At 38.6% G+C, this 57671-nt stretch carries 54 protein-coding genes and 1 riboswitch (1 of these 55 running past the window's edge); of the genes, 5 read left to right on the forward strand and 49 right to left on the reverse strand.

What is annotated here, in order from left to right; translation table 11 throughout:
• The first annotated feature begins 126 nt into the window (after nucleotides 1–126).
• Nucleotides 127–354: a type II toxin-antitoxin system HicA family toxin gene (locus BUE08_RS05700; RefSeq protein ID WP_286680544.1), complete on the forward strand. Its 228-nt coding sequence runs from the start codon at nucleotides 127–129 to the stop codon at nucleotides 352–354.
• Between the two features lie 27 nt (nucleotides 355–381).
• Here BUE08_RS05700 and BUE08_RS05705 read toward each other — a convergent pair whose 3' ends face one another.
• The 41 genes from BUE08_RS05705 to hutH form a co-directional block, all read right to left on the reverse strand.
• On the reverse strand, nucleotides 382–1281 hold the full coding sequence (locus tag BUE08_RS05705) for a DNA adenine methylase (protein ID WP_502689431.1): 900 nt from the start codon (nucleotides 1279–1281) through the stop codon (nucleotides 382–384).
• 63 nt (nucleotides 1282–1344) lie between these two features.
• On the reverse strand, nucleotides 1345–2904 hold the full coding sequence (locus BUE08_RS05710) for a site-specific DNA-methyltransferase (protein WP_286680546.1): 1560 nt from the start codon (nucleotides 2902–2904) through the stop codon (nucleotides 1345–1347).
• 21 nt (nucleotides 2905–2925) lie between these two features.
• Nucleotides 2926–4152: a DNA methyltransferase gene (locus tag BUE08_RS05715; protein ID WP_213951881.1), complete on the reverse strand. Its 1227-nt coding sequence runs from the start codon at nucleotides 4150–4152 to the stop codon at nucleotides 2926–2928.
• Nucleotides 4153–4261: 109 nt separating this feature from the next.
• Nucleotides 4262–4507: a carbon storage regulator CsrA gene (csrA, locus tag BUE08_RS05720; RefSeq protein WP_213951882.1), complete on the reverse strand. Its 246-nt coding sequence runs from the start codon at nucleotides 4505–4507 to the stop codon at nucleotides 4262–4264.
• Complete coding sequence (gene fliW / locus BUE08_RS05725; RefSeq protein WP_213951883.1) at nucleotides 4501–4950, reverse strand: flagellar assembly protein FliW; 450 nt, start codon at nucleotides 4948–4950, stop codon at nucleotides 4501–4503. Before fliW ends, csrA begins: the two co-directional genes overlap by 7 nt.
• 14 nt (nucleotides 4951–4964) lie before the next feature.
• Nucleotides 4965–5357 carry a DUF6470 family protein gene (locus BUE08_RS05730; protein WP_187694950.1) on the reverse strand — a complete coding sequence of 131 codons (393 nt, stop codon included), beginning with the start codon at nucleotides 5355–5357 and terminating at the stop codon, nucleotides 4965–4967.
• 23 nt (nucleotides 5358–5380) lie between these two features.
• Nucleotides 5381–6271: a flagellar hook-associated protein FlgL gene (flgL, locus tag BUE08_RS05735; protein ID WP_059031447.1), complete on the reverse strand. Its 891-nt coding sequence runs from the start codon at nucleotides 6269–6271 to the stop codon at nucleotides 5381–5383.
• 18 nt (nucleotides 6272–6289) lie between these two features.
• A complete protein-coding gene (gene flgK / locus BUE08_RS05740; RefSeq protein WP_059031448.1) occupies nucleotides 6290–7669 on the reverse strand; it encodes a flagellar hook-associated protein FlgK in 1380 nt (459 codons plus the stop codon).
• Nucleotides 7670–7681: 12 nt separating this feature from the next.
• Complete coding sequence (locus BUE08_RS05745; protein WP_059031449.1) at nucleotides 7682–8182, reverse strand: flagellar protein FlgN; 501 nt, start codon at nucleotides 8180–8182, stop codon at nucleotides 7682–7684.
• A gap of 26 nt (nucleotides 8183–8208) precedes the next feature.
• Entirely contained in the window at nucleotides 8209–8505 is a 297-nt protein-coding gene (gene flgM, locus BUE08_RS05750) for a flagellar biosynthesis anti-sigma factor FlgM (protein WP_213951884.1), read from the reverse strand.
• Between the two features lie 151 nt (nucleotides 8506–8656).
• Nucleotides 8657–9070 (reverse strand): TIGR03826 family flagellar region protein, encoded by a 414-nt coding sequence (locus BUE08_RS05755; protein ID WP_213951885.1) that lies wholly within the window; start codon nucleotides 9068–9070, stop codon nucleotides 8657–8659.
• Between the two features lie 64 nt (nucleotides 9071–9134).
• Nucleotides 9135–9851: a ComF family protein gene (locus tag BUE08_RS05760; protein ID WP_213951886.1), complete on the reverse strand. Its 717-nt coding sequence runs from the start codon at nucleotides 9849–9851 to the stop codon at nucleotides 9135–9137.
• A gap of 89 nt (nucleotides 9852–9940) precedes the next feature.
• On the reverse strand, nucleotides 9941–10684 hold the full coding sequence (locus BUE08_RS05765) for a ZIP family metal transporter (RefSeq protein ID WP_213951887.1): 744 nt from the start codon (nucleotides 10682–10684) through the stop codon (nucleotides 9941–9943).
• A gap of 141 nt (nucleotides 10685–10825) precedes the next feature.
• A protein-coding gene (gene prfB, locus BUE08_RS05770) for a peptide chain release factor 2 (protein WP_114272590.1) occupies nucleotides 10826–11924 on the reverse strand; the annotation gives its coding sequence in 2 pieces (ribosomal slippage) (nucleotides 10826–11854 and nucleotides 11856–11924; 1098 coding nt in all).
• A gap of 25 nt (nucleotides 11925–11949) precedes the next feature.
• Entirely contained in the window at nucleotides 11950–14460 is a 2511-nt protein-coding gene (secA, locus tag BUE08_RS05775) for a preprotein translocase subunit SecA (RefSeq protein ID WP_213951888.1), read from the reverse strand.
• 87 nt (nucleotides 14461–14547) lie between these two features.
• Complete coding sequence (locus tag BUE08_RS05780) at nucleotides 14548–15198, reverse strand: hypothetical protein (protein WP_213951889.1); 651 nt, start codon at nucleotides 15196–15198, stop codon at nucleotides 14548–14550.
• A gap of 166 nt (nucleotides 15199–15364) precedes the next feature.
• Complete coding sequence (gene hpf, locus BUE08_RS05785; protein ID WP_059031456.1) at nucleotides 15365–15907, reverse strand: ribosome hibernation-promoting factor, HPF/YfiA family; 543 nt, start codon at nucleotides 15905–15907, stop codon at nucleotides 15365–15367.
• Between the two features lie 182 nt (nucleotides 15908–16089).
• On the reverse strand, nucleotides 16090–16290 hold the full coding sequence (locus tag BUE08_RS05790; RefSeq protein WP_059031457.1) for a cold-shock protein: 201 nt from the start codon (nucleotides 16288–16290) through the stop codon (nucleotides 16090–16092).
• A gap of 110 nt (nucleotides 16291–16400) precedes the next feature.
• A complete protein-coding gene (locus BUE08_RS05795) occupies nucleotides 16401–18053 on the reverse strand; it encodes a nucleoside kinase (protein ID WP_213951890.1) in 1653 nt (550 codons plus the stop codon).
• A gap of 33 nt (nucleotides 18054–18086) precedes the next feature.
• Nucleotides 18087–18905: a TPM domain-containing protein gene (locus tag BUE08_RS05800; RefSeq protein WP_059031459.1), complete on the reverse strand. Its 819-nt coding sequence runs from the start codon at nucleotides 18903–18905 to the stop codon at nucleotides 18087–18089.
• Nucleotides 18906–18944: 39 nt separating this feature from the next.
• Complete coding sequence (locus BUE08_RS05805) at nucleotides 18945–19523, reverse strand: LemA family protein (protein ID WP_059031460.1); 579 nt, start codon at nucleotides 19521–19523, stop codon at nucleotides 18945–18947.
• A gap of 126 nt (nucleotides 19524–19649) precedes the next feature.
• Nucleotides 19650–20465, reverse strand: a complete 816-nt coding sequence (locus tag BUE08_RS05810; protein ID WP_286680547.1) for a C40 family peptidase — start codon at nucleotides 20463–20465, stop codon at nucleotides 19650–19652.
• A gap of 13 nt (nucleotides 20466–20478) precedes the next feature.
• Entirely contained in the window at nucleotides 20479–21420 is a 942-nt protein-coding gene (locus BUE08_RS05815; RefSeq protein WP_059031462.1) for an ATP-binding cassette domain-containing protein, read from the reverse strand.
• Nucleotides 21413–22462 carry an ABC transporter ATP-binding protein gene (locus BUE08_RS05820; RefSeq protein ID WP_059031463.1) on the reverse strand — a complete coding sequence of 350 codons (1050 nt, stop codon included), beginning with the start codon at nucleotides 22460–22462 and terminating at the stop codon, nucleotides 21413–21415. The genes BUE08_RS05815 and BUE08_RS05820 overlap by 8 nt, the downstream gene beginning before the upstream one ends.
• Before the next feature lie 11 nt (nucleotides 22463–22473).
• A complete protein-coding gene (locus tag BUE08_RS05825) occupies nucleotides 22474–23439 on the reverse strand; it encodes an ABC transporter permease (RefSeq protein ID WP_059031464.1) in 966 nt (321 codons plus the stop codon).
• Nucleotides 23439–24383, reverse strand: a complete 945-nt coding sequence (locus tag BUE08_RS05830) for an ABC transporter permease (RefSeq protein WP_059031465.1) — start codon at nucleotides 24381–24383, stop codon at nucleotides 23439–23441. The genes BUE08_RS05825 and BUE08_RS05830 overlap by 1 nt, the downstream gene beginning before the upstream one ends.
• Nucleotides 24384–24507: 124 nt before the next feature.
• A complete protein-coding gene (locus tag BUE08_RS05835; protein ID WP_213996205.1) occupies nucleotides 24508–26367 on the reverse strand; it encodes a peptide ABC transporter substrate-binding protein in 1860 nt (619 codons plus the stop codon).
• Nucleotides 26368–26643: 276 nt separating this feature from the next.
• Complete coding sequence (locus BUE08_RS05840; RefSeq protein WP_059031466.1) at nucleotides 26644–28497, reverse strand: sigma-54 interaction domain-containing protein; 1854 nt, start codon at nucleotides 28495–28497, stop codon at nucleotides 26644–26646.
• A gap of 19 nt (nucleotides 28498–28516) precedes the next feature.
• On the reverse strand, nucleotides 28517–29605 hold the full coding sequence (locus BUE08_RS05845) for a dipeptide epimerase (protein WP_213951893.1): 1089 nt from the start codon (nucleotides 29603–29605) through the stop codon (nucleotides 28517–28519).
• A gap of 90 nt (nucleotides 29606–29695) precedes the next feature.
• Nucleotides 29696–30232, reverse strand: coding sequence for a folate family ECF transporter S component (locus BUE08_RS05850; protein WP_286680548.1), 537 nt, complete (start codon nucleotides 30230–30232; stop codon nucleotides 29696–29698).
• Nucleotides 30233–30312: 80 nt separating this feature from the next.
• Nucleotides 30313–30407: riboswitch (THF riboswitch) on the reverse strand.
• Between the two features lie 95 nt (nucleotides 30408–30502).
• Nucleotides 30503–31129 carry a cyclodeaminase/cyclohydrolase family protein gene (locus BUE08_RS05855; RefSeq protein ID WP_286680549.1) on the reverse strand — a complete coding sequence of 209 codons (627 nt, stop codon included), beginning with the start codon at nucleotides 31127–31129 and terminating at the stop codon, nucleotides 30503–30505.
• A 38-nt stretch (nucleotides 31130–31167) separates the two neighbouring features.
• Entirely contained in the window at nucleotides 31168–32841 is a 1674-nt protein-coding gene (locus BUE08_RS05860) for a formate--tetrahydrofolate ligase (RefSeq protein ID WP_286680550.1), read from the reverse strand.
• A gap of 5 nt (nucleotides 32842–32846) precedes the next feature.
• Nucleotides 32847–34115 (reverse strand): imidazolonepropionase, encoded by a 1269-nt coding sequence (hutI, locus tag BUE08_RS05865; protein WP_286680551.1) that lies wholly within the window; start codon nucleotides 34113–34115, stop codon nucleotides 32847–32849.
• Between the two features lie 71 nt (nucleotides 34116–34186).
• Nucleotides 34187–35086: a glutamate formimidoyltransferase gene (ftcD, locus tag BUE08_RS05870; protein ID WP_281742611.1), complete on the reverse strand. Its 900-nt coding sequence runs from the start codon at nucleotides 35084–35086 to the stop codon at nucleotides 34187–34189.
• Nucleotides 35070–37121, reverse strand: coding sequence for a urocanate hydratase (gene hutU / locus BUE08_RS05875; RefSeq protein WP_286680552.1), 2052 nt, complete (start codon nucleotides 37119–37121; stop codon nucleotides 35070–35072). Before hutU ends, ftcD begins: the two co-directional genes overlap by 17 nt.
• 55 nt (nucleotides 37122–37176) lie before the next feature.
• Nucleotides 37177–38409, reverse strand: coding sequence for a helix-turn-helix domain-containing protein (locus BUE08_RS05880; RefSeq protein ID WP_286680553.1), 1233 nt, complete (start codon nucleotides 38407–38409; stop codon nucleotides 37177–37179).
• A 151-nt stretch (nucleotides 38410–38560) separates the two neighbouring features.
• A complete protein-coding gene (locus tag BUE08_RS05885) occupies nucleotides 38561–40516 on the reverse strand; it encodes an oxidoreductase (RefSeq protein WP_286680554.1) in 1956 nt (651 codons plus the stop codon).
• Between the two features lie 74 nt (nucleotides 40517–40590).
• Complete coding sequence (locus tag BUE08_RS05890; protein ID WP_286680555.1) at nucleotides 40591–41502, reverse strand: amidohydrolase family protein; 912 nt, start codon at nucleotides 41500–41502, stop codon at nucleotides 40591–40593.
• Between the two features lie 37 nt (nucleotides 41503–41539).
• On the reverse strand, nucleotides 41540–43012 hold the full coding sequence (locus BUE08_RS05895) for an alanine/glycine:cation symporter family protein (RefSeq protein WP_286680556.1): 1473 nt from the start codon (nucleotides 43010–43012) through the stop codon (nucleotides 41540–41542).
• A 59-nt stretch (nucleotides 43013–43071) separates the two neighbouring features.
• Nucleotides 43072–43857, reverse strand: coding sequence for a class II fructose-bisphosphate aldolase (locus BUE08_RS05900; RefSeq protein ID WP_286680602.1), 786 nt, complete (start codon nucleotides 43855–43857; stop codon nucleotides 43072–43074).
• A gap of 106 nt (nucleotides 43858–43963) precedes the next feature.
• Complete coding sequence (gene hutH, locus BUE08_RS05905; protein WP_353682091.1) at nucleotides 43964–45478, reverse strand: histidine ammonia-lyase; 1515 nt, start codon at nucleotides 45476–45478, stop codon at nucleotides 43964–43966.
• Nucleotides 45479–45799: 321 nt separating this feature from the next.
• Here hutH and cysK point away from each other — a divergent pair, with 321 nt between their 5' ends.
• Together cysK and BUE08_RS05915 are read left to right on the forward strand one after the other, a co-directional pair.
• Nucleotides 45800–46735 carry a cysteine synthase A gene (gene cysK / locus BUE08_RS05910; protein WP_286680558.1) on the forward strand — a complete coding sequence of 312 codons (936 nt, stop codon included), beginning with the start codon at nucleotides 45800–45802 and terminating at the stop codon, nucleotides 46733–46735.
• Between the two features lie 88 nt (nucleotides 46736–46823).
• Nucleotides 46824–47594 (forward strand): GntR family transcriptional regulator, encoded by a 771-nt coding sequence (locus tag BUE08_RS05915; protein ID WP_286680559.1) that lies wholly within the window; start codon nucleotides 46824–46826, stop codon nucleotides 47592–47594.
• A 6-nt stretch (nucleotides 47595–47600) separates the two neighbouring features.
• Here the strand turns inward: BUE08_RS05915 and BUE08_RS05920 are convergent, their stop codons facing one another.
• The 5 genes from BUE08_RS05920 to BUE08_RS05940 all read right to left on the reverse strand — a co-directional run bounded on the left by BUE08_RS05920 (nucleotide 47601) and on the right by BUE08_RS05940 (nucleotide 52544).
• Nucleotides 47601–48425 (reverse strand): PfkB family carbohydrate kinase, encoded by an 825-nt coding sequence (locus BUE08_RS05920; protein ID WP_286680560.1) that lies wholly within the window; start codon nucleotides 48423–48425, stop codon nucleotides 47601–47603.
• A gap of 6 nt (nucleotides 48426–48431) precedes the next feature.
• Nucleotides 48432–49286 carry a carbohydrate ABC transporter permease gene (locus BUE08_RS05925; protein WP_059031480.1) on the reverse strand — a complete coding sequence of 285 codons (855 nt, stop codon included), beginning with the start codon at nucleotides 49284–49286 and terminating at the stop codon, nucleotides 48432–48434.
• 3 nt (nucleotides 49287–49289) lie between these two features.
• Nucleotides 49290–50177 (reverse strand): carbohydrate ABC transporter permease, encoded by an 888-nt coding sequence (locus tag BUE08_RS05930; RefSeq protein WP_273039058.1) that lies wholly within the window; start codon nucleotides 50175–50177, stop codon nucleotides 49290–49292.
• A 69-nt stretch (nucleotides 50178–50246) separates the two neighbouring features.
• Complete coding sequence (locus tag BUE08_RS05935; protein WP_286680561.1) at nucleotides 50247–51542, reverse strand: ABC transporter substrate-binding protein; 1296 nt, start codon at nucleotides 51540–51542, stop codon at nucleotides 50247–50249.
• 27 nt (nucleotides 51543–51569) lie between these two features.
• Nucleotides 51570–52544, reverse strand: a complete 975-nt coding sequence (locus BUE08_RS05940; protein WP_286680562.1) for an SIS domain-containing protein — start codon at nucleotides 52542–52544, stop codon at nucleotides 51570–51572.
• A 237-nt stretch (nucleotides 52545–52781) separates the two neighbouring features.
• On the opposite strand from BUE08_RS05940, the gene hcp reads away from it, so the two are divergent.
• Nucleotides 52782–54338, forward strand: coding sequence for a hydroxylamine reductase (gene hcp, locus BUE08_RS05945; protein ID WP_286680563.1), 1557 nt, complete (start codon nucleotides 52782–52784; stop codon nucleotides 54336–54338).
• Nucleotides 54339–54603: 265 nt separating this feature from the next.
• On the opposite strand, the gene BUE08_RS05950 is transcribed toward hcp, so the two are convergent.
• From BUE08_RS05950 to BUE08_RS05960, 3 genes are read right to left on the reverse strand one after another with little or no spacing between them, the layout of a single operon-like run.
• Complete coding sequence (locus BUE08_RS05950) at nucleotides 54604–55242, reverse strand: ABC-2 transporter permease (RefSeq protein ID WP_286680564.1); 639 nt, start codon at nucleotides 55240–55242, stop codon at nucleotides 54604–54606.
• A 3-nt stretch (nucleotides 55243–55245) separates the two neighbouring features.
• Complete coding sequence (locus BUE08_RS05955; protein ID WP_286680565.1) at nucleotides 55246–56106, reverse strand: ABC transporter ATP-binding protein; 861 nt, start codon at nucleotides 56104–56106, stop codon at nucleotides 55246–55248.
• The gene (locus tag BUE08_RS05960; protein WP_286680566.1) at nucleotides 56106–56483 is read right to left on the reverse strand and encodes a GntR family transcriptional regulator; all 378 of its coding nucleotides are present in this window, start codon (nucleotides 56481–56483) and stop codon (nucleotides 56106–56108) included. Before BUE08_RS05960 ends, BUE08_RS05955 begins: the two co-directional genes overlap by 1 nt.
• Nucleotides 56484–56774: 291 nt before the next feature.
• Between BUE08_RS05960 and BUE08_RS05965 the strand changes: the two genes are divergently transcribed.
• Nucleotides 56775–57671, forward strand: the 5' portion of a protein-coding gene (locus BUE08_RS05965) for a CCA tRNA nucleotidyltransferase (RefSeq protein ID WP_286680567.1). It continues 429 nt past the right edge of the window; 897 of the gene's 1326 nt are visible here — the first part of the coding sequence; the start codon lies at nucleotides 56775–56777; the stop codon falls past the right edge of the window.

A 57671-nucleotide genomic window follows, 5' to 3' on the forward strand; every position in this document is an offset into this window, starting at 1 on the left:
ACAAGCTAAAACCGTTGAAGAATTGCTGCCAAGAATAAAAGAGGCTATAGAGCTTTATCTAGAAGTGAATAACAGCGAAGTTACAACAAATGAATTCATCGGCGTTCAGCAGATAGAGGTTTCTATATGAGTAAATTAACTATTATTTCATCAGTGGAGATGATACAAATCCTTAAGATCTTAGGGTTTGAGGAGATCCGGCAAAAAGGCAGTCACAAATTCTTTAGGCACAAAGACGGAAGAACAACTATAGTTCCATTCCATGGAGAAGATCTGGGAAGAGGCTTAATTAGAAAAATATTAAGTGATATAGAAATTTCTGTTGACGAATATGAGGCACTTAGAAAATCATGATTTTGAATATTCGGGGACGGAGGTAAATTATTTACTCATGCCCATACTGTATCTTACCCTGCTTAAGTCTTCTCCTTTTTTAGGTTTTCTAAAAACAAACAAATGCTCATGCATTATCAGATAAAAGTTATATTTTTCGACTTGTCTTTCCCACTCTTTGTAATAATTTGCAAGTCTAATTTGATCTTCATCAGTAAAACCATCTTTATCATAACTTGTAAAATAAGATGTTTTATTTAAAGGGCGATATGGCGGATCAAGATAGACTAATGCATTTGCAGTAACAACTTTTCTGCTTTCTTCAAAATCTGCCGCAAATACATAAGTATCTTCGAGTGCTTCATTCACACTTAATAGATTTTTTTCATCGCAAATGGTGGGATTTTTATATCTGCCAAATGGAACATTGAACTTTCCGCTTTTATTTTGCCTAAATAGACCATTAAAACAGGTTTTATTCAAAAAAATTAAATATGCCGCTCTCTCTATCCATTCATTGTTGTAAGTGTTATAGTCAAAATTATCTTGCTGTTTGTTGTACATATCCCGAACTTTATAATAATAGTCTTTTCTATCAGCTTCGTTTAGATCAAGGTATTCCCTTTCAATATCCTTAAGCCGACATATTAATTCTTTAACATCTTTTTGAATAACTTTGTATCCTATAATTAGCTCTTTGTTAATATCATAGAGAAATGCTTCTTTTACTTTATAGTTATTTTTCAAGAAAAAGAAAAATGCACCCCCGCCCACAAAAGGTTCTACATATTTCTCAATAGTCCTAGATGTCTTTATATTAATAGGCAGTCGCTCGGCTAGCTCATCAAGGAGCTGGCTCTTGCCTCCCGCCCATTTTACAAAGGGTTTGGCTTCATTTTTTAAATTATCTCTAATGTTTTGATGCAATATTATTTCACTGTTTTGTATCATTTATCTCATTCTAATTACAATATTTGTGTTTTTACAATTATATCATGAAATTATTGTATATCACAAAAAGAATCTCGGCGTGTTTAAAGAATCTACTCTATACACCCTAAAACCATAATCTATATCTGCGCCGGTTTCTTCCTTTATCTTCTTTCCTGCACGGCGAATACGTTCTTTGCCTATTTCGGCTATTGTTTCGTAACCTGCTTTATAGGCCTCGGATTTTTCGTCACAAGGCTCAGGCAGCTGCACCATTATGTATTTGCGGCATCCGCCATCCTCTGCATTAAGCTCCATCACCGCATGGGCAGTGGTGGCAGAGCCGGAGAAGAAGTCGAGGACGATTTCGTTTTCAAGATAAAACATCTTTAATAGATATTTTAGCAGTGCCACAGGTTTTGGAAAAGAAAACACGGCTTTGCCGAATAATTTTCGCATCTCTCGATTTGCATGAATATTGAGAATGCTCTCCTCGAATCCGATATGATTTTTATAAGGCTTAGTTCTTGTAATTTTGTTGCCCTTATTGTCTAGTTTTTCATATACTTTGTTATATACATTCCACCTGCCGCCCCGCCCCTTCTTCACCACTATGTATCCGTTTTTAATTCCCCACTCTACTTTTGCTTTGCTCCACACCCACCGCCACCCGTCATTAGACTGTTTTGTGCGGCCATTTGGAAAAACTAAAGTCCCATCAGGTGCTTTTATGCCAAAATCCATACTTTCCACATATCCCTTGCTGCCTCTATCCAGTTTTTCAAGCTTGTAGCCGCCTCTTTCTTTAAAATGTTCATCTTTGTATTTAAATTTTCCATCATAACTATCTATCTCTTTATTGTTAAATTTTACTTCTTCCACATTTTTCGCATAGGCTAAAATGTATTCAGTTTCTATAATCACATATTTAGAGTCATTGCCTGAGCCTTTTGATTTTCGCCAAATGAAATTTGCTATAAAGTTTTTCTCGCCGAAAATTTCATTGCAGATTTTGCGCAAGTTGTATTCCTCTTTGTCGTCAATGCTTATAAAAATTACTCCATCGTTTTTAAGCAAGGCTCGAGCCACTTTTAGCCTAGGGTATATCATGGTAAGCCAGCTGCTGTGATACCTGCCGTCGCGGTCGGCGTTTTGTGTATCATCTTCGCCCCTAGTTTTTCCGGCTTTTCGTGCATACTCCTCTTTTCCTAATATAAATTTGTCTTTATATATAAAATCTTTGCCGGTATTGTAAGGCGGGTCAATATAAATGAACTTTATTTTACCTGTATGCGACTTTTGTAGGAGCTTCAAGGCTTCCAGATTGTCTCCTTCTATATAAATATTTTCTGTGGCTTCCCAATTTAGGCTGTCTTCTTTTATAGGTCTTAGCATCTTATCTGCAGGACTGTTTGCAATGGTAAGCGCTTCTTCTCTTCCGGGCCACGTCAAAAGGTACCTTTTGCTATCGCTTTTTACTTCTGCATCCCCCAGTTCTTCTCTAAGCTTTTCAAAATCTATAACTTGTCTTATACTGCCTTCTTCATCTTTTACCTTTTCAACAACATTTGGAAAAAGTTCCCCTAACTTTTCTATCTTGAAATTTATTTCTTCATCTCCTGTTATATCAAGCTTTTTCAAGCGTTAAACCCCCTATGTCATCTAATCTTTAACAAAAAGTACAATTCTATTGGTGTTAGTTCCCGATTTATTATTTCCGATTCCCCAGATATTCGATGTCTTTGTAAACTCTTGAAGGTTTATTAATATACCTTGACAGCAAAAGCCGGCCTTCTGTCCGAGGGGCACCACATATTCATCAAGTTTTATCTTGCCGCCCTTTACTTCGCCAACTTCAAAGGCCACCCATCCGCCTTTTTTTGTTATGCGGTAAAGCTCATAAAAAACTTCTTCCATTACGCAAGACCATTCTTGAATATTTTTTGACATAGTAATAGTATTTGCAACCTTTTTTGCATCTATACCATTAAACCAGCACCGAAGCCAATTGTCGCTGTCATATTGGACCACATCTAAAAAGGGCGGAGATGTAACCGTAAGGCTTACTGACTCATCAGGAATTTGCGGGGTGCACCTTGCGTCTTCGCTGAGGAAAAGAGCACTATTGCCCGCTTTTCGTAAATTTAGTATTTCTTGTTCCTTTATATTTCGAATCAGGCTTTTGGTTTTTTTTATTATGAGTTTTTTTGTATCTCTATATTCCGGTTTTTGATTCCTCTTTGCGTTTATAAGTTGCTGTCTTTCGGCAGTTACAGCTTGATTGGGCGGTAGGGTGTAAACAGAGAAAAAACCGGGGGAATGTCCTGTCAGCCGGTTTGTAGCTACCATTCTTATCCATAAGTCGACCTTATCTTCCTTTTTCTCTGATTCTCTTTGTTTTAAATAGTTTTTAAGTGACACAATTTCTGCCTCTGTTTTTGGATGGTAAAACATCGAAAGATCGATATCTGCACGAAGTTTCATGTCATATGTGATATTTTCAAGCCTTTCTTTTACTTCTATAACATTCGGCACAAAAAAACGCGGCAGTGTAAGGATTCGGCTTAAAGGGTTTATGTCATTTGAAACAATATTTCTGCCCAAAATCCCTGCTTCAATTGCCGTAGTTCCTCTTCCGGAAAAGGGATCATAGACAATGTCGCCTTCTTGTGTAAGAAGATTTATAAAAAACCGGGGCAGCTGTGGCTTAAAACATGCTCTATAGGATATTTCATGAATAGAAGACGCCTGTCTTTGCTTAGATGTCCAGAATTCGTTTGTATAAACAGGTATTTTATTGCCATTAATATTTATATATTCGGTTTTTGTTTTTGAGGTTAAAACAAAATCTTTAATATATCGCGCTGCATCACGGGGGCTATGTGACAATTATTTCACCTCGCTAGGTTTATTGCATTTATTATACTGGTTTTTAGATTATTTTATATGACAAAAAGTACAATTAAAAACCGCTGGCATTAAATGCGGCGGTTTAAAATCACCTATTATGGGAATTTTCTTCTTTAAGGTTCTTTAACAGCTTATCGAAGGCTGCTTTCCCAGCGCTTGCGGCCATTTTGTTTTCGCGGCTGATATCCTCGTAAAGCTCTTGTCTGAGCACTTTCATAGATTTAGGGGCATCTATTCCTATTTTTACTCTATCGCCTTCTATTTCAAAAATCTTAATGACGATATCGTTTCCTATAAGTATGCCTTCTCCGCTCTTTCTTGTAAGAATCAGCAAGACTTGCACCGCCTATCGTCGTGTATTCGGCGAATATCAAGGGGTTGGCGGATGCTGTAATCGGCATTTTCCGCAATTAGCTGATCTGCCAGGCGTTCTGAAACATTTATGATTATCGGTGCTTTCAAGTTTACTGTAATTGTACTTGCATCTTGGGATATAGTAATTACGCAAAGCGCCAATGCTTCTTCAGCTGATGATATTTTTAATCTTTTAAGGTCTTCTTCGGATATTTCAGGCGCATAGTCAGGATAGAAACTATAGGGATTTACTACCGGCAGTGCTATCTGAGGTTCATCTACTGATTGTATCCATTTTATAACATCGCTTTCGGGATGATCCAATATTATATATTTCTTATAATCCTCAAGGCCCAATATACCATTAAGAAAAGTTATTACCTTTTCATCGTTTAAATTGTTCAAACAAGCATTAATCGTCATTTTTAAGGCACATCCTATACAATTTGATTTATACTCTCGCCTTTTTGCGGTATGTCAGTAGAGATGTAAAAATTTGTTCCGATGGTAAGCGGTGTAAATTCAAAATTTACTTCTCCATATTCAAAGGTAATTCGCGGTGGTGTTTTTGGAACCGCATCAATGTTTACTTCAGGAGGTTCGGTAAACGACTCACTTTCTGCTACATCACCTATAGACACAGAGCCTTTTTCTATCGCTCCTAAAGCATCTCCTGATGCGGATTTAGCCTCTAAATAATTTAGCACCGACTGTTCTGCCTCATCTTTCCACATCATCGATGCCGTAAGGGGCGATGGGTACCCCATCTCGGCTCGGCAAGCGGAATAGTCGATATTTTGAATTCGGCAAAAAGTAATTGAAGAACTCATTTGCGGTCTTCTCCTTAGGGCGGTTAACTTAGAAAGTCAACCAGTGTAGGCTGAATAATTCTTGCGCCTACTGCAAGGGCTGCTCTATATACGCTTTCTTCCATTTTTAAATCTGTTATCGCCTGGGCTAAATCCACATCCTCTATGCTTGAAAGTTGTGCCTTGTAATCTACTTCATTTGCCTCTAGTCTTGAAACCGTAGCCTCAAGGCGATTTGTCCGCGCTCCTATCTGGGATCTGTATTTTAGCACTGTATTTAATGCTCCCTTAATATCGCTTATTACTTCATTAGAAATCGTTTCACCATCGTTATTTTCAAGGGCTGTCTCAAACTTTTCCACTGCTTCAAAAATATCTCCAAACACTTCGCTCCCTTTAAGGTTTACAGGTATTGTCTCAGACTGGCCTACATTATAGTTTATGGCTCCGTCTACAATATCAGGATTTGCTTGTATATTCCCTGTCGCATCATCTTTTATAAAAGGAGCTTTGTCTGTAGAATAACCGCTGAATAAGTATCTGTCAAGGCTTGTAGAATTTGCCTCTTTTAAAAGCTGGTCTTTCAATTCTTTAACTTCATCTAATATTTTCCCCTTATCTTCATCGGTTTGCGTGCCGTTTGCCGCCTCTACCGCAAGTTCGCTCAGCCTTTGGATTACATCGCCTGCATTCGTAAGGGCTGTCTCTGTGTCTTTCATCCATGTAAGTGCCTGCTGGGCATTGCTGTTGTACTGCTTTATGGCGCTCAGTTGTCTGCGGAGTTTAATAGCCATGGCAGCTCCTACCGGATCATCAGAAGGACGGTTTATTCTCTTTTCAGAGGATATTTGGCTATTTATATCATCTAAACGCTTTAAATTTTGCATCAAGTTTCGCGTAAAATTTTCAGCTATCATTGACTGAGTTACTCTCATTTTTTATCCCTGCCTTTATTATACGCCCATGCGATTGATTACAGTATCAAGCATTTCGTCTATTGTAGTTACTACCCTGCTTGCCGCGTTGTAGCCGTGGAGATATTGAATCATTTTAGTCATTTCTTCATCTAACGAAACCCCTGATGTCATTTGTCTGCGCTCATTGAGCTGGCTTACCATAAAAAGCTGGCTGTCTGCCATTCTGGTAGCTTCCTGAGAATCAACGCCGATTTTTGCCACCAGCGAACCATAATAGTCGTCAATAGTGCAATTCCTATCTCCTATAGTAAAAACCTTGCTTCTAAAATTTGCAAGTTCCAGGGCTATCTCGTTGTCGCTTGGAATTCCTTCCTTTGTCTTGGCAGCCGCTATTTTCGACGGATCGTCCACGATATCCTGATTTACTGATAAAATTCCGGTATCATATTTAAAAAAGTCTACATTCGTTTCACCGTCTAAATTATAACCGGTTCTATGTATTTCGTTAAATTTTTCTGCAAAAGTAGATGTGAAAGTTTTTAGCTGCTCTATATATGAATTTACTTTATTATCCCTTAACTCAAATAGGCCCTTTAGTTCTCCCTTAAGTATTCGAGCATCAGAGCCATATTCTTTCCATTTAATTTTCCCGTTTGATGTGGATGTGTCAAACTCCAAATGAGCGCTTTCAGGTCCCTTTACAAGTATTGCGCCGCCGATATTTACTGAAAAAATCCCGTTTTCGTCTTCATATGACTCAAACTGCACTATTTGAGAAAGCTGGTCCAAAAGAAGGTCTCGCTTGTCTTTTAGATCTGCCGCAGATGTTCCGTCCGCCTGTGCCTGCTGTATTTGGAGATTTAGCTGGGCGATTTGTGAACCGATACTGTTTACCTCGTCTACCTGTATTGAAATCCTGTAATTAATATCGCTTACCATCTCATAAAGCTGCGCTGCCGCATGGTTTATTGTATTTGCCAGGGTAACTCCTTGTTCTTTTACGGTCTCCCGGGCTTCTTGAGATGATGCATCCTGTGAAAGGGTTTCAAGGCTTTCCCAAAACTCGTTGAGCACAGATGATATGCCGATATCGGAAGGTTCGTTAAAAACCGCCTCTACTTGTTTTAAAATATTGCTTTGTATATCCCACTCACCTAAACTTGCATTTTCGTTCCTATACTGTCTATCGGTAAATTCATCGCGAATCCTATCTACATCAGCTACTTTGACTCCTGTTCCTATCTGCCATTTGGATCCCATTCCATATGGAGTATATGTGGACTCCAAAATCACTCTTTGTCTGGAATAACCATCTGTATTTGCGTTTGCTACATTATGGGCCACCGTTTGTTGAGCTTGTTGATTTGCGAAAAGGGCTGATTTTGCAATTTCAATCCCTAAAAAACCAGATGACATTTAACCACCGCCTTATGCTTTCTTGTCAATAAAGTGAAATGCTTCCTTGTTGTTAGTTCCTTCAGAACTGTAATTAGTTGGTACCTCGCCTGCATCAGTTAAAAGTTTAATTGAAAAATCAATATAGTCAAGTGTGTTTCTTATAAGTTTTTCATTGGTTTCGTTTTTCTCGCTAAGGTACAGTAAAACTGTTTTTAGTTCATCGGAAACTGCAGAAAATGCCCCTATTTCTTCGCTGCTCAAAAAGTCCCTTAAAATATTATTTTTAATCTCTGAAACATTTTTACCTGTCTTTTCGGCAATCTGATTCATCAAAGCGAATCTTTCTTTTTCTAATTTACCCAGTTTTAAAATAAGCATTTGCTCAACTTCTGTTATATCTTCTAAAAGCTCTATGTTTCCCTTTACAAGGATATTCGACTTTTCCTCTGCAAGATCTGTCAACTCTTTGTAAGCTTGGAGTTGATTTTTTAAATTTTCAATTAGAGCAAACCCAATTGATTCTTCTTTCATACTAAAAGCCCCCATTACCTTGACTATTAAATGAGTTTTTCTGCAGATGCTTCTTCAATGATCTTATCTGCTATAAGTTTGCCATCGATATTGTAAGTTCCGCTGTTTATTTTAGATTTCAGCTCATTTACCTTCTCCGCTCTTATATCTTCAGCTTTAGATGCTTCTTTAACTATTTTTGCAAACTTTAGAGCATCTTCAGAGAGGACAACCTCGTCTTTTTTTGTCTCTTTTGCTTTTATATGAGCCCTGTTTTCGGTTTGAGCAGGTTTTTTAAGATATGTTTTCATTATGTCGTTTAACTGGCTTTTTGAAATGTTCAACTTCGCAGCCCCCTTTTTTTAAAGCTTATACTTGGCTTACTAATATCCTTCAATTTTTATATCGAGCAAAGTTCAAAGATATATAAGCCGTCAAAATTAAGATTAAGGCTGATTAAATGAATTTATCTTCATTTTATGCTCTTTATCACAGCTATTTAGTTTCTTTTTTATATTTTATAAGTTTTGTAATGTGAATCTTGCCTGTCATATCTTCTTTTGTCGGAATTGGTTCATTTTGGGATACAAATCCGCTCTTTAGCTTTTTTGAGCATTCTTCACATACTCTTCCATACAAAATAGGGGTTCCACAGATTTCACAGTTAAGTATTATATTAACATTGCCTGGACTTAACATAAGTCTGCCTTCTTTTAAATATTCGAGTATGTTTTTGGCGGGAACCTGTGTTGCGTCTGATATCTCGTCGATTGTTGCCTTAGGGTTTTCGGAAAGATACATCTTGACTTTTTCATAATTTTCCTCATCCTTTTTCAAGCAATCCGGACACAAATTTCTGCGAACATATACAAACAATTTTCCGCATTCAGGGCAATTTCTAAGTTCCATTTTTGCACCCCTTTCCGTAAAATATTCTCTATAAAGTTTGAAGTTTTTGTATTTTTATCTTATCTCAACCTCTAGCGCATGTTAATACATAAACCACTTTTGCTCCTGATTCTATCAGTGCTTTTGAACACTCTCCGGTTGTTGCGCCTGTAGTATACACATCATCTATTAAGAGCAGGGTTTTGCCGTAAATTTTATCTTTGGAATTTACGGCAAATGCTCCGGCAAGGTTTTTATATCGAAGCTGTTTATCAAGAAGAGTCTGGTGCTTTGTAGGCTTTATTCTCTTTAAGCCGGTAAATATAGGAATGTTTGTTTTGGAAGATAAGAATTTTCCCAGCAAGTATGACTGATTAAATCCCCTTTCTCTTTGTCTTTGCGGATGAAGGGGAACAGGAACTATATAATCAAAATTCGGCCACGAAAGGGCTGTAAATAGATCATATATTAGCCTGCCGAGAATTTCTGCAATTTCCTGTCTGCCTCTATATTTGAATTCATAAATCAGTTTTTTTAGTATCCCACTGTATGTCCCATAAGAGCGTGCCTTGATAAAATCGTAGTCTTTGGATATACAATCATAGCATAAAGCAGAATCATCAGGCAGTGGTTTTCCACACTTATTGCATAATGCACCTTTTATAGGTTCGATTTTGTTTCTGCAGTTGCTGCATATTATAAAATCGGCGGCGGTTAAAGTGCTTTTACATGTAAGGCAGTATGGAGACGGCGGAAAAAGAATATCTAAAAAAGTGTCCCAGACTGTTTTCTTTTCATTCACAAAATCACTCATTTTTTCATTTATTTTCCAATTACTATTGTATATTATTTATCTATAAAATGAAACATATAAAAACATCACAAGACAGATTAAAATAAGGAAACGACAAGACCTAAAATTATACCTAAAATACTTCCAAAAGTCGCTGAATGTCCGGCCGATAACTCGTTTGCCTCAGGCAAAAGTTCATCAAAAACTATATAAAGCATGGCTCCCGCAGCAAAGCCTAAGGCAAGTGAAAGTATGACATTTGAAATCCCTCCGGCTATTACTCCAAAAAATGCACCTATTCCCATTGGAATCCCGGCAAGTCCGGTCCAAAGCAGTATGTCCCAATTTCTCGCATAACCGGCTTTCATAGGAGCAGCCATGGCCATTCCTTCAGGTATATTCTGAAGGAATATTACAAATGCCAGAGAAACACCGAAATGTTCGGAAACTGTATAACCGCTTCCAATTGCAAGACCTTCCGGGAAATTATGCATTGCTATTCCAATTCCTATAAGGATACCTGTATGTAAATATTTAGCCCTTTTAAAATCACTGTCTGTGCCTTTTTGAAGGTGGGAATGGGGCAAATAAAAATCCAACAGCAGCAAAAATGCAACGCCTATCAGCAAGCCAATAAATGCATAGACCGGCCCTGCAGCTTTAATGGCTTCGGGAAGTAAATCCGAGAAAACCACGGAAAGCATTATCCCTCCTGCCAGAGCAAGGACAGAGCTTAAAACAGTTGCCTCAGGTTTTCCTAAAAGAACTATAATAAGTCCACCCATGGCAGTTCCTAAGACACCTGCAAAAGTTCCTATTAGTGCGACATCTAGTATATGCATGAAATATTTGCCTCCGTTTTACCAAATCATTGATAAATTTTGCTTAATGTTGTTTCTGAAACTGTTATAAAATTAGCCTCTTTATACAGCTAAAAGAGGCTAATTTTTAAATCGCAGTTGGCTTTGTTTCTTTGGAATTCTTTACTTTGCGGCATACTTAAGATATGCGTTAATAAATTCATCTATTTCGCCGTCCATTACCGCCTGGACATCGCCTACCTCTACATTAGTTCTATGATCTTTTACAAGACTGTAGGGATGAAAAATATATGAGCGTATCTGGCTTCCCCACCCTATTTCCTTCTGCACTCCTCTTATTTTATCAAGTTCTTTTTGCTGCTCTTCCTGATAAATTTCAAAGAGCTTTGCTTTTAAAATCTTCATTGCGGTATTTCGGTTGCTCTGCTGGGACCGCTCATTTTGGCAAGATACTACTATTCCGGTGGGAATATGCGTTATCCTTATTGCCGACTCAGTTTTATTTACATGCTGGCCGCCTGCGCCGCTTGACCTAAAGGTATCTATCTTTAGATCCTCAGGTTTAATTTCTATTTCCACATCGTCGTCAATCTCCGGCATAACATCTACCGAAGCAAAGGATGTGTGGCGCCTTCCGGCGGCATCAAAAGGTGATATCCTAACGAGACGGTGTACGCCTTTTTCGGATTTCAAGTAACCGTAAGCATTGGGACCTTCAACAAGTATGGTTACGCTCTTTATGCCTGCTTCATCTCCTGCCAGCATATCCAGCACGGTGACTTTATAGCCCTTATCCTCGGCCCATCGGGTATACATGCGAAGAAGCATACTGACCCAGTCCTGAGCCTCTGTGCCTCCGGCACCTGCGTGCAATGTCAGGATAGCATTTTTGCTGTCATATTTTCCGGAAAGAAGTGTTTCCAATTTAAACTTATCCAGCTGTTTTTTAAAATCTTTTACTTCGTTTAAAAGTTCCTGTTCCAGCTCTGCATCAGGACTTTCAGAGCACAACTCCAGCAAAACTAGGATGTCCTCATATTTTTTTTCCAGGGATGTAAAGCTTTCAAATTTATCTTTTAAATTGTTAAGCTCCTGAAGAATCTTCTGTGCTTCTTCTTGATCATCCCAAAAGTCGGGAACAAGGGTTTTTTTCTCAAGTTCATCTATTTTTGATTTAATTTTGTCGATTTCAAAGTGAATCCCTTAATTCGGTTAAAATTGGTTCAAGAGATTCTATTTCAAGTCTGTATTCATCAATCATTCTATCACTCATCTCATTTATTATTTTAAGCAGTTCTGCCGCAGCACTTTTTGTATTTCTTTCCACTGCCGCACGGACATGGATCATTGCGGCCGACTTTTTTCTGCTTCTTTATCGGTTGAGGTTTTTCGCTGCCGCCACTGTGGGAATAAGACACATTATAGTTTTTCTCCTGTCTTTCCGGGGCTGCTTTTACCTTCACCCTAAACAGATATCTTAGTGTATCTTCTTGGATGCTTTTTATCATTTCCTGGAACATCTCATAGCCTTCAAACTTATACTCTATAACCGGATCCCGCTGGCCATAGGCTCTAAGCCCTATTCCGTCCCTCAGCTGATCCATTGCGTCAAGATGATCCATCCACTTTTGGTCTACGGTTTTGAGCATAATATAGCGCTCTAGCTCGCGCATAACCTCACTGCCAAGCTCTGCTTCTTTTTGCTTATAAGCTTCTTGGGCTTTTTGTACAAGGGTATTTGCAATATTTTCTCGAGATACTTCTTCAACATTTAGTTGATCCATGCTAAGGTTTACCGGGAATATGTCTTTGACATATTCTTCAAGACCTTTTATATCCCACTCTTCCGGGTGAATATCTTTTGGCATGTAAATATCTAAGATTCTGTTTACTACCTCAGAAATCATCTGTTGAATACTTTCGCTAAGATCTTCGCTTTCCAGTACATGTCTTCGCTGCGAATAAATTACCTCACGCTGGGTATTCATTACATCATCGTATTCTAATACATGTTTTCTTATATCAAAGTTGTGAGCTTCCACTTTCTTTTGGGCGTTTTCGATCGACTTGGTTATCAAAGGATGTTCGATTGGTTGATCATCTTCAAATCCAAGTTTTTCCATAAGCCCTTTTATATTGTCTGCTCCAAACAGCCGCATCAAATCATCTTCCATGGAAATGTAAAACCTAGAAGATCCCGGATCGCCCTGACGGCCGGCACGACCTCTAAGCTGATTGTCAATTCTGCGGGCTTCGTGTCTTTCGGTGCCTATTATATGAAGCCCTCCAAGCTCTGCTACTCCTTCTCCCAGCACTATGTCAGTGCCGCGTCCTGCCATATTCGTGGCAATTGTAACTGCGCCTTTTTGACCTGCTTTAGCAATTATTTGGGCTTCTTTTTCATGATATTTAGCATTTAGCACTTGATGGGGAATGCCGCGGCGTTTTAACATTTCGCTTAGCAGCTCTGACTTTTCTATGGAAACCGTGCCTACAAGCACAGGCTGTCCTTTTTTATGGCATTCTTCGATTTCTCTGACTACTGCATTAAACTTCCCTTTTTCGGTTTTATAAACTGCGTCAGGGTAATCTACTCTTATCATCGGCTTGTTAGTAGGTATAACAACTACGTCTAAACCATAAATTTGTCTGAACTCTTCTTCTTCTGTAGCTGCTGTGCCTGTCATACCGGCAAGTTTCTTATACATGCGGAAATAATTTTGAAACGTAATTGTCGCAAGTGTCTTGCTTTCATTTTCTACTTTTACGCCTTCTTTTGCTTCGATTGCCTGGTGCAAGCCATCACTATACCTTCTGCCAAACATTAGCCGGCCCGTAAATTCATCAACTATTATTACCTGGCCGTCTTTTACCACATAATCTCTATCAAGCTTCATCAGTGCATGGGCTTTTAACGCCTGCTGCAGGTGGTGTAAAAGTTCTATGTTTTCTTCATCATAAAGATTGTCTACGCCTAAAAAGTTTTCAACTTTCTTTATGCCTTTTTCTGTAGGCATTACGCTGTGCGCTTTCTCGTCAACTGTGTAGTCTTCGTTTTCTATAAGTTTTGGTACAAAGCGCGCAAATTTATAATATATTTCTGTTGATTCTTCGGCTTGACCGGAAATTATAAGAGGAGTCCTGGCCTCATCAATTAAAATACTGTCTACTTCGTCAACAATAGCATAATTTAGCGGCCGTTGAACCATATGTTCTTTATACATCACCATGTTGTCTCTTAAATAGTCAAAGCCGAATTCGTTATTTGTTCCATAAGTTATATCTGCATTATACGCTCTTTTGCGGGCCTCGAAATCTAAATCGTGAACTATCAGGCCCACTTCAAGGCCTAAAAATTCATAGATTTGCCCCATCCATTCACTGTCACGTTTTGCAAGATAATCATTCACCGTGACGACATGGACGCCTTCCCCGGTTAAGGCATTCAAATAGACGGGCATGGTAGCTACCAGGGTTTTTCCTTCACCTGTTTTCATTTCAGCAATCCTGCCCTGATGAAGCACTATTGCACCCAGTACTTGGACATCAAAGGGTCTCATGTTTAGAGTTCTTTTTGCCGCTTCTCTTACTACAGCGAAAGCCTCCGGTAAAATATCGTCAAGGGTTTCTCCCTTTGAAAGCCTCTCTTTAAATTCATCTGTTTTATTTCTAAGATCAATATCTGACAGTTTTTCTATAGAAGGTTCGAAGGCATTGACTTCGTCTACGATTTTTTGAAGTTTGTGAATCTCCTTCTCGTTACTGTTTCCTAAAATTTTATTAAATATGTTCAACATAAATGCTACCACCTCGGATTTATTAAAACAAAACTAAATAATGGTTCCTTGTAAATTATATTACATTTTAAGGATTATGTCACCTTTTTAAAGGAGCATACTGATTCTCCTATTTATTGCATCCAATACTGCTGCAGCACTTGCCTCATAAATGTCATCCCTTACTAAGGCACTGCCTAAAAGATATTCTTCTTTTTTGCCCTTTAAAAGCACAATCAGAACTGAAACAGCATCATACTGTCCTATTGGATACGTAAAGGTATCTTCTAAAGAAATTTTATATTTTTCATCAATAAAAAGCTGAACTGCATTCAGCGTTGCTACAGCTATTGTTTTTATACGATTTTGAGCTGAGGCGACTCCTTCAGATGTGCCTTCGAGTATCTGGCCTTGAGGATTTATCAACAAGACTCTCACTTCAAGGCTGCCTGTCTTTTTTGTTATACAAATCTTATCAATCCTAAGTCTTACCTGAGGAATTTCTATCTCATCATCTTCATCTATCTGTGCTATGCTGATTTTCTTGTGATCAATTTCTTTGCCTAGTATAGTCACCAGTGCAGATTCTATGTCCCTTGCGATATGTTTTGGACTTCTTGAGGATTTTGAGATAACATGGATTTCTGATATTTCTCCATCCGGATCCACGAGAATTTTAGCGGAAATCACATCTTTTATTTTCCTTATCATATCTTCACATGTAGAAATTAATCTGTCTTCTTCCAAAAAATCATTCATTGCTATGTCACCTCGCTGTTCTACTGCTTTAAATTCAACTTTTATCGCTAAAATCCTTCTGATTGTAAAAGTATTTATATGTAAAAAAATCCACCGACCCTCCGGTGGATTTTACGTTTCAAATCGCAGTAAAGCCCGCTTTTAAGCGGGCTTTTTACGTCAAGATCTATAAAAGTTCCGGTTCTATCAAACCGTAATTGCCGTCACGGCGCTTGTAAACTACATTTACTCCATCGGTTTCAGCATTTGAAAAAACAAAGAAATCGTGACCAAGAAGTTCCATTTGCATTATTGCCTCTTCTATGTCCATAGGTTTCAATGAAAACTTTTTGACCTTTACAATCTTGGGCTCATCTTCGATTAGCACTTCCTCTTCAGGCAGTGTCTTTCTGCCGTTACCAACATATTCAGGAGCCCTCTTTTTGTTTTTGATCATCTTGGTCTTGTACTTTTCTATTTGTTTTTCCAGTTTGTCTACCACTGCATCGATGGATGTATACATATCGTAGCTTTCTGTTTCGCCCCTTAAAATCATTCCGTTAAGGGGCATAGTCACTTCTACTATATGCCTACTTTTCTCAACGCTTAACGTTACTTGTGCTTCTACTTCCTTGTCGAAAAACCTTTCGAGCTTTCCTAACTTCTTTTCAGTGTAATTTTTTAAAGCTTCGGTTACTGCAAAGTTCTTGCCGCTGATGTTTAGCTTCATTAAGCTCAACTCCCTTCTGGGAATTTTTTTAAACGCGTAAAGCGTTAGGTATCTTTGTTAATATTTGGTTTTGTTAGTATGCTTTATATTATTATATCCAAAATTCCTAAGTTATTCAATTGGTTTTTCGATCCCATGAGACATTAAAAGCCTGGGTAAATAGCCCAGGCTGTTTTTTTCAGCTATTGGATTACTGTCACATTCTCGGCTTGAGGACCCTTCTGGCCTTCAACTACGTCAAACTCTACAGTGTCGCCCTCTTTTAAGGTCTTGAAACCGTCCTGCTGAATTGCCGAATAATGGACAAATACGTCTTTGTCGCCTTCGACTTCAATAAAACCATAGCCTTTTTCTTGATTGAACCACTTAACTTTACCTTGCAATTATTCATTCCTCCTAAGAACTCAATAAAAATATAATATTTCTTGTTCAAATATACCACACCAGAATAGCAAAGTCAAACTAAACTTTAAAACTTCCGGCGGTATTTTACCTACTCATGAAAACAGCTATTTCCTATAAACTCACGGATAATCGAAGTCAGCGGGATTTCCGTCTCGTCTTCTATGGGCTCAAAATACTCAAGAAATTTTAATAGGTGATTTGCTTCAATATATTCCGGATCCGGTGGTTTAATTTCTTGAAGGAGGGGTGTGGCATATTTTTTTAAAACCGATATTTCATAAACTAAGGCAGAATTAAACATTACATCCGCTTCTTCCTGAAAGACAAAAATATTTTCCTGAGCACCCTTCATAACCGACGGCCATATAGCAATTGTCCTTTTTGCGTCGGCCCCCCTGCATCGGCTGTCCCGGACTATTCTCCTTAAAAGCCGGGTGTCGGTAGTAGAAATCCGATTGTGATTATCCAAGTTAATCTGTGTTAAAGCGCTTACGTATATCTTAAACTTATTTTCTTTAGGTATTGAGGAGGTTAGCTTTTCATTTAACCCATGTATACCTTCTATAATTATCGGCTGGTCTTTTTCAATTTTAGTAGGCAAGTCCCGATATTCTCTTTTGCCAGTCTGGAAATTAAAGCGGGGCAAAATTACTTCTTTGCCTTGAATCAGCTTAGCAAGATGCTGATTGAAGAGTTTTAAGTCAATGGCTTCAAGGGCTTCAAAATTCGGCTTTCCGTCTTCGCCAAGAGGTGTCTTGTCTCTGTCTAAAAAGTAATCGTCCAATGATATTGAAATCGGCCTTAAGCCGTTTACCATAAGCTGTACTATAAGGCGCTGAGCAAAGGTGGTTTTGCCTGACGATGAGGGACCTGCAATTAAAATAATTCTTAAATGATCACTGTCTTTATAAATCATATCAGCGATTTGAGCTATCTTTTTTTCATGTAGGGCTTCTGCTATCCTTATAATCTGGCCGCTTTTTCCTGCAACTATTTGATCATTTAAAGCGCCTACATCAGGTATCCCCAAAATTTGTGCCCAGCGGTTAGACTCTCTGAAAATCCCGGCAAGCTTTGGCTGCTCTTTATAAGGCGCTAAGGATGTGGGGTTTGTCTTATTTGGATGCTGTAAAATTATGCCGGGTAGATAAAATCTAAGCTTGAACCACCTTAAATAGCCTGTCGAAGGCACCATATAGCCGTAAAAATAATCTTTCATTCCATCAAGTTCATATATGTTTATAAATTTTTCTTTTCGATACTTTAGCAGTCTTACTTTGTCATCCATACCTGCTTCTTTGAACATTTCTATTGCATCAGGGAGAGTCATTTCGTACTTATTGATAGGAATATCCGCCTCAACAAGTCGGCTCATGCGACTTTCTATGGCTTCCACGTCTTCCTCATCTATAGGCTCTTTTGCGATAATTTCAGAATAAAGACCGTCTCCCAATGAATGCTCAACGCGGACTTGGCAGCCGTAAATTACATCATGACATGCTTTTATAAATAGGAAGGTAAGGGATCTGATGTATATTTCCATTCCTACATCTGTTGACATATCTACAAATTCGACGCTGCAATCTTTTTTAATAACATGATTTAATTCTCGAAGTTCGCCGTCGACTATGGCTGCAATAATCGGGGAAGCAAATTCTTGCTGGTATTTTTGTGCAAGCTTTTTAAGTGCTATCGGTTCTTCAACTGTTATTTTATCAAAATCTCTGATTGTTATTTCCATTATCTTCCTTCTTTCTATCAGGTGGTAAATTTGCTATCGGCTTGCGCCTCCGCCTCCGCTTCTTCCGCCTCCAAATCCGCCTCCGCCAAAACCGCCTCCTCCGCCGAACCCACCGCCTCCAAAGCCTCCGCCTCTATAGGTTCTAGGACTCCTTCCTCTGCGGCTGCTTGGCGGCAAAAGCGTCAGGATCACAACTAGTATAATGAAAATTATAAGTATATCTATGAACGGTATGCCATTGCTTTCTGTTGAAGTTGAATAGTCGCTAAGCTGGGAAAATTCTTCATCTGATAAATTCAAACCGTATTCTTTTGCAACTTCGGAACAGACTGCCATAAAGGTGTCATAGATTCCCTTTGAATAGTTTTCTGATTCAAAAGCAGGTATAGCATAGTTATCTAGAATAGCACCTGCTTTCGCGTCATTTATGGCGCCTTCAAGACCGTATCCCACCTCTATTCGGATGCGGCCTCTTTGATTATTTACAATGCTTTCTCTGTTTACAAGAATTAAGACGCCGTTATTTTTTTCTTTATCGCCTATTCCCCAGCTTCTGAACAGCTGAAGCGCATAATCTTCGATTTCCATATTATTAAGATCATTTACTGTAACTACAACTACCTGCGCCGTTGTTTTATCATCTATTGCCTTGGCAATCTTTTGCATTTTAGTCTCGTCTATCTCATCTATTATATTTGCATAATCGAATACATAAAGATTTACTGCAGGCTTAGAAGGCACAGGCTCTGCGAAAGTAAAGCCGGGTCTTATAAGGATGAAACTTAAGGCAAACAGCAAAATTACAATTGCGGGAATGAATATTTGTGCGGGTTTTTTTGTTTTATTACTCATTTAGCTGACCACTTCCCCTCTTGCAGCTTTTAGAGCGGATTATTCATTAGCATTTCCGAAATCAACAGTCGGAACCTTGTTTGCATTCTCCTCGGCTTTAAAGTATTCCTTGGGTTCAAAGCCGAAAATCTTAGCAATGATAACCGTCGGGAACTTCCTTATCTTTGTATTGTAAGCCTGAACCGCATTGTTGTAGTCCATTCTGGCTGTAGCTATTCGGTTTTCAGTGCCTGCAAGCTCATCTGCCAGCTGTCTAAAATTAGCATCAGCTTTTAGTTCCGGATAGTTTTCAGCTATAGCAAGAAGTCTTGACACAGCAGAAGAAAGCTCTTGGTCAGCTTCGGCTTTTTCCGCCACAGTTCCTGCTGCAATTAGTTTTTCTCTGGCTTTTGTGACCTCGGTAAATACCGTTTCTTCATGAGATGCATAACCTTTTACTGTGTTTACTAAATTCGGAATCAAATCCGTGCGCCTTTGCAGCTGGTTTTCAACTTGACTCCAGGCGCTATTTACTGTTTCTTCAGCAGCCACTAAACTGTTGTAAGAAGTCAAAAGGGGTAATGCGATTACTGCTAGTAGCACAACTAAAACAATTAATATCTTAAGAGCGTTTTTCAAGAATCTCCCTCCTGTATTTCGGTATTTAAAATCGGTGTTAATACATATTATACATGAAAAACACATATAATGCAGTAGTTTTATTGATTTATAAAAATTTATCCCGGCTTTTGGCCGGGAAGCTTTCTAAAAAACTGTTCCTATTTCTTGAACGTTTGCAAGGTCTTCGCGAAAATCCGGATCTTTAGGGTTTAGGCTGTTTATTACAACCGAACTCGATGCCCCGGTGGAATGTATATATTTATCATTTCCAAGATACATGGCTACATGACCCGGCCAGTAAAGAAGATCGGCAGGTTTTATTTCTTCTCTTGTTATTTTGTGCATGTGAAATTCTTCCTTAATATGTGCATCCCTATAAATCACAATACCGTTTATTAAATACGAAATAGAGCAAAGGCCGGAGCAATCTATGCCGTAAGGCGTCTTTCCGCCCCATCTGTACTGGCTTCCAAGATACGATAGAGCTGTGTTTATTATATTTTTACGCAAGATATCTTCATTTGGTTTGCTATCTTGCGGTCTTATCCTGTCTGCAATAAATTCCGTTCTAACCCACCCCATAGTTTTGGTAGGTAAAATTATTTCACTCCATTTTTCATTGGTTTTTCCCGAAAGTTTAACTACCGCTCCCCTTGTAAGTTCAAGCAATTGATAACTTTGAAAACTGGGTTCTGCCATTATATCTATGATACCGAATTTTATCATATGATTTGCATTCCGGTCCCAATTTAAGGCTTCGTCGCCGCAAATATGAATCTGGCTGTCATGAATATATCCCTCATAATCATAACTTGTGGTGATATAATACCAATTGTCCGAAGCCTTCTTAAGCAGCTTAACAACCATCCCGAACAAAGCTTCATCTACTGTTTCGCTCTTAAAATCAGGCTCCTTTTTTAAAGTCCCTATAGTTGAAACGACTACCGCATAATCTTCCATGTATATATCCTCCTTAGACTCTCGATGCAGTCTTGTATTCTTCAAGCTCTTTTTTGTTTGCAAGAACAAAATGTTCTGGCTCAATTTCTACCCATGCCGGAGGATCGTTTTTATAATCATGGCAGCTTGGATCATATACCTGAAGCGTTTTTTGTTTTTCTCTTATAGGATCCGGAATAGGTATGGCCGAAAGCAATGCTTTGGTATAAGGGTGATACGGATGTGCAAATAATTTCTCGGTATCGGCCAGTTCCACTATCTTCCCCTTACGTATAACCGCTATTCTGTCTGTTATAAATCTTGCAACGGACAGGTCATGTGTAATAAATAAATAAGTAAGCCCTTTTTTCTCCTGCAGTTCAGAAAGCAGGTTTAGTACTTGTGCGCGAATGGAAACATCAAGCGCCGATATGGGTTCATCTGCCACAATAAATTCAGGTTCCATAACAAGAGCCCTGGCAATCCCTATGCGCTGCCGCTGGCCGCCGGAAAATTCATGAGGAAACCTATCGGCAAATTCCGGCAGCAGTCCTACGTCCAAAAGCGCTTTTGCAACTTTTTGCTTTCGCTCTTCTTCATTTTTATAGTTCTTTATATTATATAGCCCTTCTGAAACTATATAATCAACCTTTGCTCTTTCGTTTAAAGACGCGATAGGATCTTGAAATATCATTTGTATTTTTCTAGTCAGCTCTTTGTCTAACTCCTTGCTTATTTTACCGCTTATTTTCTGCCCATGAAATAAGATTTCTCCCCCTGCAGCCTCGTTTATCCTCATTATCGCCCTGCCTATGGTGGTTTTACCGGAACCAGACTCACCTACAAGGCCAAAGGTCTCTCCTTTGTAGATAAAAAAACTCACATCGTCCACCGCTGCAAATTTTTTCTTTTTTATCCCAAACTCTACTCGAAGATTTTTTATCTCCAACAAAACTTCTTTAGTCGCATTATTCATTGGCACTCACCTTCCACTGGGAGCGAAGTTTTTTAATAGATTCCGGAGGCTCGACTTTAGGAGCTCTGGGATCAAGTAACCAGGTTTTTGCTTTATGAGTAGGGCTTACAGAAAAATATGGCGGTCTTTTTACAAAGTCGATTTTCAGCGCCTTCGGATTTCTTGGGGCAAATGCATCGCCTTTTATTTCGGTAAAAAGATTTGGCGGTGTTCCTTTTATGGAATGCAGCTTTTCTCCCTTTACCCCCAGCTGTGGAAGCGAAGAAAGAAGTGCCCATGTATAAGGATGGCGGGGATCGTAAAAAATCTCTTCACATGTTCCTATCTCAATTACATCACCTGCATACATAACAGCTACCCTATCTGCCACATTCGCAACTACTCCCAAATCGTGGGTAATATAGATTATAGTCAAATCATACTTTTCTCTTAAGTTTTTTAGAAGTCGAAGAATTTGAGCTTGAATCGTTACATCAAGGGCAGTGGTCGGTTCATCGCAAATAAGTATCTGTGGATTGCACGCTATCGCAATTGCAATAACCACTCTTTGTCTCATACCGCCGGAAAACTCGTGGGGGTACTGATAATATCTTCTTTCAGGCTCTGTTATTCCTACATCATTTAGGATTTCCAGCACAAGTTTTTTTGCTGCTCTTCCTTTTAGTCCCCTGTGCAGTTCTATGGATTCTTCAATTTGACTGCCTATGGTCCTAAGGGGATTTAGTGAAGTCATGGGTTCTTGAAAAACCATGGCAATTTCTTTACCTCGGATTTTGAGCCAATCCTTTTCTGTCTCATATTTTGCCAGATCTTCTCCTTTGTAGATGATGTTTCCCGAATCTATCCATCCGTTATCGTCAAGTAGCCCCATAAATGCCTTTGTAAATACAGATTTGCCGGCTCCTGACTCACCTACTATTGCCAGACTTTCGCCTTTATAAAGATCCAGTGATGCTTCTCTTATAGCAGTCAAGGTCCTTCCTCTAAGTTCAAATTTAACTACCAGGTCTTTTACTGACATTATTATCTCTTTATCTGCCATATCGATACCTCCTAAACATGAGTCTTTGGATCGGCGGCATCTGCGAAAGCGTTACCGATTACGTAAAATGATATTGTTATTAGGGAAAGGACTATTGCAGGAAATATTAGCTGGTACCTTAGTGAAGGCACCATCATCACCAGTCTGCCTTCATTTACTAGATTGCCCAAAGATGGTATGCTCACAGGAAGCCCTAAGCCTATATATGTCAAAAAAACCTCAGAGCCAATGGCTGCCGGTATGGCTAGTGACATTCGAAGCATGATTACGGAAACAAGATATGGTAATAAATTCCTTGTAATAATTCTCATTGTAGGCGTTCCGAGACACCTGGAAGCAAGGTTGTATTCTCTGTCCCTGATAATTACTATCTGATTGCGAATAAAGCGAGCAGTACCAAGCCAACCTGTTATGCACATAGCAATGACAAGCGTCTGAATGCTAGGCCGCAAAATGTAGGCAAATAAAACTTGGATTATAGTAGTAGGAATGTTGTCCAGCACATTATAAATTTCCGTAATAAGTGCCTCCAACCGCCGCACATATCCCCATAACGCACCTACCGTAATTCCTATAAGAGCATCCCAAATCGCTACAAGCAGGCCTATAAAAAGTGAAGTTCGGGTTCCGCTCCATATACGGGACCATAAGTCCTGACCTATAGAATTTGTTCCGAACCAAAACTCTCGGCTTGGAGGATGGTTTCTCAGCTGCATATTTGTTGCCGGATCTATATAGATTTTGGTAGGGGATTTTTGGTTTGGCAAATATGGTTGCACAACCGTAAAAGTAATGAGGATTATCATTATTGTTAAAAATAACATTGCCGTTTTATTTTTTTTAAATACTTGGAAGGTGGAACGCCAGTAAGAATAATTGGAATATCCGATACGTTCTGCCTCTGCTTCGTCATATTCTGCAAAAGTAAACAAAGATTCATCTATGCTGTCTTCTAAGTTATCGATTTTTCTGCTCATTATCTGGCACCCTCCCCTTTATCCAGTTTTATTCGTGGATCCAGTGATGCCATAAGTATATCGCCTAAAAAAAGCCCGATTATGCCAATGGAGGAATAAATCAAGACAAGGGCTTGCACAAGCGGATTGTCCTGCCTTTGGATAGCATCTACAAGCAAGCCGCCCATGCCGGGAATAGAATAAAGCGATTCAATATATATGGAACCGGATATCGTAAATAAGATAGATGCCGGCAAATACTGTGCCATTGGAACAAAGGCATTTTTTAAAACGTGCCGAGTCATTATTTTAGCGCTTGCAAGCCCTTTAGCTCGCGCAAGCTTTACATAGTCTTTGTTCATTTCATCTACCATATACCGTCTCATCCACATCGCATAAGATGCTGACCCGCCCAGGGACATAGAAATGGCTGGGAGTATCCAACTTCTTGGATTGTCAATGTTAAAAAGGATAGGAAGCTTGAAGATATTTGAACAGTACAGCTGTAAGAACAGATAATAAACTGCAGCAGGTACTGCATTTATAATGACTATATAGCCGGTTCCTAATTTATCCCAAAATCTGTTTTTACTTCTGGCCATTGCAATCCCAAGAGTTATTCCAAATACAAGGGATAGTGCCATTGCAGCAAGTCCAAAATACACCGAATAAGGTATTTTAGCTTTTATGATATCAACTATCGGCATTTTTGGCCTATATATTATCGAAGTTCCTAAATCCCCGGATAAAATCGAAAGATAAAAATTTTTAAGTTGAATGTGTATAGGATCTCTAAGTCCCATGCTGGTTAATATGGCTTCCCTTTGCGCCTCGTCAAGTTTTTCATAGTTGTCGCCAAAATAACCTTCCTCAGGCATCAGACGCATCAAGAGAAAAACAACAGTTATTACGATTATCAAGGTGAGCAGTGAGCGCAGCAACCTTTTTAGTGAATATTTTAGCAATATCTTCAACCTCCCTTGTTTAAAAGTCCGCCTTTTGTGCAGAAGTTGATTTAATAATTGTTAGCAATTTTATATGATTTATGATTGAAGGACTATTTTAAAATAGTCCTTCAATCCTTATTTCCTATTGCGCCGCTTTCTTTAACGCTTCAGCACGCTCTTTCTCCCATTGTTTGAGCGCTTCATTGAATTCTTCGGTATTCATGGGCTTATCAAGTATCTTTTGTCCTTTAAATCTCTCACTGGAAACACCAAAAGGTGAATATGGTGATTCAAAAGGATTAAGCCTTGATGCTGAGTAGCCTCCGCCGCCTACCGAATACGGTATTACAAAGGCCTGATCTATCAAAAATGCCTCAGCTTCAGCAAATAAAGTATAGCGTTTTTCAAGGTCAAGATATTCAGACTTTGCAGCATTTACCATGTTTTCATATTTGGTTTTGCCATTTGCTTCGGTGTAACCTTCTGCCATATGAGGCCAATTATAGTTGCTGTCAGGAACAAAGGGATCTGTATATGTCTCCGGATCTGCATAATCCGGACCCCAGTTGCATTCCATTAAAGCATAATTTCCTGCGCGCCGTGTAGCATCTAAAAATCCCGTCGGCGGGTAGGCCTCTATTACAACATCGATGTAATCGGTGCCGAGAAGGTTTTCCAGCTGCTGTTCTATTACCTGTGCCCTGTTTGTCCAATCAGTAAGGCCTGTATTGTAAGGCATTAAAACTTTTACGGGAAATTTTGCCTTTCCCTGTAATTCAGCCATAGCTTTTTCTTTATAGCTAAGGGCTAAATCTTTATTAAAGGAATCAGTGTTCGAAAATTCTGCAAGGCCATTTAATAAGGTGTAATCAGTTCCATTTAAGTCTACAAAATTTTTAGGAGTTATTGTGTTGTTTAGTCTGTATTCAGGGTTATAAGGTTCTGCGGTAAGCATTGCCGCTTTTCTGTCAAGTGCATGGAAAATTGACTTACGGAAATTTACATTGTTTACGGCTATTTTCCAATTCTCAGGCTCAAACTCTGCCGCAAAGTGAGGATTAAAGTTGAAAGCATAAAAATAGGTATAGAAATTTGTTCTATTAGGGCGAATTAAGTCCTTTTTCTCAGGATCTTTCATCCATTCATCAAGAACTGATGCCGGAATATCCGCATAGTCAATATCTCCACGCAAAAACAGCTCCGGCGCCAGAGTTGCCGCTTCTTTGTTGTAAATATAGTTCAGCTTTTTAATATACACATGTTCTTTGTCCCAATAATTCTCGTTTGCCACAAGCACTCTTTTTGTCTGAGGCTCAAATGTCTGCATTATATATGCACCATTGTAAAGAAAATTCACATTGTCGGTGCCGAATTTGTCGCCGACTTCTTCTAAAAATTGCCCGTTAACAGGGAAGAAACATACATATGTCAACATAGATAGAAAATATGGTATTGGTTTTTCCAGTGTATATTGAAGGGTATAATCATCAATAGCTTTTACGCCGACTTGGCTAAAATCTGTAATTTCTCCATTGTAGTATTTTTCGGCGTTTTTAATAACTCCATAAACTATATTCGAAGTTTTTGACCCATTATCAGGATTTAGTATGTACTTTATTGAATCAACAAAATCTTGTGCTTTTACCTCTGCATACTCCTTACCTTCATAGGTATACCACTTGACGCCTTGGCGAAGTTTAAATGTCCAAACAAGTTTGTCTTCGGATACGCTACATTCCGTAGCAAGGCAGGGCTGCACTACGCCATACTTATCATAATCAATTAAAGTGTCTACTAAATTTGCTGCAAGGGCAAATTCCGAAGTGGTGGCCGTAGTTAAATAATTAATTGTAGAAATTTCTCCGGAATAAGCTGTTGAGTACTCATCTTTTTTTGACCCGGTTCCCTCGTTTTTGCTGCCACCTGATGAACAACCTGTTACAATAAGTGATAAAACCAACAAGATAATTGTAAGTAATGCTATTCCTTTCTTTTTGAACATACTTTAAAACCCCCTTAATAATAATAGATATTGGTTATTTAGATCGTTTATATAATAAACGCTGACGCCGTTAAAATATATTACTTTATATCTCAGCAAAAAACATGCCAACCAAAAATACTGAATTTTCGTAAGTAATTTTTGAACATAAACACTTAATTTCCTATTTTCAGGAATACTTTTTATGTGTAAAAAGATGTAATACTTGAATTACATCGATTTAGATACCTTGAAACAGTCTTTCCCATAAATAGAACTAATTCCGGTTATCCGGACTTACTGGATATCATATTTTTTAAGTCTTTCATAAAAAGCCGTTTTGCTCATACCAAGACTCTTCATAGTCTTCTTTTTGTCGCCTTTATGCAGTTTTAAGGTTCTTTTTATAGTGTCTTTTTCAAATTCTGCAACCGATTGTTTCAGAGGGACTATGTCGCTTATTTCAAAGTTTTCATTGTTATTTGGTTTTAATACTAGATGTTTTGAAAAAATAGAATTTCCATCACACAGATTAACTGCTCGTTCAAGGATGTTTTCCAGTTCTCGTACATTTCCCGGCCAGTCATAGTTTAAAAGCATATTAAGAGCTTCAACTGAAAGGGTTTTTCTGCCACAGCCTACTTTTTCACATATTGCCGGCAGGAGAGCCTCTACTAGGGGATATATATCCTCTTTTCTTTCTCTAAGTGGCGGTATCCATATCGGAAACACATTTATTCTGTAGTACAAGTCTTCTCTGAAATTGCCTTTAAGTATCTCTTCCTCCAGATTTCTGTTAGATGCTGCTATAACCCTAACGTCGACCTTTATTTTTTCTTGGCCGCCGATTTTGTAAAAACTTCTATCTTGAAGGACTTGGAGCAATTTTACTTGCAGGGGTGGCGATATTTCTCCAATCTCATCTAAAAGTATCGTGCCGCCATTTGCCATTTCAAAAAAGCCTTTTTTTCCTTCAGCTCTAGCTCCTGTAAAAGCTCCGCGCTCATAGCCAAATAACTCACTTTCAAGAAGGGTATCCGGTATAGTGCCGCAGTTTACATGGACAAAAGGCTTATCCCCTCTGCTTCGTTCATGGATAGCTTTTGCTATAAGCGTCTTGCCTGTGCCGCTTTCACCTAAAATTAAGACTGTAGAATTTGTATTTGCGGCCTTTAGGGCAAGCTTCTTGACGTAATTCATTTTTTTGCTTTCACCAATTATATTTGGGAAAAGTTCCTTTAGCATCTTTTCTTCATGCAATTCTTTTTCAACTTTTTCAAGGTTGAATAGTGCATCATCTCTTTCTCGTATGACTCGCTTAATTTCGGAAATATCCTCAACCTTAAGTGCTGCTCCGATTCTTTTACCGTCTTTATCAACGGGTATCAATGTGCACATCGTGGGAAAACCGTTTATTTCCTTGAATTCATCTATATAGCTTATATTTTCGCCTTTCGCTACATCGTAAAACTCCTTAATAGTCTTACATCCTTTATGAATTTCAAAAACATTTTTTCCAATAACATTCAGGAACTCAGAGTTTTCACCTTTTGCCATATATTCTTTGCCGTCCAATATATCCTTTAATCCTTCGCCTCTTGCCGTATAGCCCTGAGCCTGATAGAATTTCATTTTCTTTGTTGCTCTGTCTAAAATTACAAGATGCCCAATGTATCTGACATAGTTCATGCTGTATTTTTCGCCGTCTGCTTCGATAGTTATTATTTTATTTACAAGATCTATAACAACTTTAATGTCGATACCTAGAAATTTGGTTTCCATTTTAAGGGCATTTTTTACTTCATCACTGCCTTTACATATATACACAGGCTTAACACTGCTATCCTTATAAGCCCCTACGGCAATCAAAACATCGTCTTCTCTTATTCTCTTATCACGAACACCTATATATTCAAGGGATTCTGAATCAAGACCGCCGTCGTCTTTTCCTACTGCGTTATCGCCTATAATAACTATGTCGCCATCGTTAATTTTCCCCTTTAGATGGCTTATCTGCTGGTTGTGCAGGATGCCAAATATCTCTTTTGCCTTATTGTTATAAATCTGTATGGTGCCATTATTGTCAATAACTATAAAGCCTTCCGACATCATATCGGTAAAAAGTTCTAAGTGCTCAGTGCTCTCAAACATAAACTCACCCTTAATAAAATTAGTAGTACTCGACACTGTTTATTTCTTTAAAACCTAGCCCCGGCTTATTATCTAATGTTATCACATATTCATCATAGTTTGCTCCTCCTATAACCGGATCTTCGGCACACAGGTTGGGCCCATCTAAATCAAAGCGGGTTATTATACTTTTTGCACACGCAAGATGGCACGCCGCAGTAAGACCAATCTTGCTTTCCATCATACACCCAAGCATACACTCAATACCATATGTTTCTGCAAGATCGCATATTTTCAGTGCATTGTGAATCCCTCCTGTTTTCATAAGCTTGATATTTATTAAGTCTGCTGCCCTATTTTGAATAATATTTGCTGCATCAAGAGGTGAAAAAACACTTTCATCGGCTAATACGGGAATTTCCACATTATCGGCAACATACTTAAGCCCTATTATATCAGAAGCCTTTACCGGCTGTTCCACAAGTTCTATGCAAAGCCCGTCATCTTCCATTTTTCTTAATATCTTAACCGCTTCTTTTGGCGTCCAACCTTGATTTGCATCTATGCGGATATCAATATAATAGCCAATTGCTGCTCTTATAGCTTTTAACCTTTCCAAGTCTTTGGAAGGATTTTTTCCTACTTTCACTTTAAGTGTCTCATAACCTTTTTCAACAGCTTCTATTGCATCTTTTGCCATATCTTCCGGCTCGTTCACACTGATTGTTATATCTGTCACTACTTTATTTCTAAATCCGCCAAGAAGCTTAAAAACCGGTGCGCCATAAAGCTGTCCGAACAAATCATATATTGCCATATCAACCGAAGCTTTTGCATTTTCGTTATGTACAAGTGATGCATCTATTTCTGTCATTATCGATTCTAGGTTTTCTACTTCCATGCCAATAATCTTTGGTTTTATATAGTCTGTTATGGCACACTTTATAGAACCTATGGTATCTCCTGTAATCACAGGAGTCACAGCCGCTTCCCCATAACCAATGCTGTCTGTATCAGTGGTAATCTTAACAATCACATTCTCTAGTTCATAGACTTCGCGCAAGGCAGTTTTAAACGGCTTTTTTAAAGGAATCTTTATCTTTCCCACTTCAATATCATTTATTCTCAAGAAAAATCACACCTTTTGAAGTTTTAATTAAATAAATTATATCACTTCGTACAGACTATGCGCAAATATAAACAGAAAGTAAAAAAGCCCCTATTTGGGGCTGTAAGTAAGGATTGAACCTGTTTTTTTCTTAATTGCCAGCGTCAAAAAAGAATAGAGGGGGACGTTGATACACTGAGCGACTATTCTCGCCGGCAGCGTAACAAGAAATGGTATGTTAAAGCCAAGCTGTAAAAAGTATGGTGTTAAGATAACTGATGTTATAACTTGGCCGATACCAATAGCTATAATATATTGCCATAGGGTGTCAGGTTGGTTTTTGAAAAAGGTTTGGAGAATGAAAGCGGGAATCGTGCCGCCTAATGCCGCTGAAAGCGTAATTGGAGGAAAGTAAAAACCGCTGGGGTTTATGAAGAATCCCAAGAAATCTCCTAATGCACCTACTATCCCACCGGCAAGAGGGCCAAACATGATGCCTGCAAAGATAGTCGGAAAAGCTCCAAAACCTATCCTTATACCCTCAACTGTTCCAATGTTTATCCTGATGCTTGCCACCCTTGACAGTACGATATTTAGAGCAACAAGAAAGGATAAATACACCATTTCTCTGGTAGAAATTTTTTTCATTAAAATAAGCCTCCTTCCATTTTTAATGGCAGTATGTTATTCTGCCACACCAACGGAAAAAGGCTTTGTTCCTCTGATGTGGCAGCGAACGCGATAACTTACCGCAAGCGAAAAGCTTTTCGTCCAAGGGCAACGTCCCATCCCTTGGCACTTGACGCAAGTTACCTACTCTGCCTTAATATTAGCTATATTTTATCAAAATTTTCGTTCTTTGGCCAGTAAATATGTTATCTTATTTTACCTTAATACATATTTGCAGCAGTTTATCTTTCATAAGCTCTCTAATACTGCTTCGTACACTGCATCTGCCAACGTTACTCCTTCATTTAAAAGTTGTTGGGCTTTTTCGTTGTATTTTTGTACGAAGTCATCATCATCAATGTTGCCAAGATTTATTTTTACATTAAGCCACGCACCGCAAAGGGCAGTTTTTAAGCACAAAGCGCCAACTCCTGTATCGCTAATTGTAGAAGCGTTTGTATGGCCTAAAGACTTTTCGTGTAAATGCAATGCTTTTACAGCTTTTTCCATAATCTCATAAGGAGCCTCAACTGCACCTTTTAGGGCTTCTTGTACTTTTTCTTTTCGTTTTGCCTTTTCTTCTTCATTGTTTTTTGGCATTTTAAAAGCTGCAGTAACTTTGTTAAATGCTTCGGTGTCTTCTTCCATTAATTTTATTAAATCCTTTTGAAGTCTTGCAGCTTCCTCAAGCAATTCTTTCATAAGAGGTTCGCTTTCTTTGTATTTTTGTTTTCCAACTGTCAGGTTCGCAACCATTGACATCAAAGCCGTTCCTATAGCTCCAACCAGTGCTGAAGCAGCACCTCCTCCCGGAGTAGGCTCCTTGGAAGCTAAAACATCCAAAAATTCTTTTATGCTTATGCTGCTGTTGATCACTTTTATTTTACCACTCCTTTGTTAAAGGTATGCCTTTTCTAAAACAGACCGGTAATCCTTCCAGACTCATCGATATCAATTCTTTCCGCTGCAGGTGCTTTAGGAAGTCCCGGTAGTGTCATAATCTCACCGGTTAGTGCCACAATAAATCCCGCGCTTGCCGATACCTTTACCTGCCTTACAGTTATTTTAAAATCTTTGGGTCTTCCTAAGAGCTTAGGATTATCCGAAAGCGAATATTGAGTTTTGGCCATACATATAGGCAAATTCTTATATCCTAATGTTTCAAGATTTCCAATCTCCTTTTCTGCTTCTTTTGTAAAATCCGCACCATCAGCTCCGTATATTTCATGAGCTATAATTTCAATTTTTTGCTTGATGCCGGCTTCTAAGGGATACACAAATTTAAAGTGATTATTACCTTTTTCTGCTGCCCGAACTACTTTCTCAGCCAAATCTATGCCACCTTCTGATCCCTTTGAAAAAACCTCCGAGAGGGCTACAGGCACTTTAGCCTTGTTGCACACATCAAGCACCATATTGAGCTCAGCTTCAGTATCACCCGGGAAGCGGTTTACGGCTACGACTAAGGGCAATCCAAACTTCTCAGTAATATTTTCAATATGTTTTTGAAGGTTATCCATACCTTTTTCTAGTGCCTCGAGGTTTTCCTCGCCCAAATTGCGTTTGTCTACACCTCCATGAAGCTTTAATGCCCTAACGCTTGCTACCAATACTGCCGCATCAGGCTTTAATCCTCCCTGCCGGCACTTGATATCGACAAATTTTTCTGCGCCCAAATCTGCCCCAAAGCCTGCCTCGGTTACGCAGTAATCCGAAAGTTTTAAAGCAGTTTTTGTTGCAATAAGGCTGTTGCAACCGTGAGCTATATTAGCAAAGGGTCCTCCATGAACAAAAGCAGGTGTGCCCTCAATTGTCTGGACTAGGTTTGGATTTAGAGCTTCCTTCAAAAGAACAGCCATAGCGCCGTGAGTTTTAAGGTCCCCGGCAGTCACAGGTTTTCCGTCGTATGTATAGCCTATAATTATTTTTGAAAGTCTTTCTTTTAAGTCTGTAAGATTTTGCGAAAGACAAAAAGCAGCCATTACCTCGGAAGCCACGGTGATATCATATCCATCTTCTCTTGGAACGCCGTTTGCTTTTCCTCCTAAGCCGTCAACTACAAATCTAAGCTGACGGTCGTTCATATCTACACAGCGGCGCCAGGCAATCCTACGAGGATCTATTTTTAATGCATTTCCTTGATAAATGTGATTATCTATCATAGCTGCCAAGAGATTATTTGCAGCTCCAATTGCATGGAAATCACCTGTAAAATGCAGATTTATATCTTCCATTGGAACAACCTGGGCGTACCCTCCGCCTGCCGCCCCTCCTTTTATGCCGAATACAGGTCCAAGGGAGGGTTCTCTTAAGGCTATCATGGTCTTTTTGCCTAATTTATTTAGCGCATCGCCCAATCCTACTGTTGTTGTGGTCTTTCCCTCGCCTGCAGGTGTAGGGGTTATGGCAGTTACAAGGATTAATTTTCCATCCTTTTTATCTTTTAATCTGTTATATACATCAATATTAACCTTTGCCTTATATGGTCCATAATAATATATATCTTTTTCTTCAAGTCCGACAGATTCGGCTATTTCCTTAATCGGCTTGATTTTAGCTTCTTGAGCTATTTCGATATCAGTTTTCATATACTTCACCTCATTGTATGTTTATCCACTACTATTTTACCCTGCTTAACAACGGTTTTTACTAAATTTACACCAAGATGATATACTATAAAGTCTAAATCAGGCGAATCCCAAAGCAGGATATCCGCCTGTTTTCCAACTTCTAAGCTTCCTACAACAGATGACCTGTTAATAGCCGCAGCGGCGTTTAGTGTTGCAGCCGTTAATACTTCTTCAGGCGTCATCTTGTATTTTATACAGGCAAGATTTAAGATAAGCTGCAGTGATTCTGTAGGGCATGAACCTGGATTGAAGTCAGAAGCCAAGGCTACCGGAATGCCTTTTTCTATCATGGTTTTCGCTCTTGCAAAGGATTCATCTAAATAGAGAGATGTTCCCGGCAAAAGGATTGCTATAGTACCTGCCTTTGCCATATCATCAATACCTTTATCTGATGCATGAATCAGATGTTCGGCAGAAATAGCCTTAACTTCAGCAGCAAGCGATGCGCCTCCTAAGGGCGTTATCTCGTCGGCATGGACTTTAGGAATGAGACCATGTCTTTTGCCTGTTTCGAGGATATCCCTTGACTGCTCTACATCAAAAACCCTATCTTCGCAAAATACATCACAAAACTCTGCCAGATTTTCTTTTGCAACCTTTGGGATCATTTCTTCCTTTATTAATTTTATATAATCATCAGCTCTTCCTTGATATTCCTTTGGAATAGCATGTGCTCCCATAAATGTAGGGACTAAGTCAACTGCATGTAATTTATTTAGTTCTTTAATTACATTTAAGGATTTAATCTCATCTTTTACATTTAAACCATATCCGCTTTTTGCTTCACAGGCGGTTGTTCCATAGCTTAACATTATATCAAGGGATTTTTTGCCTTTTTGCACCAGCTCTTCAAAACTTGCCTTGCGCGTATGCTCTACGGTACTTAGTATTCCTCCTCCCATGCTCAATATATCAAGGTAGCCGGCGCCCTTTAGCTTTAATGAAAGCTCTTTTTGCCTCCACCCTCCAAAAACCAGGTGTGTATGGGGGTCTACAAGACCCGGAGTTGCAAGGCAGCCTTCGGCATCGATAACAACAGTATCATCATTTATAGGGATATCTTTAAGTTCCTTATCTTCGCCTATGGCAGTAATTCTACCGTCGGAGGCTGCAATAAATGCATTTTTAAGTATTTTTATGTTTCCCTGTTCCTCGCCCTTCAAACAGCTTGTCCCTTCCGGGGTTGCAAGCATGCCAATATTTTTTATAACAAGTTGTCCGGTATCTTTCAAAACTTCACCTCCGTTTTTATCAAAGATTAGGGGCCGGTCTTTGACCGCCCGCAATCTATATAATGAATCAATTACTGTAGCAAGTAATTCTCCAATATCTGTTTATTAGAATCGAAGTTTTCCAATTGCAAATAGTATTCGGCTACATCTATAAGGGCTTTCATAGGAGTAAGGCCTACTATTTCACTGCCCACTATATTGACTCCATAGCGCTTTGCCTCCATTTTGACCATCTCAAAGGCTCTGTAAAGAGCTGTTCTTTCATAGTCTACCATGTTAATTGACACCTGGGCCAGGTTTCTATCTTCTAACATTACCCCGATAGCCCTTACATTTTTTAGCCCTCCACCTCTTTCGCGGATGAGTTTTGCAATCGTATCGGCAATTTTTATGTCTGATGTGTCAAGATTGATATTGTAAGCTATAAGTGGCTTGCGCGCTCCAACGGCTACTACCCCTGCCGTAGGGTGAATTTCCGGTTTTCCAAAATCAGGAGCCCATTGAGGGTCCTTTAATTTTTCTGCCATTTTTTCAAACTGGCCTTTTCTTATATCTGCAAGGTTTTTCCGTTCAGGCTTTGTAGCTGAATCTTCATATAAAAAGACGGGAATTGAAAGTTCCTCCGCAATTCTTTCTCCAACTTTCTTAGAAAGCTCTATACATTCTTCTACAGTGATGTCTCTCACAGGTACAAAAGGTATTACATCGGTAGCGCCCATCCTTGGATGTTCCCCTTTGTGTTTTGTCATATCGATTAATTCAGCTGCTTTTTTGCAGGAAAGAAAAGCCGCTTCTGCTACCGCTTTCGGATTGCCAATAAATGTAAAGACACTTCGATTATGGTTTTTATCCGCGGAATAGTCTAGAAGCCTTACGCCTTCTACAGATCTTATTGTATCAGCAATAGCTTCAACGACCTCTTGGCGTCTGCCTTCACTGAAATTTGGAATACATTCAACGATTGGATTCAAGGTAGTTCCTCCTTATAAAGTTTTTGTCTACTACTTCATCTATCAGTTCTTGTTTTGGTATATACGGAAGTGTAATATGACCAAGGCTATCATAATTTTTATTAAACTCTACACCTGTTTCAATAGAGTTTTGATTTCGTGCCCAGGAGCGTCTTGCAACGCCGCACATTACATCCCATAATAGGGCGGACTTTATAATATCATCGGTTTTCTTGCTGCCATCTAAAAGAAGTCCAAAACCGCCATTTATGGCTTTACTTATGCCTACGCCTCCGCCGTTGTGAAGGGCTACAAGGCTCATACCTCTTGCGGCATTGCCGGCAAAGCACTGTGTAGCCATGTCTGCCATTACATTACTGCCGTCTTTTATATTAGCTGTTTCTCTAAAGGGTGAATCGGTTCCGCTCACATCATGGTGGTCTCTTCCAAGCATCACAGGCCCGATTTCTCCTTTTCTTACCATATCATTGAATTTAAGGGCTATTTTCATTCTCCCTTCGGCATCTTGATAAAGTATCCTTGCCTGTGTACCTACTACCAGTTTATTTTTTTCCGCATCGCGAATCCAGATATAGTTGTCCCTATCTTGGCCCCTGCGGTTTGGGTCAATGCATTCCATAGCTGCTTTATCTGTTTTTCTTAAATCCTCTTTCTTGCCGCTTAGGCAAACCCAGCGGAAGGGTCCGTAACCATAGTCAAAAAGTTCCGGTCCCATTATGTCTTCAACATAGGAAGGGAATATAAAGCCATCTTTCTCATCTTTGCCATTCTTTGATATTTCTTTTACGCCTGCGTCGAACACTGCCTTCATAAAGGAATTTCCATAATCAAAGAAGTAAGTGCCCCGATCAACCAAGGTTTTTATAAGTTCAAAATGCCTTCTCAAGCTTTTATCAACAAGCTGTTTGAATTTTTCTCTATCTGTTGCAAGCAGCTTGGTGCGCTCCTCAAAAGTCAGGCCTTGAGGGCAATATCCGCCGTCATATGCTGCATGGCATGAGGTTTGGTCTGATAATAGGTCAATATGAATGTTATTTTTTACTGCATATTCCAGTAAATCAACTATGTTGCCGTGATAGGCAATAGACATAGGTTCTTTCTTTTTCATATATTCATGAGCAACAGCAAATACTTCTTTTAAATCTGATGATACTTTTTTAACCCATCCCTGGTCGTAGCGCGTCTTAATACGGGAATAGTCGACCTCGGCTATGATTCCAACACCACCGGCAATCTCTACTGCCTTGGGTTGTGCTCCACTCATTCCGCCAAGACCTGACGAGACAAATAGATAGCCTTTCAGGTCTTCATCATGGGGAATACCAAGTTTTAATCTTCCGGCATTTAATAGTGTATTGAAGGTTCCGTGAACTATTCCCTGGGGCCCGATGTACATCCAGCCTCCCGCTGTCATCTGTCCATAATTGGCAACTCCCATCTCTTCGGCAATTTCCCAGTCATCATGGTTGTCGAACATGCCTACCATTAAGGCATTTGTTATAATTACTCTTGGAGCTTCCGGCTTTGAGGGGAAAAGACCAAGGGGATGCCCTGACATAACTACAAGTGTCTGATCCTCAGTCATTACCTCAAGGTATTTTTTAATTAATCTATACTGCATCCAATTTTGGCATACGCTGCCGGTTTCGCCATATGTTACAAGCTCATAAGGGTAAAGCGCTACTTCAAAATCCAGATTGTTGTCTATCATAACTTGAAAGGCTTTTCCGGCAAGGCATTTGCCTTTATATTCGTCGATAGGCCTTCCGTATATCCTCCCCTGAGGCCTATAACGATAGCCATAAATTCTGCCATAAGTTAAAAGCTCATCTAAAAACTCAGGTGCAAGTTTTTCATGGTACTGCTCCGGTATATATCTTAAGGCATTCTTTAGTGCAGTTTTGGTCTGTTCCTTTGTCAGATTAAACCCCCGGCTAGGAGCTCTTCTAATGCCCTCCACAAATTTCGGCATTTCCGGCAATTCATCATCAAGCTTTATTTTCATTGCCTTTGAAATATCATAATTGTTAAGCATTTTATCTCTCTCCTTTTTGTAATAATGTTTGGATATGCTTGATTTAAGTCTGATTTTATTTCCCGCTACTCTTTATTTTTTCCTCTTTATACACTTGATTATCTATCTTAAATTTGCTCGGCGGCACACCTTCAACATTCTTAAAAACTCTACCGAAATAACTTGAATCTTGGTATCCTACTTGGCTGCTTACTTCCTTTATACTCAAATCTGTTGTCAAAAGAAGCTTTTTAGCCTCATTTATTCTAACTTTTGTTAAGTATTCTATAAAATTCATGCTTGTAAATCTCTTGAACTCATGACTAAAATGATATGGACTTATGTGAACGTGCTCTGATATATCTTCTAAGGTTATATTATTTGCAAAATTATCGTTAATATACTCAATAGCTTCTTCAAATAGTTTGGTATTCATGTGTTTCCTGCCTCTGGATATCTCATCGATTATTTGCGAGACAAGTTCTTTAGTCTGATTTTCTAATTCTAAGAATGTATCGCTTTCTGCTATTCTCTTTAAAAACCTACGGCTTAATATTCCAAGCTTTTCCGATCGAATTCCCGCCTCTATTCCCGCCCTTATAATTATCAAGGCAATTTCATTAAATCTTGCTTTAACAATTACAGGATCGATGTTTGGCGTTTTGTTAGTGATTGAGCTTATAAAATCATCTAAAATCTTAAAAGCAGCTTTCTTATCACAGCTGAGTATTTTTACAGAAAACTGAGATTCAATTTCTATAGAAAAGATATTAGGGTCTGTTATAAAAGGAATAGTGTTTGCAATATGAATTGCTTGTCCGATGCCAGTGTAAAATTTATGGCGACATGCCAGAAGTGCATCTTTATATGAAAGATGTAGATCGAAAATATTTTTACAGGGAAGGCCTATTCCTATTGTTATAGATATACCTGTTTCGTCTTCGATGTATCTTTGCAAATTTTGGCCGATATCTAAGGTTTTCTCTCTTGTTTCTTCTTTATTATTGAGTTGAAAAAGTAGTGCATATAAATCTTCCTCCATAGGCACTACTAAGGTATAAAGATTTTCAACTGCTTCTTTAAGGCTTTCCAATACAGCAAGTCTTAAATTCTGCCGCTGTATCTCGCTCTTATTGCCAAATTGCAAGTGATAGTTGTCAATAGCTGCGACCATAACTATATTAGGTCTAAAGTCTGCAGCAATTTCTTTCTCAAATTCTAAAATTTCCTCCTCGTATTTAATATTGTTGCAAAGAAGGTCTCTGAAAAAACCTAGTCGGGCATATTCTGTAAAAAGATCTTTTTCCATTAATGGCATACCTCCTATAAATTTTTAGTCGATTCATAGAATTGTAGGTGGATTTTGTCTGGTTATTTTTATGCCCGACTTTACCTTTGATTTTTTTACTTGCATAAGCCCTACAAAATTTTGTAGGGCTTATGCAAAGATTATTACTGCACTATATGCTCATTGCTGCATCATAGCCGCTTCGAATTGCTTCTAATACCCTTTTTGGTTTTAAACAGTCGCCAATAAGATAAAATTCTGGTGCATATTTTCTAAATTTATTAGTATCATTTGGATCAGCCTTCAATCCTACGGCTATTATTACATTATCAGCTTCGTATAGCTTTTCTTCGCCGTTTGCCGTTACTGCAATTACACCTTCATTTTTAATTTCTTTACATGTAGTATTGGTTAAAAGCTCTATCGGGTATTTTGCTATTTCTAAAAGAAGCGCTTCTCGATATAAATATGCCCCGTCCGGTATAACTTCGGGCTTCATTTCCAGCACTTTTACTTTTTTACCGTGCTGGGCAAGATAAAGTGCTTCTTCGCATCCCACCAGGCCGCCTCCTACTACCACTACATTATCACCAATATTCACATTTTTATTGTAAATATCGGCGGCTAAAACGACTTTTTCACTATCGATCCCGGGAATATTTGGAATTATCGGGTGGGCCCCAACTGCTGCAATGATAACGTCCGGCGAGATATATTCAACAACTTCAGATGTAGCTTCTGTATTAAGCATTACTTTTATTGCTCTCTCATTTACACGTTGAATAAGAAGATCTTTAAACTTCATTAAGTCGATTTTAAATGGGACATGCCCCGAAAAGTTAATAAGGCCTCCTAATTTATCCTCTTTTTCACAAAGAACAACTTCATGCCCCCTATCTGCTGCAGTTATTGCAGCTTCCATCCCGGCAGGTCCGCCGCCAATAACCAGCACTTTTTTACGTCCCTCGAACGGTTTTACGACCATCGCTTCTTGTTCTCTGCCAATAATTGGATTAACAGTGCATCTAAGGCTACGGGTTGGATACTTTACATAAGGTACAAAATCTCCGCTTAAACAAACAAGACAACGCTGGCATGGGGTAATATCATCCGCTTTTCTCATCTTTGCCTTTTTAGGTAAATAAGGATCTGCAAGTAACCCGCGGCCTATCGCTACAATATCAGCTTTTCCGCTTGCTATTATTTCGTCCATCATAGCCGGATCGTTTAAACCACCTACGACAGCAACTTTACTTGTTTTTACCGCATCTTTAATGGCTGCGGCAAGCGGGACGTTCAATCCTCGCTCGCAGAATGGTGATGAAAACATTTTTACATTTGTTTTTGGATCATGAAATGTTCCGCACGAAACATGTATTATGTCAACTTTGCCGTCGAGCATCTTGGAAAATTCTATCATATCTTCAATAGTATAACCGCCTTCTGTATGCTCCGTTCCACTTAGCCTAAATTCAATCGGAAAATCCGGACCACATTTCTTTCTTATATTTTCTACGACCATTAAAGAAATACGTGCACGGTTTTCGATGCTGCCCCCAAACCGATCTTTTCGGTGATTTGTAAGTGGTGATAAAAACTGATGCAAAAGCCATCCATGTGAACCATGAACCATGCACATATCGCATCCACCTAATTTTGCCATTTCTGCGGCATCTCCAAAAGCTTCAACTACTTCAGCTATAATATCTTCATCCATTTCTACAATAGGTCCTCCAAATAGAGGCGGTGCTGCGCTAGGACCGTATATTGTACCTTTATAGTAATCAGCATTCGCTCTTCTTCCGGGGTGAACTAATTGAATTGATGAAAAAGCTCCATGGCGTTTAATAGCATCAGTAGTACGAATTAATGAGGGTAAGATATCAGGGTTGTCAAGACATGGCATCCTTCCGTGAGCTACGCCAGTTTTTGTATGAACATTGCTTTCTCCTATTACAACAAGAGCTGCGCCACCCTTTGCCTTCATTTCAAAATACGCAACTGTCTCAGGTGTTAAAAAACCCTCTTCTGTATTATACCCTGTATTTCCCGGTGCCGCTTCTATTCTATTTTTAAAGGTTAGTGGCCCGATTTGCAGGGGGCTAAATAAATTCGTATAGACTTCCATTAAAAATTCCTCCTTAAATATATATGACTAAATATTTTAGTAAAACTGTAAAATATCATCTTAATTTTTATGCTTCAGAAATTATCCTCCAAGTGGAGAATACATGCAGCGTTTTTAAAGAAGACTTTATCTAAAACTGCAGGATCATTGGCCAGTGCTTCTTCGCAAACTTTTATGCCATATTTAGGCCTAATAAAAGGAAAATCCGTCCCAAAAAGAACATTATTTTCTCCAAGTACGTGAACTGATTTTTGGATATACTCAGAAGTGCAATAACTTGTGTCTACAAAAACATTTTCTGGTTTTTTTGCTTCACGAGCTAGAAGCTCTACATCACCCTCTGCGCCGTGAGCTACCACAATGGTATAATCCGGAAATTCACGCACTAGCTCTATAATATATTTGATATCTCCATACTCTGGGGTATCTTCATAGGGTTGGTCAGGAGTATAAAAAGTAAATACTCCACAATGGACTAATATTGGAAGATTTTTTTCCCCGAACACCTTCACTGCCTCGCGAACCTTAGCCTCGTTTAAACTGACATTCTGAAGTATTTGATGAATTTTCAGACCCTTTGCACCGTTTACTATATCTTTTTTAAGTTTATTGCACATTTCTTCTATACCTAAACTATAATCCGCACTAGTAAACGTAATTAACCTCGGCTCAAGCTTTGATGCAGCTAAATATTCTTCAAAACTTGTGTTTGGTAAAATAGGATGAACGCAAGAATAGGCAATGTTATTATTGTCCATTTCTATGCTAAGATTTTGCAAAGTACCTTCTTGCACGCGATATTGTCCTGCAAAAATTGATAAAATGTGTTCTTCTTCGCTTTGCGATTCAGGCTTTTTAAATCCGGATTTCTCTAAATCTTCAAATGGATCTGGATAACTGCCATGCCTTATATTTTGTTTGAATGTCACATTTTTGTTTTGTAAAATATCTCCTAAGTGCGCATGGAAGTCAATAATTTTTTTCATTGCTAATTATCATCTCCGTTCATCTTGGAAAATAATACTAAGACGATGATATTTGCTGGCGTTTGTTGATTTCATTCCAAATTTCTGCATTTTTAATGCCAAGTTTATCAGGTTCAAATACTGGAATTATTCCTTTTTTGTATTGCTCTTTATAGTCCTTTGCTGCTATTATTGCGGGCTTACAAATTAGTAATAGTAATATTATGTGTGCCCACGCTAATATTCCACCACCTATATCGGCTAAGTTCCATGCTGCTACAGCCTCAAATTGGCTTGACACTAAAACATTTATAACTATTACAATTCGAGCAACCAAGATTGTTATTTTATAAACAGTAGGACCTGATTTTTCTGTAAGTGAACTAATTGCAGCTTCTGCTTGGTAGTAGTAGCCATAAAGGCAGGTAAAGGCAAATAGAGTTATTATAAAGGCTAATATCTGTTCACCAAAAGGTATTAAGGTTGCTAATGCGGCTTGGACATATCCCGGGCCAGCGTCAATTCCAGGCAGGTTTTCAATTATCATCGTTTTACCGTCCGGTCCCAATATATTATATTTTCCAGTGGTTAAAATCAAAAATGCCGTTGCGGAACACACTAACAAAGTATCGACAAAAACTGAACATGCTTGAACTAGACCTTGTTCAGCAGGATGAGAAACTTCAGCTGCAGCAGCAGCTGGTGCTCCTGCTCCGAGACCAGCTTCATTAGAATATACTCCACGCTTTACTCCCCAGCTAATCGCTGAACCTGTAATACCGGCAAAAGCAGGGTTTAGTCCAAAGGCAGAGCTAAAAATCAAACCAATTATTGCAGGAAGTTTTGTTATATTTGCTATAACTATAATTATTGCAAGAAAAATATAAACAATACACATAATAGGAACTAGTATTTCAGATACTTCTGCAATACGTTTAATTCCTCCAAAAACAACCCATCCTAATGCTATTGCAACAATAAATCCTGTTACAAGTTCTGGAATATTAAATGCACTTTTCATAGAATCTGCAATAACATTGGACTGTATGCCTGGCGACCCGATAATGCAACTAAAAATTAGTATTATCGCAATCAACGTGCCATACCATTCTATTCCTAAAGCTTTTTTTGCATATTGAGCTGGTCCTCCAACATATTGTCCAGCAACCTCTGTCTTATAAATCTGAGCTAAGGTTGATTCTATGAAAGCAGAAGCAGAGCCAACTAAAGCTATGAGCCACATCCAGAAAACAGCTCCCGGTCCACCCATGTAAATTGCAACAGCAGTTCCTGCGATATTTCCGATACCAACACGACCTGCTACTGTAGTTAAAAAAGCTTGAAAAGAGGATATTCCTCGTTCTGAGGCTTTTGATTTTGTCATAAGTCTTACCATGAGAGGCAACGAGGTAAATTGCCAAAATCCAATTCTAATCGTGAAATAAATCCCTACACATACCAATAAAGCAATTAAGGAATCATGCCACACAATTCCGGCTAGCATTTCAATAATCGCGTTATAAGTTTCCATAATCTTCCCCTATTTATAATATTTTTAATATTTAACCATTGTGCATGCGATTCTAAAACCTATTGATTATTTACCAATCGAATGTAGTGTTTAATATTCTCTTTATATCTTTTGCAGGTGGCAAATATTCGTTGCGGAAATTCATAATCATCAATTAGATTTTCGGGACTACTTGTTAAGCTTTCAACAGCTGCGATATCTAGTTCATATCCTATGTTAACTTTATTTATCCCTAGAGAACAAGCCTCCTGTAGTTGTTCGTCACCGGCAGCAGAACCTCCATGGAGCACTAAAGGGATATCAACTTTTTCTTTTATAACTTTCAATCTTTTAAAATCTATTTCCACTTTGCTTTCTTCGTACAGACCATGTACTATAACCACTGCCAAAGCATCAATATTTGTTTCATTAATAAATTTTATTGCAAGGTTAGGATCGACAAGGGCTTTATCATTATACTTGCCATCGGGATCAATTCCTCCTAATTCTGCTTCCACTGAAACATCTAAGCTATGTGCAATTTTTACTAACTCCTTTATCTCTTTTACATTGTCTTCATAACTGGGAGAAAACCTATCAACCATTATAGAACTAAAATTGGCATGTATCGCTCTCATACAACCTTTAAAAGTTTTTCCATGGTCTAGATGAAGAGAAACTGGTATATTGGATTTTTGTGCGGCAATCTTTGCTACTTCTGTAAACTCATAAATATCTACATATTTTTGCAGATTTTCATCATAGGCTAAAATTATGGGGGACTTTTCTTCATTCGCAGCCTCAATGGCCGCATTCACCATTTCTAAGCTAAAAACATTCGGGGATAAAACTGCAGAGTTTTCTATTTTTTGCCTTCTTTAAGATTTTGTCAGTCGAAACTAACATTTTCATCACCTCCATTGATCACTTCAATCCAAAAACAATAAATACAACTGAATACTTACGTAAAATCTACCAAATTGTCAGCTCGTTGTTGCATATATCATCAGCAAGATTCTTTATGTCTTCACTCAGTCCTCTATCTTTATCGATGTATTTCACTTTTTCCCTTATTAACCTATATGCCTCTTTTGTCCCCTTTCCCATCTCCTTTCCTTTATTTTCTTTTAGCCGCAAATCTATTGCTTGTGCTGCGCACAGGAGCTCAATAGCTAAAACGTTTCTCGTGTTTTCAACTATTCTTCTTGCTTTTCTTGCTGCAATGGTACCCATGCTTACATGGTCTTCCTGGTTTGCTGAAGATGGGATAGAATCTACGCTTGCCGGAGTTGCAAGGGTTTTATTTTCCGATACCAGTGATGCTGCAGTATATTGAGCTATCATAAGGCCTGAATTTAAGCCGCCATTGTCTACCAAGAATGCAGGCAGTCCCTCGTTTAGGCTAGGATTTACAAGGCGCTCAATCCGACGTTCCGCAATGCTTGCAAGCTCCGAAACCGCTATCCCCATATAATCCATGTTTATAGCTATGGGCTCCCCATGGAAATTGCCGCCGGAAATAACCACATCGCTTTCAGGGAAAATTAAGGGATTATCTGTTGCCGAATTCATTTCAATTTCAACTATCTCTTTAATATGTTCTAATGCGTCTCTTACGGCACCATGCACCTGCGGAATACATCTTAGTGTATATGCGTCTTGCACTTTTGGATTACCTTGATGTGTTACAAATTGGCTTCCTTCTAAAAGTTTTCTCATGTTTCTTGCGCATTCTATCTGCCCTTTGTGAGGTCTTACTAAATTAACATTTTCGTCAAAGGCATCTATCACACCATTTAAAGCTTCAAAAGTCAGTGCCGCAGATATATCAGCAATTCTTGACAAATTTATTGCTTCAGCAAGAGCTAGGCTTCCTATAGCCGTCATGGCTTGTGTACCGTTTATAAGGGCAAGTCCTTCCTTTGCTTCAAGCGTTACAGGCATTATTCCTGCCAGCTGCATAGCTTCTTTACCCGGCATAACTCTTCCTTTGTATAAAGCCTCACCCTCACCTATCATAACGAGAACCATATGGGCTAAGGGAACCAAGTCTCCGCTGGCTCCTAGAGAGCCTTGCGATGGAACCCTGGGAATTACTCCTTTATTTAACATATCGATAAGGGTTTGAAGTGTAGAATATCTTATTCCCGAATATCCTTTGGCAAGCGCATTTGCCCTAAGCAGCATCATAGCTCTTACCGCATCTTCGGAAAGATACTCGCCAACTCCGGCTGAGTGGCTTCGAATTAAGTTAACCTGCAGATCGCGGGTATCTTGAGATGAAATATTTACATTGCAAAACTTTCCAAAACCGGTAGTTACGCCATATACCACCTCATTATTTTCAATGATTTTGTTTACATATTCTCTTGATACTTCAACTTTTTCTTTTGATATCGAAGATAGCTCAATTGATTCTTTTTCAACTGCAACTTTTATAATATCTTCCAGCCTCAAACTTTCTCCGTCTATTATCAACACCATCACCTCAAGTTTTTGTTAAATATGCAGCATATGGATAATTACTATTACCACTAGCCATTTCGCTATAAGCCGATTTTGCGATAAAGTAGTTATTATGCTTTTTGCAAGATTTTTTAATTTGTTATGTTATATACTATATTCAACATCTTAACTTTAATTCCTTCGCAAAAAACTATAATTTACCGGATTTTTTTGTTTCTTCCTAATTTTCTGTATTAACGTATTAACGCTTTAATATGTTAAACAAAACTCAACAGTTAATTGACAAAACCTCTCTGAGCGTTATAATTTAAATAAATCAAGAAGTCAAAGGAGTTTTGTAAAATGGGCATTGACAATATAATCTATGATTCCATCTTGGAAACTATCGGAATGACTCCTATGGTAAAATTAAGCAAGCTTTCCCCTGAAAAAGGAGCAAGCATAGCAGCTAAGATTGAGTCTTTTAATCCGGGAGGCAGCATAAAAGATCGTATTGCCCTTTCTATGATAAATGATGCTGAAGATAAAGGACTTCTTAAAACCGGTTCCACGGTCATAGAGCCTACCAGCGGCAATACCGGAATAGGCCTTGCCGTGGTGTGTGCAGTAAAAGGATACCGGCTTATTTTAGTTATGCCTGCATCTATGAGCATTGAACGAAGAAAGCTTTTAAAGGCGTATGGCGCCGAGTTCATACTTACGCCTCCTGAAGAAGGCATGGATGGTGCAATAAGAAAGGCTGAAGAACTTGCAAAAACCAATGGATACTTTATGCCGATGCAGTTTGACAACCCTGTCAATTCTTTCGCTCATGAAGTAACTACAGCAAAGGAAATTTTGAATCAGACAAAGGGCAAACTAGATGCATTTGTTGCAACAGTCGGGACAGGCGGTACATTTACCGGAGTTGCAAGAAAATTAAAGGCCGAATTGCCTAATATAAAAGCAATTGCAGTGGAGCCGGCATCTTCTGCTGTTTTATCCGGAGGTGCGGCGGGTCCTCATAAGATTCAGGGCATTGGTGCAGGGTTTATTCCAAAAGTTTTGGATGTTGATTTAATTGATGAAATTATCACTGTCACAGATGAAGATGCCTACGAAATGACACGAAAGCTTTCCACTATAGAAGGAATCCTTGCCGGCATTTCATCAGGAGCCGCGGTGTGGGCAGCGCAAAAAATTGCAGCGGATTTAGAGCCGAGTAAACTAGTAGTAACTATACTTCCTGATACCGGAGAGCGATATCTAAGCACGGAAGGTCTATTCCCTGAGTATTAGAATCTTAAATCCACCTTAGCGAATATTAAGGTGGATTTATTTGTTTGATTATTGTAAAATATATTAGGAAAAGGAGGCTATTTAAGGTATGCTGGATAATTCAAGCAAAGTTAATTTGTATGAACAGCTAAAGTTAGCGATAAAAAATGACATTTTAAATGGAATTTACAAAGAAGGAGACAGACTCCCAAACGAAAAGCAGCTGTGCGAGCAATACGGCGTAAGCCGAATAACCGTAAGAAGGGCAATAAAGGAGCTTGTCAAAGAAGGGCTTATTGAAGTAAAACACGGCAAGGGAACTTTTGTAAGCAAGGAAAAGCTGAGCATAAAGATATTAGATCTGGGAGGTTATGCGGAAAATTTAGTAAGCAAAAATCGTTCTTTCTTATCAAAGGTTTTAGAAAAAAAATTAATTAACGCAGATGACCACCTGTGTAATATATTTAAAATGAAAACTAGGGGAAACTCTAAGGTATTAGAACTTACGCGTCTTATAATAGATGAAGGAGAGCCGCTAGGTATCGATATTGCTTATTTTCCTCTTAATATTTATCCCGGTATATATGAAAAAATCCACGACAATACCTCCACTTTCAATCTAATTCAAAAAGATTACGGAATTGTCATGGCTAAAGCATATAAGGAATTTAGCGTTGTTACCGCCCAAAGCGATTACAGCAAGCTGCTGGATTGCACGCCTAGCGAGCCTCTGTTTTTTATAAAAAAAGTAATATATGATCCTCACGAGATACCGGTTCACTATTCTTTAAACTATATGCTTGCAAGTCGAGTAAAGTATGTTATAAATGCAGACATACCTTACGAGCAAGGCGCAGAGAAAAAAGCGATTACTCAGTGATAAGGTCTATTCACTTTCCAGCTGATGAGGATACCCAAATCCCCCGTAAAAAGTGCATGTCTTTGCTGCGCATTTTGCTGCATATTTTAGCGCGGCAGCCATATCACCGCTTTGAATATAGTAGGTTAAAAATCCTGCTATAAAGCTGTCTCCGGCTCCCATTGTATCAACCACTTTCACAGGCACTATGTCCTGTTCGAACAGTTTACCTTCCTTTGAAAAAATAGCCCCTTTAGACCCCCTGGTTATTCCCACAATTTCCGTGCCAAGCATATGGCACTTATTTATAAGTTCTTTCACTTTGCTCAAGCTCATGTCTGAGCCTGACAAAAAGGCATATTTTACATGAGGGCACACTGCCTCTAAATATTTATTATCTTTCATATCAGAAAAATCAAAGGAAATATCACAGCATTTCTTAATAGCTTCAAGTTCCGGTTCCAAGCTTGAATAACAGCTTGTATGGCATATATCGAATTTTGATATATATTCCAAGTCGTTAGGCGTTATTTTTAATCTTACAACATGCTGCACAGTATCCTTTGGCCCGCCTATAAATACCCTATCTTTCTCCGGTGTAAGATTTACTCTGGGCTGACCGCTAATTCCTATCATTGTTCTGGATCTCTCATAACTTACTCCTTCCTGAGCAAGCGCCCACTTTATATGTTGTGCCTTGTCGTCATTTCCAAAAATTCCTATATAAGCACTTTCCCGGAATCCGTTGCGTTTACAGTTTACTGCCACATTCACACAGTTTCCGCCGGGATAATAAAGTCCCTGGTCTATGTAACAATCTGCTACATTATCTCCTACCGCAATCATCTTCATTTTTCATCATCCTTTCAGTGCCCCTTCAGACATTCCTCTTACAAGATGCTTTTGAAGAGCGATTAGCAAAATAATCATTGGTATGGCAGAAATTACCATTCCTGCAAGCAGGACACCCCAATTGGTTTGAAGTGCATCCCTGAAATTCATTAAACCAGATGGAATTGTTTTTAATTTATCCGAGTCTATAAAAATTATAGCAAACAAGAATTCATTCCATGCATAGTATGCAGTAAGCATAATAGTAGTGAATATTATCGGCTTTGACATAGGCATATATATTCTTGAATAAATGCCAAGCTCTGAGCACCCGTCTATTATGGCAGATTCTTCTATTTCCTTCGGAATGCTTAAAAAATAAGATCGGATAAGCAGGACAGAAAGCGGCAGTCTAAAAGTAATATACGGGAGAATGAGGCCTAATCTCGTATTATGTATTCCGAGCTTTTGCAATAAAACATAAAGAGGAATAAGGCATACCTGAGGATTCACCATCATACCTGCCGTACAAAGCATTAATGCTATATCGATTCCGCGAGATTTATACCTGCTAAGTCCGTAAGCGCATAGCGACGCGATTATGACAACTCCTGCTATTGTTGCCGCTGTGACGATTACACTGTTGACAAAGTAGCTTGATATTCCCTTTTCCCATGCAGTTGCATAATTAGAGATAAGCCACTGGCCCGGCAGGCTCCATACATTACTATATATTTCATCATAACTTTTAAAAGATGACATAATCATCCAAAAAAGAGGGTAAAGAATAATAACTGCCCAAAGTATTAGTAAAACCATAATGAAGCTGCCGCTTAATCCTAATTTTTGTCTATGTGAGCTTTTCATTTTTTTATTCGCCATTTGTTAATCCTCCTCCCCGCCGCCAAATAGCTTAAACTGTATTACAGCAAGTAACGCTGTAATTATAAATATTACTATGGCAATAGTTGAGGCATAACCCATTTTGTCTTTAAAAAAGCCGGATAAATACATATGCACGGCTAAAGTTATAGAGCTTGTGCCCGGACCCCCGCCCTTGGTCAATATATAAGGTTCGTTGAAAACCAGCATTGAGCCCGTTATTGTTATTAGGGTTGTCACAAAAATAGTTTCTTTAACCTGAGGTACGGTTATACTAAAAAAACGTCTTATTTTGCTTGCTCCGTCAATTTCTGCAGCCTCGTATAGCTCTTGAGGTATTTTTTGAATTGCTACAATAAACAGCATCATTATGTAGCCTATGCTCTGCCATTGAGATACTGCTATAACTGCATAAGGTGCTGTTTTAGACAATCCCAGCCAAGGCTTTGCTAAATGGCCTAAACCTATTAATTTTAAGAAATTGTTTAATAATCCAATTTGAGGATGGTAGATGAAGCTAAACAAAAGGCAGATTACGGAAATCGAGATAACTACCGGCATAAAATATACCACTCTAAAAAATGGGGCAATTCTTCTGAAAAGCTTATCCTCTAATATCGCAGCCAGAATCAAACCGCCAAATACCTGACATATGACAGAAATTATAGCATATCGAACATTATTTGTTAATCCTGTAACAACAACCTTATCTTTTAATAAAGCTTTAAAATTAGCTAAGCCGACAAATGTTTTTGTTGGAGAAAAAGCTGCAAAATCATATAAACTGTAAATAAAGTTTTGAATTAGCGGCAAGAAAATGAATACAAAAAGCAGAATAAAGCAGGGCAGCATAAAGAGATATGGCGTTATCTGCTTTTTAAGTTGTTTCATATATATCACTCGCTCCTTTTGTAAAAATGGGGAGAGGGAAGGCATATGTCTTCCCGTCCCGAAAAGCTCTTATTTAGCACTATTTCTCAATTTTGCAGCTTCTTGTTGCACTGACTTAATTACATCCTCGGGTGTCATCTCGCCTATAACCATTGATTGGCATCCTCTCATAAATGCATCTGCTATATTGATATTTACTGCATTGTCAAACCAGGGAACAGTTCTTGTAGCATTGAGTATTACATCGTATGCTGCTAAAGACTTATCTGATGCATTTTCCGATGTCACAGCTCCTTTAATGGCATTGAGCTGTCCGCAGTCCTTTGTAAATTTGAATGCCATTTCTTTAGAGGTGAGGAATTTTAGAAACTCTTCAGCCTCTTTTGGCGCATTTTTACTTAACATAAACCCTTCCGGTGCGCCGGTTAATGCGCGAGGATCGCCTTTTCCATTTTCAAAGGGCGGAAAATCAAAGAAGGCAAAATCTTTCATTCCTGCATCTTCCACGTATTTTATCTCTGCAAACTGCATATATATTATTGGCACTTCCCCGTTTGCAAACATATTTCTTGCAGTTTCATGATCTATTGCAGTTGCAACCTCTCCCATGTAGTCTGTAAGAGTTTTAAAGGCTTTTAATGCCGTAACATATGATGGATCGATAAATTCCCCGGTCTTTGGATTGTAGTCCTTTTCTAAAATTTGAGGATCTATTAATCTTTGATTTATCGTACCGATATAATGCGATATCGCCCAGGCATCTGACAGCCCTTCGATTATCGGGGTTTCATAGCCTGCTTTTTTTAGTTTATCAAGAATCTGTACAAATTCTTCAAAGGTTTTTGGCGGTTCTATATTATTATCCTTGAATATTTTCGTATTGTAAGCAAAAGCTTTGCCATCAATTGTAAGGGGAACTCCGTAAAGTTTGCCGTCAAAAGTAAATGCTCCAAGCTGAGATTCCAAAATATTGCTTGACCATTCCTTGTCTTGTGCAAAAAGCTCGTCTAATGGTTTAACCTTGCCTGATGATACAATATTTTCAGCAAATGAATCTGACCAGGAAGAAAATATATCAGGTAAATCTTCGTTAGAAACTAAAACACGAATTTTTTCTTTGTAGGAATCATTTAAAACACAGTCCATGTTAATTTTTACATTTGGGTGCTGTGCTTCAAACTCTGCTACTGCTTCTTTAAAGAACGTATTTCTTGGCTCATTTGGCCAGCGGTGAAAAAACTTGATTTCTACTTTTGGGCCATCGCTTTCGGCCGGTTTTGATGCTTGCTGGTTTGAACTTGTGCCGCAAGCTGCAACAGTCGCAACCATAACCAAACAAAGTGCTAAAATAATTAAACGTTTCATTGATGCGTAACCCCCTTTAAAATTTTATTAATATTCCATTTTCCACATATAGCGGCGAACAGAAAGCGGATGACCTGTGTGCTCTGCAAGCCTGTCTGCATACTGTCTCAAAACTACGCCGGCAATAAGCGGAGTAAAATAACTCTTTAAATCTTCATCTATTCCGTCCATATTAAAGTCTTTTGCATCTACTACAGTCAGTTTTTCACTGAACTTTTTAACAAAGTCGTGAGCTCTTTCGTCCAGAGGTCTTGTCTCTCCCAACCCTTTAATAAGAAGAAAAGGCACATCAAAATCTGTAACTTCAAAAGGACCATGGAAATATTCTCCTGCATGAATGGCGTTAGAATTAATCCATAGCATTTCCATTAGCAAGCAGCTTGTAAATGAATATGCAACACCGTAATTAGGACCGCTAGCCATAGTATATATAAGTTTTTCTCTCTTATATTTCTTGCCGAACTCATCTGCCGCATCAAAGGTCATTTCCTTATTGACATCAGATAATTTTTGCAAATTATCTATCGAGCCGATGGCCTTTTCGTATTTTTCATTTGCTGCAATTTCATTTAAAATACCAAAAATTAATCTGTAGAGCATCCCGCTATTTCCTTCTTTTGCCGTGGCTTCGACACCATAATCATAGTGAATCGGAAATTCTGCAGCTTTCCAAAGCGGTGAATCAACCACATTTGAAAAAGCTATTGTTACAGCTCCTTTTTTCCTTGCGAATTCCGCGGCTTTTGCAGTTTCAGGAGTATTGCCTGAGTGCGAACACAAAATTACAACACTGCCTTTACCTAGTGCTTTCGGTTCCCTGTGAACAAATTCGTTTGATGAATAAATTGCAGACGGAGTCTCTATTTCTCTATCAAATATGTAATGTGCCGGATATAAATTTGCCATAGACCCGCCGCATGCTACAAAATAAAAGTTCTTCAAATCTGTTGATTTAACTGCACGAATAGCATCGTTTAATTGTGTTACATGTTCCTGGTTCATATTTATAATTCCTCCCTGACGAAATTTTATATGACCTCATATGATGTCATGTTTAGATTATATAACTATCTTTTAAAAAAATCAATAGACTTTTTTGATTATTTTATTATTGTTAGGAGTTAAATTACTCTGTAATCGATTTTCAGGAAATTCTTTTTGTAGCTATAGCTACCGAAATTTTGTTTCAGGTATTGTATTCTAAGAATAGAAAAAACACAAAGAAAGAGGTGTTGGACAATGTTTTGTTTTCAATGTGAACAAACCGCAGGCGGCAAAGGCTGCACCAAAGTCGGGGTTTGCGGTAAAGATGCAAGCGTTGCGCAAAAGCAAGATGAACTTACTTGCGCGCTTATCGAGCTTGCAAGAGCTGCAGATGGTAAAAGCCCCGGGCCGGAAGCTGACAAATTAATGATGGAAGGATTATTTGCAACCGTTACAAATGTCAACTTTGATCCAAATAGAATCCAGGAGTTAATAGAGCTTGTAAAAACAGAAAAGGAAAAACTTGGCGGAGCTGAAGATTTTCCTCAAGATAAATTATGGGATGACGATGTAAATGCGCGTTCACCGCGGTCAACGCTGCTCTTTGGAATGCGAGGCATGGCAGCCTATGCATGGCATGCTCATATTCTCGGAAAAGAAGACAAGGATATTATAAATTGGTTTTATAAAGGAATGAAGGCGATCGGGGAAGATCATTCCACGGATGAAGCGTTAAATCTTTTGATGGAGTTTGGCAACGTAAACTTGCAGTGTATGGCGCTTTTAGATGAAGCAAATACCTCTGCTTTCGGCCACCCCGTTCCTACAACAGTTCCTATGAAGGTAGAAAAAGGACCGTTTATAATCATTACAGGCCATGACCTTCTGGACTTAAAACAGCTGCTGGAGCAGACGGAAGGAAAAGGAATTAATATATACACCCATGGCGAAATGCTGCCGGCTCACGGTTATCCTGAGCTTAAAAAATACCCTCATCTCAAGGGCAATTTTGGGACTGCTTGGCAAAATCAGCAAAGGGAATTCGACGGGGTTCCGGCTCCGATTTTATTTACAACAAATTGCCTAATGCCGCCGAAGGCAAGTTATGCAGATAGAGTTTTTACTACAGGCGTGGTGGGCTATCCCCAAACACAGCACATTAGCGAAGGTAAGAATGGTATAAAGGATTTTTCGCCTGTAATAAACAAGGCTTTGGAGCTTGGCGGATATCCTGAGGATAAAATATTTACCGGAATTAATGGCGGAACTGAAGTCATGACCGGATTTGCAAGAAATGCTGTTTTAGGTGTTGCGGACAAAGTGATAGAAGCCGTAAAGGCCGGAGATATAAAGCATATATTCTTGGTGGGCGGATGCGATGGAGCAAGGCCAGGGCGAAATTATTATACCGAGTTTGTTAAAAAGACGCCCAAGGATTCGGTGGTTCTCACCCTTGCTTGTGGTAAATACCGCTTCAATGACCTTGATTTAGGGAAAATAGGCGGTCTTCCGAGGATTATGGACATGGGTCAGTGCAATGATGCATATTCCGCTATTGTGGTAGCAACAGAACTTGCAAAAGCATTTAACTGCGGCGTAAACGATCTTCCCCTGACTCTTGTTCTATCATGGTATGAACAAAAAGCGGTATGTATTCTCCTTACGCTTTTAGCGCTTAATATCAAGAATATATATCTTGGACCTACATTGCCGGCATTCCTGTCTCAAGATGTGTTAAATGTTCTAGTAGAAAAATTTAATATTACTCCCATCAGCACCCCTGATGAAGACTTGAAGAAAATTTTAGGATAACTAAATTAAGCGCGACATCTTTGTCGCAAGAATAACACACAGGGAATAACACACGGGGACGGTTCTTTTGTGTTGTCTGACAACACAAAAGAACCGTCCCCGTGTGTTACAAAAATGACTTGACTTTAGTTAGCTGGTCTGTGTGTTCCTTCTCGAACCTTCCCCTTCACCTTCCTACCTTTCGCACCTCTCGAACCGTCCTTGCCTTTCGACAATTGCCGCACCTTTTTCGCAAATGAATAAGCAATTGTGTGAGAGATAAAAGTCACCGGGCAAGATATAGCTTCAAAGAAAATTTGTAAGATATAGCAAGCAAAGCAAGGGATAATGCACAAACTACAAGAAATGTTGTATAAATGCTGCTTGAGGTGATAAGAGATATAATAGAAGACAAGAAATTAAAATCCTGCATTTGCATCAAACTTCCTATCTTCTCGAACCCAAATGGCAGAAATATCATTACAAGAAATAATAATGTCTGGTATGTTGTCGCCTTTTCATAACCATATTTAAAAAATACAGGAAGGTAGATGGCATTGATAAAGCATATAATTGGAACAAAAAACATAAAGCTCATGTAATAAGCGCGAAAATCTTCTTTAATTAATAAACTAAACAGTAAAGAAACTACAGCAACAATAATAAGCATCGACAATAGAAATATATATTTGCTTAAAACGATTACAGATGCTTTTATCGGCAGTGTTCTTAAAAATATGTCACCCTTATCTTTATCATCGTAAAAGCAGCTCCTTATAAGCATGCTGTATGACGCAAAGCCTCCTGCAAAAATAGCGACAGAAGACGATGGTCCGCTAAGAATTAAGATAAAACAAACAAGCATTGAAATTAATAACAAATATTTTCTATTAACATAAAAGTCTTTCATAACAAGGTGTATCATATGTCAATTCTCCTTTTTTGTAAGATGAATAAGAATATCATCAAGGGTTGTTTTATCTATTACAAGCGAAGAAACATCATGACGTGATTTAAAAGATTCAATGTCTTCTACTATGCCACTAAAGCCGGTTCTTGATATCTTTATGCCCATTAAATCATCTTTATATTCTTCTATCTTCCTAACATCACCTTTAACCAGCTTCCATGAATTTAATATTTTGTCCTTTTCCTCTGAAAAAATTATTCTTCCTTCATTAATTAATGTTATATAGTCTGCAATTTTTTCTATGTCCGAGGTAATATGTGATGAAAAAAACACGCCGTGCTCTTCGTTTTGAATAAATTCCATTAGGATATCTAGTAGTTCATCTCTTATCACAGGATCTAAGCCCGAGGTTGGTTCATCTAATATAAGCAGCTCTGGTTTATGAGAAAGTGCTAGGGCTAACGCTGTTTTCATTTTTGTCCCTTTTGAAAGCTGCTTTACTATTTGTGATTTCTTTATACAAAACTTTTCAAGAAGCTCATTAAATCTCTCATCATCCCAATCTGAATAAAATTTTCCTGCAAAATTTCCCGTCCATCCCACCGTCAAATCATCGTAAAAAATTGGCTGCTCGTGCACGTACCCTATTTTGTTTTTTATTGGGATTTCGTATTTTATGTTGTCTTTTCCAAAAATATTTATTTTGCCCGAATCGCGTCTTATCATATTCATTATTAATTTTATCGTTGTGGTTTTTCCTGCGCCGTTTGCCCCGATAAATCCCATTATGTAGCCTTTTGGCAGCGTAATGTTTATATCAGACAACGCAAAACTATTAAAACGTTTGTTCAGATTTATTACTTCTAGTATATTCCCCATCAATACTCCTCCTCTAGAATTTTACGAAACATCTCTTCCAGCTCTTTTTTCAAAACTCCGTTTTTCTTAGCTTCGGTAATTGTCTTCCGCATTTGCTGCTCGATTTCAGCCCTTTGCATAGACGCAATTTTATCTGCATCATAATCAGCCACGAAACTTCCTTTGCCCGGCCGTGTAACAATAAGTTTTTGCTGTTCGAGTTCAAAATAGGCTCGCTTTGTAGTTATGACGCTTGTCTTTAAGTCTTGAGCCAACTGTCTTATTGATGGCAGGGCATCTCCAGGCGCAAGTTCACCGGTTAAGATTTTATTTTTTATACCTTCAAAAATTTGCTCATAAAGGGGTCTTGGATCATTATTAGAGATAGGTATAAACATAGTTCCTCCTTATCTGTGTATATAGTATATATACAGTATATATACAAAATTTATTTATGTCAACACTATTTTTGCATAACACACAGGGACGGTTCTTTTGTGTTGTCTGACAACACAAAAGAACCGTCCCTGTGTGTTATGTGCCTCCTGTGTTCACCCCTGTTCCTGTTCATGTTCCTTCTGTTCCTGTTCCTTCTGCGCTATACTTGCTTCTCTATTCCTTTTTTTGCTTTGTTAAGCATACATATTAGTGTATAATATAAATAAAAATACTCGATTTGGGGTTTTGTTATGATTCAGTTTAATTTGCCGTTTAAAATCAAAGAGATATGCCTTAAGCTTAAGTCTGCAGGATTTGAGGCTTATGTTGTGGGGGGAACAATAAGGGATATAATAATAAATAGAGAAATTTCCGACTTTGATATAACGACTAATGCATTCCCAGATGAAATTAAGTCAGTTTTCCCAAATGCAAAACCTTATGGAGATTTTGGCACTATGCTTATAGTAGAAGATGGCATAAAGGTAGAAATAACCCCATATAGAAACGACGCGCCAGGGCGCAAGCCTAACTATACTTTTGGTGGCACTATATATACCGACCTTTCTCGTCGGGACTTTACCATTAATTCTATTGCCTATGACCCAATAGAAGATAAACTTATAGATCCATTTGGCGGAATCGACGATATTGAAAAGAGGGTTATCAGGTGCACCGGTTCAACTAGGAGAATCTGGGAAGATCCCTTGAGAGCCATGCGCGCAGCAAGATTTCAGGCACAGCTTGGCTTTTCAATCGAAGCTTCTACGCTTTATGCTTTAAAAGCACAATCTTGCGAACTGGCTACTGTTTCTTGGGAGCGAATACGAGATGAGTTTTCAAAAATCTTGACGGCGGATTATAATTTCGAAGGTCTAATAACTCTCGTGATAACTGATCTCATGAACTATATAATACCAGAACTTATGGCGGGCATGGGAGTTATGCATTCAAACAAGCCTGTCGATGTCTTAGAGCATAACCTTATAGCGTGTAAAATAATAAGAAACACATTGTCGTTGAGGCTCGCTGCTCTTCTCCATGATATTGCAAAGCCCGCAACAGCGGTAAACGGGGAGGATGGCATAAAATTCCCCAAACACCAAATCAAATCAGCAGCTGTTGCAAAGAAAATCCTTCAAAGGCTT

This window comes from Tepidanaerobacter sp. EBM-49 (genome assembly GCF_001896645.1).
GTDB classification, from domain to species: Bacteria; Bacillota; Thermosediminibacteria; order Thermosediminibacterales; family Tepidanaerobacteraceae; genus Tepidanaerobacter; species Tepidanaerobacter syntrophicus.

Bases quoted from the DNA above. Each gene is read 5' to 3' on its own strand.
- BUE08_RS05890 (WP_286680555.1), bottom strand. From the start codon at position 41,502: ATGAAAAAAATTATTGACTTCCATGCGCACTTAGGAGATATTTTACAA.
- BUE08_RS05940 (WP_286680562.1), bottom strand. From the start codon at position 52,544: ATGAACCAGGAACATGTAACACAATTAAACGATGCTATTCGTGCAGTT.
- hpf (WP_059031456.1), bottom strand. From the start codon at position 15,907: ATGAAGCTAAACATCAGCGGCAAGAACTTTGCAGTAACCGAAGCTTTA.
- flgL (WP_059031447.1), bottom strand. From the start codon at position 6,271: ATGAGAGTAACTCAGTCAATGATAGCTGAAAATTTTACGCGAAACTTG.
- BUE08_RS05850 (WP_286680548.1), bottom strand. From the start codon at position 30,232: ATGAAAAAAATTTCTACCAGAGAAATGGTGTATTTATCCTTTCTTGTT.
- BUE08_RS05925 (WP_059031480.1), bottom strand. From the start codon at position 49,286: ATGGCGAATAAAAAAATGAAAAGCTCACATAGACAAAAATTAGGATTA.
- BUE08_RS05880 (WP_286680553.1), bottom strand. From the start codon at position 38,409: ATGGAAAAAGATCTTTTTACAGAATATGCCCGACTAGGTTTTTTCAGA.
- BUE08_RS05825 (WP_059031464.1), bottom strand. From the start codon at position 23,439: ATGAGCAGAAAAATCGATAACTTAGAAGACAGCATAGATGAATCTTTG.
- BUE08_RS05810 (WP_286680547.1), bottom strand. From the start codon at position 20,465: ATGGAAGATTATGCGGTAGTCGTTTCAACTATAGGGACTTTAAAAAAG.
- BUE08_RS05730 (WP_187694950.1), bottom strand. From the start codon at position 5,357: ATGAGTTCTTCAATTACTTTTTGCCGAATTCAAAATATCGACTATTCC.
- fliW (WP_213951883.1), bottom strand. From the start codon at position 4,950: ATGACGATTAATGCTTGTTTGAACAATTTAAACGATGAAAAGGTAATA.
- hutU (WP_286680552.1), bottom strand. From the start codon at position 37,121: ATGCTTAACAATTATGATATTTCAAAGGCAATGAAAATAAAGCTTGAT.
- flgK (WP_059031448.1), bottom strand. From the start codon at position 7,669: ATGTCATCTGGTTTTTTAGGGATTGAAATTGCAAAATCAGCCCTTTTC.
- BUE08_RS05700 (WP_286680544.1), top strand. From the start codon at position 127: ATGAGTAAATTAACTATTATTTCATCAGTGGAGATGATACAAATCCTT.
- BUE08_RS05860 (WP_286680550.1), bottom strand. From the start codon at position 32,841: ATGAAAACTGATATCGAAATAGCTCAAGAAGCTAAAATCAAGCCGATT.
- BUE08_RS05915 (WP_286680559.1), top strand. From the start codon at position 46,824: ATGCTGGATAATTCAAGCAAAGTTAATTTGTATGAACAGCTAAAGTTA.
- BUE08_RS05955 (WP_286680565.1), bottom strand. From the start codon at position 56,106: ATGGGGAATATACTAGAAGTAATAAATCTGAACAAACGTTTTAATAGT.
- hcp (WP_286680563.1), top strand. From the start codon at position 52,782: ATGTTTTGTTTTCAATGTGAACAAACCGCAGGCGGCAAAGGCTGCACC.
- BUE08_RS05835 (WP_213996205.1), bottom strand. From the start codon at position 26,367: ATGTTCAAAAAGAAAGGAATAGCATTACTTACAATTATCTTGTTGGTT.
- BUE08_RS05755 (WP_213951885.1), bottom strand. From the start codon at position 9,070: ATGGAACTTAGAAATTGCCCTGAATGCGGAAAATTGTTTGTATATGTT.
- BUE08_RS05840 (WP_059031466.1), bottom strand. From the start codon at position 28,497: ATGTTTGAGAGCACTGAGCACTTAGAACTTTTTACCGATATGATGTCG.
- BUE08_RS05820 (WP_059031463.1), bottom strand. From the start codon at position 22,462: ATGGCAGATAAAGAGATAATAATGTCAGTAAAAGACCTGGTAGTTAAA.
- cysK (WP_286680558.1), top strand. From the start codon at position 45,800: ATGGGCATTGACAATATAATCTATGATTCCATCTTGGAAACTATCGGA.
- secA (WP_213951888.1), bottom strand. From the start codon at position 14,460: ATGTTGAACATATTTAATAAAATTTTAGGAAACAGTAACGAGAAGGAG.
- BUE08_RS05935 (WP_286680561.1), bottom strand. From the start codon at position 51,542: ATGAAACGTTTAATTATTTTAGCACTTTGTTTGGTTATGGTTGCGACT.
- BUE08_RS05895 (WP_286680556.1), bottom strand. From the start codon at position 43,012: ATGGAAACTTATAACGCGATTATTGAAATGCTAGCCGGAATTGTGTGG.
- BUE08_RS05885 (WP_286680554.1), bottom strand. From the start codon at position 40,516: ATGGAAGTCTATACGAATTTATTTAGCCCCCTGCAAATCGGGCCACTA.
- BUE08_RS05930 (WP_273039058.1), bottom strand. From the start codon at position 50,177: ATGAAACAACTTAAAAAGCAGATAACGCCATATCTCTTTATGCTGCCC.
- BUE08_RS05950 (WP_286680564.1), bottom strand. From the start codon at position 55,242: ATGATACACCTTGTTATGAAAGACTTTTATGTTAATAGAAAATATTTG.
- BUE08_RS05800 (WP_059031459.1), bottom strand. From the start codon at position 18,905: ATGAGTAATAAAACAAAAAAACCCGCACAAATATTCATTCCCGCAATT.
- BUE08_RS05960 (WP_286680566.1), bottom strand. From the start codon at position 56,483: ATGTTTATACCTATCTCTAATAATGATCCAAGACCCCTTTATGAGCAA.
- BUE08_RS05815 (WP_059031462.1), bottom strand. From the start codon at position 21,420: ATGAATAATGCGACTAAAGAAGTTTTGTTGGAGATAAAAAATCTTCGA.
- BUE08_RS05745 (WP_059031449.1), bottom strand. From the start codon at position 8,182: ATGAAAGAAGAATCAATTGGGTTTGCTCTAATTGAAAATTTAAAAAAT.
- BUE08_RS05795 (WP_213951890.1), bottom strand. From the start codon at position 18,053: ATGGAAATAACAATCAGAGATTTTGATAAAATAACAGTTGAAGAACCG.
- BUE08_RS05920 (WP_286680560.1), bottom strand. From the start codon at position 48,425: ATGAAGATGATTGCGGTAGGAGATAATGTAGCAGATTGTTACATAGAC.
- BUE08_RS05765 (WP_213951887.1), bottom strand. From the start codon at position 10,684: ATGCATATACTAGATGTCGCACTAATAGGAACTTTTGCAGGTGTCTTA.
- BUE08_RS05780 (WP_213951889.1), bottom strand. From the start codon at position 15,198: ATGAATGATTTTTTGGAAGAAGACAGATTAATTTCTACATGTGAAGAT.